Here is a 53,938-nt window from a genome sequence, read left to right on the forward strand (position 1 = left end):
GGTGTCGCCGCCGAGGCCCGCGATGCGGGTGCCCTCGATCGCGAGCCGGTCGCCCTCGACGACGCCGCCGGGCAGGACCAGGCGGGCGCCGGCCAGGGCAGTACGGTCACGGTCCGCGGTGGTCACGCGGTCACCTCCAGGGAGAGCAGATCCCAGGCGAGCAGGCCTGCGCCCAGGGATGCGGCGGTGTCTTTGAGCATGGCGGGTACGACCTTCGGGGGCATCTGGAAGGTCAGGCGCTCGGTGACCGCCGTGCGCAGCGGAGTGAAGAGCGTGTCGCCGGCCTCGGCCAGCCCGCCGCCGACGATCACCGTGGACGGGTCGAGCAGGCTCTGGGCGAGGATGATGCCGTCCGCCAGGGCGTCGACGGCCCGCTGCCAGACCGCGATCGCGCGGTCGTCCCCGGCGTCCACCGCGGCGGCGCAGGATGCCGCGTCGGCGTCCGGGTCGCCGCCGGCCTCGGCCCAGGCACGGGAGACGGCGGAGGCGGAGGCGAGCGTCTCCAGGCAGCCGCGGGCGCCGCAGCCGCACTGCGGGCCGCCCGGGCGGACCACGACGTGGCCGATCTCGCCGCCGTAGCCGTGCGCGCCGGCCTCGATCCGGCCGTCGATGCCGATGGCGCCGGCGATGCCGGTGCCGAGGGCGATGAACAGGAAGCGGTCGACACCGCGGCCGGCGCCGAGCCGGCCCTCGGCCAGGCCGCCCGAGCGCACGTCGTGGCCGAGGGCCACCGGCATGGCGCTGCCGTCGGGGCCGGCCAGGCGTTCGCCGAGGAGCTTGCGAAGGGGGAGGTCCCGCCAGCCGAGGTTGGCGGAGAAGACCGCGATGCCGTTCCTCTCGTCGATCGTCCCCGGGACGGCCACGCCGGCCGCGAGCGGGGCGACGCCGAAGCGGCTGCGGCCCTCGTCCGCCAGGTCGGTGGCGAAGTCGAGGATGGCGGCGACGACGGCGTCCGTGCCGTGCTCCCGCCCGGTCGGTCGGCGTGCCTCGAACAGCACGGAGCCGTCCTGGGCGAGCAGCGCGGCCTTCATGCCGGTGCCGCCTACATCGAGTGCGATGACGTGCTTCACGGAGGACAGTTTCCCTTGGGTGGCAGAAGAGGTCTAGTCCAGTTGTCGGATTGGTCTGGTCCATACGGGGTGAGCTTTGTCGCAGCTGCGGGGGTGTGCGGGGCTTTGGGGCGGGGCGTACGGGGGGTGCCCCGGGGGTTGCCGGGCGGTGAACCGGGCGCCGGTGTTGCGCATCGTGCAACGACCTCGGGCACTTCGATAACTACTGGGGCGGGGTGGGCCAGTGGTGTGGACCAGTGGTCGGCGATTTTGACAGTGTGGCGCCTCCCCCTGCCGGATTCCCTCGTTCCGGCGGCAGTTCTTCCCCTAAGGCGGTACCCGCGTTGAACAGGCGCGTCCACGTTCCCACCCGTGTGCTCGGCAGTGTGCTGGCCGGAGCACTGGCACTCACCGCGGTCGGCGCGTGCAGCGGGCAGGGCGACGGGGCCGTCACCCTGAAACTGGTCGCCGCGGACTACGGGGAGAGCCCGGAGACCAACTCCCAGCACTACTGGGACGGGGTCGCCAGGGCCTTCGAGGCCGCCAACCCCCGGATCAAGGTCAGCGTCGAGGTGGACAGCTGGACGGAGATCGGCAAGAAGGTCGAGGACATGATCGCGGCCGGGAAGTCGCCGGACCTCCTGCAGACCGGCGGCTTCGCCGACCAGGTCGCCGCGGACCGGCTCTACCCGGCGTCGGACGTGCTCTCGGTGGACACCCAGGCGAACTTCCTGGACACCTTCGCGCACACCGGGCAGGTGCTCGGGAAGCAGTACGGCATCCCGTTCGTCTCCTCGTCGCGGGTGCTCTTCTACAACAAGGCGATGTTCCGGCAGGCCGGGATCGCCCAGCCGCCGGCCACCTGGAACGAGCTGCGGCAGGACGCCGAGAAGATCAAGGCCAAGGTGCCCGGGGTCACCCCGTACGGGCTCCCGCTGGGGCCGGAGGAGGCGCCGGCGGAGTCCATGCTGTGGACGCTGAGCGGCGGCGGGAGCATCTCCGACGACGTGGGCAACTACACCATCGACAGCGTCCAGAACCAGGCGACGTTCAGCTGGCTGAAGGCCAACCTGGTGAGCACCGGGCTGACGTACCCGGACCCGGGGAAGATGAACCGCACCCCGGTGTTCCAGGACTTCGCGGCGGGGAAGGTCGCGATGCTCAACGGGCACCCGACGCTGCTGCGGATGGCCGCCGCGGGGAACATCGACTTCGGCACGGTGCCGATCCCGAAGAAGGACGGCATCGGGCGGACCGGGAGCCTCGGGGTCGCGGACTGGATGATGGCGTTCAAGGCGAACGGGCACAAGAACGAGATCAAGAAGTTCCTGGCGTTCGTCTACGGCAAGGACAACCAGCTGAAGTTCGACGAGCAGTACAACCTGCTGCCGGTCACCCAGGACGCGTTCAACCAGATGTCGACCGACCCGAAGCACGCGGACCTCAAGCAGTTCGCCGTCGGGCTGACCAACGCGAGCTTCTACCCCTTCGGGGATCCGGCGTGGGGCCAGGTCAGCGCCCGGATCAAGGCGGGGATCGGGCAGGCGGTGACGGGGGATCCCAAGCAGGTGCTCGGGGGGCTGCAGGACGCCGCGGTGAAGGACGCGGCGCAGGTCCGCAAGTAGCGGGCGCGCCGCGCAGGCCCGGTCCCGGGGGCGGGGCCGGGCCCCGGCAGTCAGGGGAGCGTGATGGCGTAGGCCTTGCGGAGCGTCTCGTGGACCGTCCAGGTGGTGCGGTCGCCCTCGCGCAGGACCGCGCAGTCACCGGGGCCGACCTCCAGGGTCGGGCCGCCCTCGATCTCGATGGTGGCCCGGCCGCTGAGCACCACGAACATCTCGTCGGCCTCCACGTCGGTGACCACGCCCGGGGTGATCTGCCAGATGCCGCGCAGGTGACGGCCGTCGGCGGACTCGGCGAGGACCCGGCCGGTGACCTCGGGGGCGCCGGAGACGATCTGGGACGGGTCGAGCGGGTCGGGTTCGAGCTCGGCGGCGGGGACGTGCAGGGCGAAGCTGGGCGTGGGCGTGGTCATGGGGGCGACGTTAGCGGGGGCCGGGCGGCGGTGGGCCGAGCAGTGTGTGTCGGGGTCGCGCGGGAGAATGACACTCCGTAGTGGCGGGCGGAGGCCTTCTCGATGGGCGGAGGTGGGTCGGTGGGCGAGCTGAGTGAGCGGGACCGCGCGGTGCTGGCGCTGGAGGGGCGGCAGTGGCGTACGGCGGGGGCCAAGGAGCGGGCGATCCGGGAGGAGCTGGGGCTCTCCTCCACTCGGTACTACCAGCTGCTGAACGCGTTGTTGGACCGGCAGGAGGCCTTGGCGCACGCGCCCGTACTGGTGAACCGCCTGCGCAGGGTCCGGGCCGCCCGGCGCGAGGCCCGTTGAGTCGGGCGTTCCGGGGCGGGGCCGGGGGTATGGGCCCCGGTATGGGATTCGAAGAGACGTGGGTGCCGACGACCGGGGCCGGACGGGACGGACTGCGGGCGATTCTGCGGGCGCCCCGGGACGCGGTGGTCGGGTTGGACTTCGACGGGACGCTGGCGCCGATCGTGGCGGACCCGGCTCGGGCCAGGGCGCATCCGGGGGTGGCGGGGGCGTTGCGGGTGTTGGCGCCGGCGGTCGGGGCCGTGGTGGTGGTGACCGGGCGGCCGGCGGCGCTGGCCGTGGAGTACGGGGGGCTGGCTGGGGTGCCGGGCGTCGTGGTGCTGGGGCACTACGGGGCCGAGCGGTGGGAGGACGGCGAGGTGACGGCGCCGGAGGTGCACCCGGGGGTGGCGGGGGCGCGGGAGGTGTTGCCGGAGGTGTTGGCGCGCGTGGGGGCGCCCGAGGGCGTGTGGGTGGAGGACAAGGGGCGCTCGGTGGCGGTGCACACCCGGCGTACGGCGGCGCCCGAGGAGGCGCTGGAGTCGCTGCGGGCGCCGGTGGGGGAGCTGGCGGCCGAGTACGGGCTGGTGGTGGAGCCCGGGCGGTTGGTGCTGGAGCTGCGGCCACCGGGGGTGGACAAGGGGGCGGCGCTGACCGGGTTCCTGCGGGAGCGGGGGGCACGGTCGGTGCTCTACGCGGGGGACGACCTGGGGGACGTGGCGGCTTTCGCGGCCGTGGAGAAGCTGCGGGGTGAGGGCGTGGCCGGGCTGCTGGTGTGCAGCGGGGCCGTGGGGGACGCGCCCGTGCGTGAACTCGCCGACCGGGCGGACCTGGTGGTCCCGGGCCCGGCCGGCGTGGTGGAGCTGCTGGCGGCGCTGGGGGCGGCGCTCACAGCGCGTTGAGCTGGTCCAGGAACCACTGTTGCGGGGGGAGGGCGGTGGCCGCCGCGGCGAGCCGCTTGGTGCGGTCGCTGCGTTCCCCCTCGGGCATGGTGAGGGCGGCGTGGAGGGCGTCGGCGGTGGCGATGACGTCGTACGGGTTGACCGTCAGGGCGTCGCCGGCGAGCTCCGCGTGGGCGCCGGCCTCCCGGGAGAGGACCAGCGCGCAGCCGTGGTCGGAGACCACGGGGATCTCCTTGGCCACCAGGTTCATGCCGTCCCGGATGGGGTTGACCAGGGCCACGTCGGCCAGCCGGTAGGCGGCGAGGGAGCGCGGGAAGTCGTCGTCGACGTGCAGGATCAGCGGCTGCCAGGTGGGGGTGGCGAACTCGGCGTTGATGGCGTCGGCCAGCTCTCGGACCGCGGCCGTGTAGGTGCGGTACTCGACCAGGTCGGTGCGGGACGGGTAGGCGAAGGCGATGTGGACCACCCGGTCGTGCCACTCGGGGCGGGTGCGGAGCAGGTGCCGGTAGGCCTGGAGGCCGCGGACGATGTTCTTGCTCAGCTCGGTGCGGTCGACCCGGACGATGGTGCGGCGGTCGCCGACGGCCTCGCGCAGGGCGGCGAGGCGCTCGTCCACGTCGGGGCGGTGGGCGCGCTCGCGCAGGAAGTCGGCGTCGGCGCCGAGGGCGTGCACGCCGAGCTGGGTGGTGCGGCCGTCGTGGGTGACGGTGAGCGCGTCGTGGTCGACGGTGGCGCCGAGGAGGTCCTGGCAGCAGGCGGCGAAGGCGCGGGCCCAGCGTTCGGTGAGGAAGCCGGCCCGGTCGGCGCCCAGGATGCCGGTGAGGACGGCGCGGGCGACGTCGTCGGGCAGCAGCCGGTAGTACTCGGGCGGGGCCCAGGGGGTGTGCGAGAAGTGGCCGATCCGCAGGTCGGGGCGGGCCGCGCGGAGCAGGGCCGGGGCCAGTGACAGGTGGTAGTCCTGGACGAGGACCGCGGCGTTCGGGGCGGCTTCGGCGGCCAGGGCCTCGGCGAAGGCGCTGTTGTAGGCCTGGTAGGCGGCCCATTCGGTGCGGAAGCCGGCGTCGAAGGCGGGTGCGGTGGGGGTCGCGTAGAGCAGGTGGTGGACGAACCAGAGGGTGGAGTTGGCGACGCCGTTGTAGGCGCGGGCGAAGGTCTCGGGGTCTATGTCCAGCATGCGGACGGCCTGTCCGCCGACGTCGTGGCCGGCCAGGTCGAGGCGGCCGTCGGGGGCTTCCCGGGCGGCTCTGCGGTCCGCGTCGCCGAGGGCCGCGCAGACCCAGACGGCGGTCGGGTCGTCGATCGCGGAGAGGCCGGAGACCAGGCCTCCGCCGCCGCGTCGGAGGGTCAGCGTGCCGTCGTCGGCGGTGCTGAACGACACCGGTCCCCGGTTGGAGGCCACCAGGACGGGGGCGGTGCCGGTCGCACTCGAACGTTCGGTCGTGAGATCGCCCATGATGGGGATGTTGCCGGGGGGTCGGGACGGCAAACCCGTCAGTGCCGGGTCGCGTACTCCGGGACCGTGTGCATCGGGGGGCGTTCCAGGGCCGTCACCGGGTGGGTGTGCGCGGTGAACGCGCGCGTTTCCGGGTCCCGGGCGAACTGGGTGAGGAAGGGGTGGACGAGGTCGGCGGAGGCCTTGAGGCGGTGGGCGCGGGCGAGGCGTTCGAGGGCGGTGCGGTAGATGGTGGCGGCCATCCGGCCGAGGGCCTGGCCGTCCTGGTGGCGGTGGTGCCGGACGCCGACGTCCACCTGGGCCAGGGCGTCCAGACCGGCCAGTTCCAACGCGTCGACCAGCAGGCCGAGTTCGACGCCGTAGCCGGTGGGGAAGGGCAGCCGTTCGAGCAGCGAGCGGCGGGCCGCGTACTCGCCGCCGAGGGGCTGGACGAAACCGGCGAGTTCCGGCCAGTGCAGGTTGAGCAGGGGGCGGGCGACGAGTTCGGTGACACGGCCGCCGCCGGCCGGGACGATGGCACCCGATTCGGTCTCCAGCGGGCGGTCGTACATGGCCTTGACCAGCTGGATGGACTCGTCGGTCAGCAGCGGGCCGATGATGCCGGAGACGAAGGCCGGGTCGAACTCGCGCAGGTCGGCGTCGACGAAGCAGACGATGTCGCCGTGGGTGACCAGCAGCGAGCGCCAGAGCACCTCGCCCTTGCCGGGGGCGGCGGGCAGCCGGGGCAGGATGGCGTCGCGGTGCTCCACCCGGGCGCCGGCCTCGGCGGCGACGGCGGCGGTGGCGTCGGTCGAGCCGGAGTCGACCACGACGAGCTCGTCGACGAGCGGGAGGCGCTCCATCAGCTCCCGGCGGACGGTGCGGACGATGTCGCCGACGGTGGCCTCCTCGTCCAGGGCGGGGAGGACGACGCTGACGGTGCGGCCGGTGCGTTCCTTGGCCGCGAGGAGGGCGTCGACCGGCCGGTCGGCCGCGCTCCAGGAGCGGCGGCGCAGCCAGGACTCCGCCTGCGGCAGGAGCTCGGGGGTCGGTTCGGCGGGCACGGATGTCTCCTCGGCGAGGTCGGGTGGGACGGGCCATCTCGCGTGGCGGACGGTCCCGTTCGGGATTGACGCCTTCGGATACAGTCTTCGTACAGCGGTCGGACCTTTGCACGCCGGGGTCACCGCTGAGCAGCAACACAATTTCACAAGCTCATCCAGAGGGACTGAGGGAACGGCCCGTTGACGTCCCGGCAACCTTCTCGCTCGGCTGTCGTCGACAGGCCCCGGCGGGACAGGTGCCAATTCCGGCCTGTGGCGCGACCGCGCCGCGGGGAAGATGAGGAGAGAGGCCTCCGCCATCATGGCTATCGACATTGCCGCACCTTCCCCCAGCCTTCGGCCGGGGGGACCCCCACCCGTCGACCTGGGCCCGGCCACCGCGCTGTCCTGTCGGGAGTGCGGAACGCGTTTCCCCCTCGGCCCCAGCTTCGCGTGCCTGGAGTGCTTCGGCCCGCTGGAGATCGCCTACGAGTTCGGCAGCGAGAGCGCCGAGGAACTGCGCAAGCGGATCGAGGCCGGCCCGACGTCCGTCTGGCGTTACGCGCCGCTGCTGCCGGTGCCGGCCGACGTGGCGTCCAAGCCCAACCTGAACCCGGGGTGGACCCCGCTGGTGAAGGCGGACAACCTGGGCCGGGAGCTCGGCTTCACCGCCCAGCTGCACATCAAGGACGACTCCGGGAACCCGACGCACTCCTTCAAGGACCGGGTGGTGGCCTGCGCGATCGAGGCGGCCCGGGCGTTCGGGTACACCACGCTGTCCTGCTCCTCCACCGGCAACCTGGCCGGCGCGGTGGGCGCGGCGGCCGCCCGGGCCGGGTTCCGCTCCTGCGTGTTCATCCCGCACGACCTGGAGCAGGGCAAGGTCGTCATGGCCGGGGTGTACGGCGGCGAGCTGGTCGGCATCGAGGGCACCTACGACGACGTGAACCGCTTCTGCTCGGAACTGATCGGCGACCCGGCCGGTGAGGGCTGGGGCTTCGTCAACGTCAACCTGCGTCCGTACTACGGCGAGGGCTCCAAGACGCTGGCGTACGAGATCTGCGAGCAGCTCGGCTGGCGGCTGCCGGAGCAGATCGTCATCCCGATCGCCTCGGGCTCGCAGCTGACGAAGATCGACAAGGGGCTGCAGGAGCTGATCAAGCTCGGCCTGGTCGAGGACCGGCCGTACCGGATCTTCGGCGCCCAGGCCGAGGGCTGCTCGCCGGTGTCGGCTGCCTTCAAGGCCGGCCAGGACGTGATCCGGCCGGTCAAGCCGAACACCATCGCCAAGTCGCTGGCGATCGGCAACCCGGCCGACGGCCCGTACGTGCTGGACATCGCCCGGCGGACCGGCGGCGCGGTGGAGGACGTCACGGACGCCGAGGTCGTGGCGGCGATCCGGCTGCTGGCGCGGACCGAGGGCATCTTCGCCGAGACCGCGGGCGGGGTGACCGTCGGCGTGCTGAAGAAGCTGGTCGAGACCGGGCAGCTGGACCCGGCCAAGGAGACCGTCGCGATCAACACCGGTGACGGCCTGAAGACCCTGGACGCCGTCTCCGACTCCGGGATGACCGCCGTCATCCGCCCGACGCTGGACTCCTTCCGCGCCGCCGGCCTCGTGTCCGCCTGAGCCACCCCCACCCCGCAAGGCCCCACCCCGCAAGGAGAGCCATGAGCGCCACCGTCCGCATCCCCACCATCCTGCGCACCTACACCGGCGGCGCCGCCGAGGTCACCGCCGAGGGCACCACCCTGGCCGAGGTCATCGCCGACCTGGAGAAGAACCACGCGGGCATCTCCGCCCGCATCCTGGACGACACCGGCAAGCTGCGCCGCTTCGTGAACGTCTACGTGAACGACGACGACGTGCGCTTCGCCGAGGGCCTGGCGACCGAGATCAAGGACGGCGCCGGCGTCTCGATCATCCCGGCGGTGGCCGGCGGCTGCTGAGCCGTCGCGGCCCGCACGCCCGCCGGCCGGCCGCCCGTACGTACGGAATTCCACTCTCCGCACGTACGGGCGGCCGGCTGCATTTCGGCGGGAATATTCCGGGTCGAGTCGGAGTAGAGTGTGGCTCGGCTGGGAACAGGGCTTCCTTTTCGGCCCTCCGTGGTGTTTCGCCGGAGGGCGTCCGGCCGGTGAGACCGGCTCGTGAAACATGTCAGGCAGATGTCAGAATTCGCGCGGGCATTTGAGTAATTCGTCCGCTATGTCCGGCGTGAAATGCCGAAATTTTCCCGGTTCACCCTGTCCTGTCCCTTGACAGCGCAGCGGAATTCCCGGCGGCTGACCCTGTTGCAGAGGGCTTCGGTCCGGATACATTCAGCGGCGGTCGACGCAATCAGCCGCTCACGGGAAGCCGTTCGGCGTCCCGCGCGGAGGGTTGCGGCGTGCACGGCTGCGCTCAGGGGGGGTTCCCCGGGCCGGCCTTCAAACCAACCCGGGCCCGTGACCTGCGGGCGCGTGAAGGGCCAGCACAGCACTAGGGGAGTTCGGAATGGCTCAGGGCACCGTCAAGTGGTTCAACGCGGAGAAGGGCTACGGCTTCATCGCGGTCGACGGTGGTGCGGACGTCTTCGTCCACTACAGCGCGATCCAGATGGACGGCTACCGCACCCTCGAGGAGGGCCAGCGGGTCGAGTTCGAGATCTCCCAGGGACAGAAGGGCCCGCAGGCGGACATGGTCCGCGCCGCGGGCTGACGCCTTCCGACCCCAGGAGCTCGGCGCGGCCCTACGGCTGGTGACCACTCGCTTCTCGGCGGGCCCGTACGACACGCGTCGTGCGGGCCCGTCGGCGTTCCCCGGCGGGGGTGGTGGCGGGCTGGGGCACGGCTCGGCAGTGGCTCGGTGGCGGGCCGGGGCGCGGCGTGGCGGCGGCTCGCGGATCGGTGATTGGGCTTGCACTCGACCACCGTGAGTGCTAATCATTGGCGTTAGCACTCACAGCGTGAGAGTGACAGCGGACCGGGTCGGTGAGGCCCCCGGGAGCGGTAGGGGAAAAGACCCCCGCACACCAGGGCCGTCCGTCGCGGGCACCCCTTGGTCCGAGCAGTCGACCGTGTCCCGGAGGACCACTTCTGATGGCCAAGATCATCGCCTTTGATGAGGAAGCTCGCCGCGGCCTTGAGCGTGGCATGAACCAGCTCGCCGACGCAGTGAAGGTCACGCTCGGCCCCAAGGGCCGCAACGTCGTGCTGGAGAAGAAGTGGGGCGCCCCCACGATCACCAACGACGGTGTCTCCATCGCCAAGGAGATCGAGCTCGAGGACCCCTACGAGAAGATCGGCGCGGAGCTCGTCAAGGAGGTCGCCAAGAAGACCGACGACGTCGCGGGTGACGGCACCACCACCGCCACCGTGCTGGCCCAGGCCCTGGTTCGCGAGGGTCTGCGCAACGTCGCCGCCGGCGCCAACCCGATGGCCCTGAAGCGCGGCATCGAGAAGGCCGTCGCCGCCGTCTCCGACCAGCTGCTGGCCCAGGCCAAGGACGTGGAGACCAAGGAGCAGATCGCCTCCACCGCCTCCATCTCCGCCGCCGACACCCAGATCGGCGAGCTGATCGCCGAGGCCATGGACAAGGTCGGCAAGGAAGGCGTCATCACCGTCGAGGAGAGCAACACCTTCGGTCTGGAGCTTGAGCTCACCGAGGGCATGCGCTTCGACAAGGGCTACATCTCCGCCTACTTCGCCACCGACCTGGAGCGCATGGAGGCGACGTTCGAGGACCCGTACATCCTCATCGCCAACTCCAAGATCGGCTCGGTCAAGGACCTGCTCCCGCTGCTGGAGAAGGTCATGCAGAGCGGCAAGCCGCTCGTCATCATCGCCGAGGACGTCGAGGGCGAGGCCCTGTCGACCCTGGTCGTGAACAAGATCCGCGGCACCTTCAAGTCCGTCGCCGTCAAGGCCCCGGGCTTCGGCGACCGCCGCAAGGCCATGCTCGGCGACATCGCCATCCTCACCGGTGGCACCGTGATCTCCGAGGAGGTCGGCCTCAAGCTGGAGAACGCCGGCATCGACCTGCTGGGCACCGCCCGCAAGGTGGTCATCACCAAGGACGAGACCACCATCGTCGACGGTGGCGGCGACAGCGAGCAGGTCGCGGGCCGCGTGAACCAGATCCGCGCCGAGATCGAGAACAGCGACTCGGACTACGACCGCGAGAAGCTCCAGGAGCGCCTCGCCAAGCTGGCCGGCGGCGTGGCCGTCATCAAGGCCGGCGCGGCCACCGAGGTGGAGCTCAAGGAGCGCAAGCACCGCATCGAGGACGCCGTCCGCAACGCCAAGGCCGCCGTCGAGGAGGGCATCGTCGCCGGTGGTGGCGTCGCCCTGCTGCAGGCCGCTGTCGCCTTCGACAAGCTGGAGCTGGAGGGCGACGAGGCCACCGGTGCCAACATCGTCAAGGTCGCGCTGGAGGCCCCGATCAAGCAGATCGCGACCAACGCCGGCCTGGAGGGTGGCGTCGTGGTGGAGAAGGTGCGCAACCTCCCCGCCGGTCACGGCCTGAACGCCGCCACCAACGAGTACGTCGACCTGGTCGCCGCGGGCATCATCGACCCGGCCAAGGTCACCCGCTCCGCGCTGCAGAACGCCGCCTCCATCGCGGCGCTGTTCCTCACCACCGAGGCCGTCATCGCCGACAAGCCGGAGAAGGCCTCCGCGGCCGCCGGCGGCGGCATGCCGGGCGGTGACATGGACTTCTGATCCTGATCGCTTCGATCGGATCGGCTGGTTCCTCGTCCGCGTGGGCGGTTCCCTTCGGGGAGCCGCCCACGCGGCGTTTCGACGTTCGGGGGGAGAGGAGAATGGACGGATGGCTTCCGACGACATCGAGACCGCCTTGCACAACGCGCGGGCACTGATCCTGGCCGACCTCACTGCGCGGGACGTGGCCGACGCCGCCGTCGTCTCACTGGTGGAGCAGGCGGTGACGCACCGGCGCTGGTGGCTGGAGCAGTGGCCGGACGGCACCGAGTACGTGCTCGGGCTGGTCGCGCAGGACGTCCAGGACGCGCTGCTGGAGGCGTACGGGCGCTGGCCGCTGTGCACCCTCTGCTCGGCCGACGGGGATCCGCACGCGCTGAGCGTGGAGCCCGAGTTGGGGCCGGAGCCGCACTGGGTGTGCGGCAAGCAGGGCGCGGTGGTGGCGCCGGTGGGGGAGCTGCCCTAGCCGTCCAGGGCGTCGAGTTCGGCCGTCAGGTTGGCGCGGGCGGCGTCGGTGAGGCGCTCGCGGGCGGCGGGGGTGCGGTAGAGGGCCGGGAGGGCGAGGAGCCGGCGCAGGACGGCGGCCCGGCCGGCCGTGAAGTCCGGCGCGGGGACGAAGCCGTACTCCTCCCGGACGGCGGCCGCGTACGCCGCGTACGCCTCGGGGGTGCCGCCGAGGACGGCGAGGTCCGCGTCGCAGAGCACCTCGCCGTCGCGGTCGCCCGGTGCCGGGTCGTGGGCGACGGTGAGCAGCACCAGCCGCTCCACCTCGGCGGTGCGGGCGGCGGGCAGGCCGGCGGCGGTCAGTGCGCGGACGGCCAGGGCGGCGCTGCGTTCCTCGTTCTCGGTGCGGTCGGGGCGGTAGACGGCGTCGTGGAACCAGGCCGCGAGGCGGACGGCGTCCGGGTCGGCGGCGTGTCCGGCGAGGTCGTCGACGTGCCGCAGGACCGCGCGCAGGTGCTCGGGGGTGTGGTAGCGGCGCTGCGGCTCGGACCAGCGGCGCAGCAGCTCCCGGCCGTACGGCTCGGGGTCGGTGGTGGCGCCGCAGCGGTGCAGCAGGGCGGTCCAGGCGGCGAGCAGGTCGTCGGTGGTGATGGGCATGCCGGCCATTGTGGCGGGCCGGCCGGGCACTGGACCTATAGGTAGGTTGACGATATATGTAGGCGTATGACGGAACGCTCGATGCAGGAGCCCACGCTGCTACTGCTCACCGCACTGGCCGACGCGCCGAGACACGGCTACGCCCTCATCCAGGAGGTCGCCGCGATCTCCGGGGGCCGGGTCACGATGCGCACCGGCACGCTCTACGGCGCCCTCGACCGGCTGCTGGGCCAGGGCCTGATCGAGGTCGCCGCCGAGGAGGTGGTGGACGGGCGGGCCCGGCGCACCTACGCGCTGACCGACGCCGGCCGGGGCGCGCTGGCCGCCGAGGCCGAGCGGCTGCTGGCCGTCGCCTCCGAGGCGGAGCGCCGGCTCTCCAGGGTCCGGTCGATGCTGGCGGGGAAGACGGGGCCGAACAAGCGGCCCGCGACGGGGGGAGGCCTCTCATGACCACACCGACGATCGGAGCGCCCTGGCTGTCGCCCGCGCTGCGGGCCGCGCTCCAGCTGTACCCGGCGCACTACCGCCGCGAGCGGGGCGAGGAACTGGCGGAGGTGTTCGCCGAGACGACCGCGCAGGCCGGCCGCTCCGCCGTCGCCCGGGAGGTGCTCGACCTGGCGCTCTACGGCCTGCTGGTGCGGCTCGGGCTGACCGGCGGCTCGGTGCTCGGCCGGGTGCTGGCGGCGGCCGCCCCGATGGCCGTCGGCGCCGTGGTCGGTACCGTGCTGGCGCCCTGGGTCGCCGACGCGGACCGGGTGGCCTGGAAGCTCACCTGGGACGACTCGCTGTCCACCTACGTCGGGATCATGGCCGAGCCGGCCACGGCGATGCTGCTCCTGGTGGCGGCGCTGCTGGGCCGGTGGACGGCGGGGCGGGGCCTGTCGCTGGCCCTGGGCGCCATGGGCCTGCTCGAACTGGGGCGGGAGCTGCACGGCGTGTGGTGGTCCGGGTACATCGGGGTGGCGACCCTGCCGCTGGTGCTCTGCGCGCTGGTGCTGGCCGGGGCCCCGAGCGACCTGCTGCCCCGGGCCGGCTGGCGGGCGGGCGGCCTGGTGCTGGCCTCGACGGTGGCGGGCGGACTGCTGGCGACGGGCCAGCACTGGGACGACACCACGTTCCCGGTGGACCAGGGGTGGTTCGTGGCGATGCTGGTCGTACCGGTGCTGCTGGCCTTCACCGCGCTGCGCAGCCGGGTGGTGCCCGCCGCCCTGGGGGTCGCGTTGCTGGCACTGACCGGGCCGGCCAGCCTGTTCAACATCTGGCGGGAGTCCCGGGGGATCTCGAACCTGCTGCCGACGGCGGCGCTGGCGGTGGTGCTGTTGGCGCTGACGGCCGTGGCGGTGCGCCGGGTCGGCCGCGGTGGAGTGGAGCGCGCTGGAGCGGAGCGCGGCGGGGTGGGCCGCAGCCTGGTGTGAGGCCGTGCGGGCGGGGCCGGGGCCCGGTGCGGGTGGCGGGGTGCCCCGGCCGGGGGCCGGAACGGCGGCGCGGTCTCGCCGGGTTCGGCGGGATGTGGCAGGCTGTCGGATATGTCTAGACCAATTTTCGAAGTCATCGCGCTGACGCCCCAGGACGCCCAGGCCGCCGAGTCGGGCGGCGCCGACCGGCTCGAACTCGTCACCGACATGGCCGCCGACGGACTCACCCCGTCCGTCGAGGACTTCGGCCGGATCCGGGCCGCCGTCGGCATCCCGCTGCGCGTCATGCTCCGGCTCCGGGACGGCTTCGCCCCCGGCGACCTGGACGCGCTGTGCGACCGGGCCGCCGGGCTGCGGGCCGAGGGCGCCGAGGAGTTCGTCCTCGGCTTCCTCGACGCCGACGGCGCCGTCGACCTGGCCGCCACCACGGCCGTCGCCGAGGCGGTGGCCGGCTGCCGCTGGACCTTCCACCGGGCGATCGACCACAGCACCGACCGGGCCGCCCTGCGGGCCGCCGTCGGCGCCCTGCCCGGGCTCGACACCTTCCTCACCTCCGGTGCGGCCGCCGGGGTGGACGCCGGACGCGAGGTGCTCTCGGCCGAGCTGGCCCGCGCCGGGGAGCCCGGGTACCGGCAGCGGATCCTGATCGGCGGCGGCCTGCGGGCCGAGCACCTGAAGGAGCTGCGGGCGGAGGGCTTCGACGCCTTCCACGTCGGCGGCGCGGTGCGGGCCGGCGGCTGGCAGACGCCGGTGGACGCCGCCAAGGTCGCCGAGTGGCGGGCGCTGATCGACGCCTGAGCGCCTTCGTCGGAGGCCGGTCCCGTGCGCGGGACCGGCCCACGCCCTACCGCAGCTGCTCGGGCAGCGGCGCGTCGTGCAGCATGGTCAGGCCGGAGACGGCGCGCGTCAGCGCGACGTACAGCCGCCGCAGGCCGGTCCGCTCGTCCGGCTCGCCGGCGATCACCGCGGCCGGCTCGTCCAGCACCACGTAGTCGTACTCCAGGCCCTTGGCCAGTGAGGCCGGGACGAGGGTGAGCCGGGCCTCGGCGCTGGTCTCGGTGCCGGGGGAGAGGTGCGGCAGGCCGGCCGCCGCCAGCGCCTCGGCGAGCAGCGGGATCCGGGCGTCGGCGGCGATCAGGCCGGTCGAGCCCTCGCGCCCCAGCGCCTCCCGGCAGGCCGCGACCACGGCCTCCGTCAGGCCCCCGTCGGCGATGTGACGGATCGTCAGCGATCCGGGCGCCTCGCGGACCGAGGTGGCCGGGGCCAGGCCCGGGGCGATCGCCGGGAGCAGCCGGGAGGCGTACGCGATGACCTCCTCCGGCACCCGGAAGCCCTTGGTCAGCTCCTCGATGTGCGCGTCCGGCTTGCCCAGGTGGTGCAGCGCGTCCGGCCAACTCGCCGTCGCCCACGGGGTGGTGCCCTGGGCGAGGTCGCCGAGGACGGTCGCCGAGCCGGTGGTGCAGCGGCGGCCGACCGCGCGGTACTGCATCGGGGAGAGGTCCTGCGCCTCGTCCAGCACCACGTGCCCGAGCGAGGGCGTGCGCTGCACCAGGTCCGTCGCCTCGTCCACCAGGACGGCGTCGGCCGGCGTCCAGCGGGCGGTCTTCACCGAGCGCCCGGGCTTGGGCCACAGCACCGCCGCCTGCTCCTCGGGCGTCAGCACGCCCTCGGCGCACTCGGCCAGGAAGCCGGGGTCGGAGAGCAGCCGCAGGACCAGCTTCGCCGGGTCGACGGCCGGCCAGCACTCCTTGACCACCGCCTTGACCGCGCCGTTGCGGGCCACCGCGTCCTGCACCCGGTCGTCCGGGGCCTCGCCGCCCTGCTCCATCTTCAGCAGTACGGCGTGCGCGATGCGCTGCGGCAGGGCGTCCCTGGCGGCGCCGTAGCGGGTCTCGCGGCCCTTCAACTCCTCGATGATCTCGGCGAGTTCGTACGCCGGGACGCGCCAGCGGCGGGAGCCGCGGACCACCACACAGGGCTCGGTGGGCAGCGCGATGCCCGACCGGACGGCCCGGCGCAGCACCTCGGCCATCCGGGCGTCGCCCTTCAGCCGGGCCGCCTCCGGGGTGTCCTCGCCGCGCACCTCGACGTGGCCGACCAGCTGCTGCACGGTGGCCTGGGCGACGTCCAGCTCGCCGAGGGCCGGGAGCACCTGCTCGATGTACGAGAGGAAGGCGTTGTTCGGCCCGATCACCAGGGTGCCGGTGCGGGCCAGGCGCTCGCGGTGCGCGTACAGCAGGTACGCGACGCGGTGCAGGCCGACGGCCGTCTTCCCGGTGCCCGGCGCCCCCTGGACGCAGATGGTGCCCGTCACGTCGGAGCGGACGATCTCGTCCTGCTCGGGCTGGATGGTGGCGACGATGTCGCGCATCGGGCCGACGCGGGGCTTCTCGATCTCGGCGGCGAGCAGGGCGGAGGCGGTGTCCGACTCCTCCGGGTCGGAGAGGTGCTCGTCCTCGTAGGCGGTGAGTTCGCCGCCGGTGTAGCCGAAGCGGCGGCGGCGCTCGACGTCCATCGCGTCGGTGCGGGTGGCCCGGTAGAACGGCTGGGAGACCGGCGCGCGCCAGTCGATGACCATCGGGTCGCCGTCGGCGTCGTGGACGTGGCGGCGGCCGATGTAGAAGTTCTCTCCCCCGCCGCCCTCGCTGAGTTCCTCGCTGATCGCGTGGAGGTAGGAGAGGCGGCCGAAGAACAGCGGGGTGTGGGAGAGGTCGGCCAGGGCGGCGATCCTGGCCTCGATCTGGTTCTGCAGGACGACGGCGGACACCCAGGTGCCGGTTACGTCGCGCAGGTCGAGCGACTCGACGTCCTCGCGCATCGCTCGCAGCGCGGCCCGGGACGCGGCCAGGTGCTCGCGTTCGCGCTGGAGGGGGTCGGTGGTGGGAGTGGCGGGCACAGCGAACCTTCCCGGCTGCCCCGGTGGCGGGCGCAGCGGATCGATGGAGCTCACGGTGGGGTACAGCCGACCGGTTGCCGTGCGGTCGGCGCCTCCCCCGGCTGCCTGCGGGACTTCAGCAGGTACCACGGTTCGGGAGGGGGCAGACGGACGATCTTAGACCTGTCGGTCTCGGGGTTCCAGCCCTGCAGCTCTCAGGGGGTGCCGTACACCCGGAGGACGAGCTGCGTCCTGTCGGATACGGCCTTCGGAGTGATGCCTTGGGCCGGTCGGGTGCCTACCGTTGAAGACATGAGCACCCAGAACCGCACCCCCCGTACCGGCCCGGCCGGCGCCACCGCCGCCTCCGGGCGCCACCGCAACCCGCTGAGCACCGCCGTCCGCAACGTCGGCATCGCGCTGGACACCGCCGCGCGCGTGATCTTCCTCGGGCGCGACGGTGTCCGTTACTGAGCGTTCCCGCGGTTACAGCACGTCGTCCGCGTCGATGATGCGGTACGCGTAGCCCTGCTCGGCCAGGAAGCGCTGCCGGTGGGCGGCGAAGTCCTGGTCCACGGTGTCCCGGGCGACCACCGAGTAGAAGTGGGCCGCATGGCCGTCCGCCTTGGGGCGCAGCACGCGGCCGAGGCGCTGGGCCTCCTCCTGGCGGGAGCCGAAGGTCCCGGAGACCTGGATGGCCACCGTGGCCTCGGGCAGGTCGATCGAGAAGTTCGCGACCTTGGAGACCACCAGGACGCTGATCTCCTTGTTGCGGAAGGCGTCGAAGAGCTTCTCGCGCTGGGCGTTGCTGGTCTCGCCCTTGATCACCGGGGCGTCCAGGGCCTCGCCGAGTTCGTCCAGCTGGTCGATGTACTGGCCGATGATCAGCGTCTGGTCCTTCTCGTGCTTCTTGACCAGCGCCTCCACCACCCGCCGCTTGGTCGCCGTGGTGGCGCAGTAGCGGTAGCGCTCCTCCGGTTCGGCGGTCGCGTAGGCGAGCCGCTCGGAGTCGGTCAGGGTGACCCGCACCTCGCAGCAGTCGGCGGGCGCGATGTAGCCCTGCGCCTCGATCTCCTTCCAGGGCGCGTCGAAGCGCTTGGGGCCGATCAGGCTGAACACGTCGCCCTCGCGGCCGTCCTCGCGCACCAGCGTGGCGGTCAGGCCGAGCCGGCGGCGGGCCTGGAGGTCGGCGGTGAACTTGAACACCGGGGCCGGCAGCAGGTGCACCTCGTCGTAGACCACCAGGCCCCAGTTGCGGGCGTCGAACAGCTCCAGGTGCGCGTAGACGCCCTTCCGCTTGGTGGTCATCACCTGGTAGGTGGCGATGGTGACCGGGCGGATCTCCTTCTTCGTGCCGCTGTACTCGCCGACCTCGTCCTCGGTGAGCGAGGTGCGCTTGACCAGCTCGTGCTTCCACTGGCGGGCCGAGACCGTGTTGGTGACCAGGATCAGCGTGGTCGACTTGGCGTGCGCCATCGCGGCCGCGCCGACCAGCGTCTTGCCGGCGCCGCAGGGCAGCACGACGACGCCGGAGCCGCCGTGCCAGAAGCCCTCGACGGCCTGTGCCTGGTACGGGCGCAGCTGCCAGCCGTCCTCGTCCAGGTCGATCGGGTGCGCCTCGCCGTCCACGTACCCGGCGAAGTCCTCGGCGGGCCAGCCGAGCTTGAGCAGCACCTGCTTGATCTGCCCGCGCTCGGAGGGGTGCACCACCACGGTGTCCGGGTCGACCCGGGCGCCGACCAGCGGGGCGATCTTCTTGGAGCGCAGCACCTCCTCCAGCACCGGCCGGTCGGTGGTGGCGAGCACCAGCCCGTGCGTCGGGTGCTTGAGCAGCTGCAGCCGGCCGTAGCGGCCCATGGTGTCGGCCACGTCCACCAGCAGCGCGTGCGGCACCGGGTAGCGGGAGTACTTCACCAGGGCGTCGACGACCTGCTCGGCGTCGTGCCCGGCCGCCCGGGCGTTCCACAGCCCGAGCGGGGTCACCCGGTACGTGTGCACGTGCTCGGGTGCCCGCTCCAGCTCGGCGAACGGTGCGATGGCGCGACGGCAGTCGGCGGCCTTGGGGTGGTCGATCTCCAGGAGGAGAGTTTTGTCGCTCTGGACGATGAGCGGTCCGTCGTTCACGCGGGGGAGCCCTCCACTGGCTGACAGGGTGGTTTGACGCAGACCCTCCAGTGTCGCGCATTCCGCGGAGAACCGGGACGGGCTACTTCCACTCGTGGAGCTTGCCGGTGGACGTGCCGTCCGGGGCGGCGTCGAACTCGAAGACGCCGACGACGCCGTTGAGCCGTTCCAGCTGTGGGGCGGTGGTGGAGAAGAAGATCGCGCCGCGGTACTGGACGACGCCTCCCTCGGCGAAGTGGCCGAGGCCGCTGCCGTGCCAGGTGACGGTCTGGCCGTCGGCGGTCATGTCGACGCCCTGCCCCTCGCCGAACAGCGTGCCGTCGGCGCGCAGTTCGGTCTCGTACGTGCCGAAGCCGGAGACCTCGACGCCGAAGTAGCTGCCGGTGCCCTCGAACGACACCTCGACGACCGCGTGTCCCTCACCGGCCGCGAGGACCCGTCGGCCGGTGTCCTTGCCGTTGACCTCGCCGATCAGTTCACCGAGCATGATGCCTCCTCTGGGAACCCCCCTGTCCTTCCGGACTACGCCGCGTCCCGGGGTGGCGCAACCGCACGCCGGTGACCGGCGGGCGCCTCGCTCGTTGAGCCGGTCATGAACAAGTCGAAGCGCGTTCTCACCGCCCTCGCCCTGATGGGCACGGCCTTCGCGGCCACCGCCTCCTCGGCCGGCTCCGCCCACGCCCTCGCGGGCATCGGCGAGGGGCCCGGCGGCCTGCTCGCGGCGCCCGGATTCCTGATCGCCGACCAGGTCGGCGGCGGCTCGCTGCCGATCGGGCAGGGGGAGATCGGCAGCCTGGCGGACAAGGCGGTCCAGGAGAAGATGAAGGAGTCGAAGGGGCACTGACGCCCACTCGCCTGCCTACTCGTCGAGTTCGGCGACGCCGGTGATGCGGTGCAGGGCGAAGGTGCGGAGTTCGTCGGCGTGGTGGTCGAAGGCGGTGACGAAGCCGCCTTCGACCTTGACCGGGTCGATGATGCGCTGGCTGGCGATGCCCTCGGCGTTGAGGTAGCCGATCCACATCCGCTCGCCGAGGAGGACGGCGGTCTGGAGGGCGGCCAGGGTCTCGGCGGCGGCGGTGCGGGGGAGGTGGCGCGGGTCGGCGGTGGGCTCGCGGCGGCTGGCGGTGGCGGCGCGGTCGCCGGCCCGGATGGCCTTGATGGCGGCGGCGAGGAGGGTGTCGTCGGGGGTGGGCGGGCCGTCGGGGACGGGGACGGGCGCCGTCCGGGGCGGGGTGCGGTGGCTGTCCGGGCGGGTGATCAGCATGTCGCCCTCGGCGGATTCGGCGGCCGGGGCGTAGCCCATCGTGCGCAGCGTGGCGAGCAGGACGTCCGGGGCGGCCTGGGAGGCGAGGACGGTGGGCGCGAGCAGCCGTAGCCGCAGGTCGGCGGAGCGGCGGTCGGCGAGCACCTCGTTCAGCAGGGACGGGTCGTCGCAGCGCAGGTAGGAGGAGGCGGCGCCGACCCGCAGGATGCCGTGCCGGCGGGCGATGTCGTCGATCAGGTAGGTGAGCGGCTGCGGGACGGGCGTACGGCTGTGCTGCTCCAGGAAGGTCCGCAGGTCGGCGGCGGTGCGTCCGGCGTCGAGGGCGCGGCGGACGGACGCCGGGGTGAAGCGGTAGACGGTGGCGCCGCCCTTGGACTCGATGTCGGCGCAGAGCGCGAGGGCGTGGGCGAGCGGGGTGAGCAGCGGGCCGGGGGCGACGGCGGTGAGGTCCGGCTGGAGGATCACGTGGTCGAGCGGCTGCGGGAGCAGCGGGGCGAGCACCTCGGCCGGGTCGGCCTCGGCGGTGAGCAGGGCGCGGGCGGGGGCGGCGAGGGCGCCGCGGCCGGTGATGCCGAGGAGTTCGGCCTCGTCGAGGGTCCAGGCGGTGAGCTCGTCGCGCAGGTCGCGGCCGTCCGGGCCGGTCGGGCCGCCGCGCAGCGGGCGCTGCCAGCGCAGGGCGGGGAGCAGTTCCTCGGCGGTGGCCGGGGTGCCGGGCGGCAGTTCGGCGAGCAGGGCGAGTGCGGCGCGGCGGACGGACGGGGCGAGGGTGCGGTCGAGTTCGGGGCCGAGGGCGGCGCGCGGCTTGCCCTTGCCGTCGGGGGTGCCGGCGAGGGCGGGGACGCGGGTGGCGGCGAGCCAGGCGGTGGCGAGGACGGACCAGCGTTCGGCGGTGTCCAGTTGGAGCCAGCTGTCGTACCCGGGGGTGGGGGCCCACCGTTCGTCCACTTCGCCGTCGGGGGCCAGCAGGCCCGCGGTGTAGGCGAGTTCGAGCCAGAAGGCGGTCTGCTGCTCGGTGGTCTCCAGGGCCTGGGCGGCGCGCTTGAGGTCGCGGACGCCGAGGCCGCCGGCGCGCAGGGTGAGCGGCGGGGTGAGGCCCCAGCCGTCCAGCAGTTCCTCGACGGTCTTGACGGCGGTGTGCGCCTGGCCGGCCGCGGCGCCGTCCACAGCCTGTGGATCGCGCGGGGCGGCGGCGGGCGCGGGCTCGGGCTGGACGGGTTCGACGGTGCGGTGGCTGCGGCCGCCGCGCAGGTGCAGGGCGAGTTCGCGGGGCAGGACGACGCTGCCGGGGCTGGTGGGCAGCAGCAGGCCGCGGGCGAGCAGCCACTCGACGGGGCTCTGCGCGTCCTCGGCGGTGACCGGGCGGGCGGCGTCCGGGACGGTGCCGGTGGGCGGGCCCCAGACCAGCCGGTCCAGCAGCCGCAGCGCGGGCTCGGGGGCGGTGTCGAGCAGCGCGGCGCAGCGGGCGCGGTCGGTGAGCAGCGCGGTGAGCGCGGCGACGGCGGTGACCGGGTCCGGGGTGGCGGCCTGGCCGGCCGAGGCGAGCAGTTGTTGCAGCCGGGCCGGGGACATGCCGATGGTGGCGTCGGCGAGGGTCGGGCCGAGGCCGGTGCGGCCGGGGTTGGCGGCGGTCGGGGCGAGCGCCTCGCGGACGGCGAGGACCAGCCGCAGGCCGTTGTCGGGGCCCCAGAGCAGCGCCCGGTCGCGCAGGGTGGCGATCGCGCGGGGCAGCGCGGTGGCGACGGCGGACCGGTCGGCCGGGGTCAGCGGGGTGGCCCCGGGGTGCGGCTTGACCTTGGCCGGGCCGGTCAGCAGGGTGCGCACGGTGGCCGTGGAGGTGCCGTCCGGGGCGGTGGCCAGCGCCTCGGCGACCTGCAGGGTGAACCGGTCGAGCCGCTCCAGGGCGCGCAGGGCGGAGGCTCGCGAGGAGAGCCGGGCGGACAGCTGGGTGAGGTCGCCGGGGACGGGGTTCAGCAGGTCGGGGCGGGACCGGAGCAGGGCGGCGAGCGCGTCGTCGGGACGGGCGCGCAGCTCCTCGGCGAGCGTGCGCGGGCCGGTGGCGGACCTGGCCCGGCGTTGGGGGCCCTGCTGTGTGGTCATTCGACCTAGGTTAGTCGGGCTGGCGGACGGTGGGGTGTCCCTCGTGCCGCTCCGACCCGGCCGGTGGACTCGCGTGCGCGGGGGCCGGGTGGGTAGCGTCACGCCGAGGGCGGTTCGGTGGGCGGCCGTCGCACTCTCAGCAGACGGCGCGGGCGAGGCGGGGTGTCGGTGATGACGGACGGCGAGTGGTGGCGCAAGAGCGGGCCGTGGAGCGATCGCTCGGGCGGCGCCCCGGAGGGCGGGGCCGCGCGGGGTGACGGCGCGGCGGCTCCGGGCCCGGCGGACGCTCCGGCCGCGCCCGCCGCGGGTGTCCCCGCCGTGCCCGCCGCGGACCCTGACAGCGTGTACGACCCGCCGGCGCCGAGTGCCGCCGGGATCCCGTCCGTCCCGCTGAACCCGCCGGACGCCGTCGCCGCCGGGGAGCGGGCCCCGGTGATCCCGCCGCCGATGGTGAGCAGCACCGGGCCGTGGACCATGACGGTGTTCGACTTCTCCGACGGGCCGGAGCCCGCGCCGACGTCGATCCCCGAGCAGCGCGCGGCGGAGGAGGCCGCGCAGGCGGCCGCCCTGGCGGCGGCGCAGGCCGCGGCGGCCGCGCAGCCGGGGGCGGACCCGGCGAAGCCGAAGAAGTCGATGTGGCCGAGGCTGGGGAAGGCCAAGGGGAACGCCAAGGGGAACGCGGGGGGCCGGGCGGCTCCCGGGGCCCCGGCTGCCCCGGCCGCCCCGGTGGGGGGCAAGGCGGCCGCTGCCGGGAAGGGCAAGGGCGGGGACGCCCGCAGACCGTCCCCGCTGATCCTGCTCTCCAGCACGCTGTTGGTCGGCGGCGCCGCCACGGGCTTCCTCCCGGCCATGCTGGCGGGCTGGGGCCTCGGCTACCTCTCCCGTCAACTCTCGGACCTGACGCGCAAGTTCGTGATCCTCGGGATCCCGCTGATCACGATGAGCGCGACCACCCTGTACGCCATGCAGCAGGCCAAACAGGGCGGCGCCCACGGAGGCGGGGGCGGCGGCGGTCTGCAGTCCGGCAGCCCGCTGGGGCAGATCAGCTGGTCGGCGGCCCCGAACGTGCTGCGGGTGTCGGCGGTGATCTCCGCGGTGGTGCTGCTGCTGATCGCCATGCGCCGCCGCCCGCCGCAGCAGGGCTGAGGCGGGCGGCGGAAGGCTGCTCGGGTGACGGCTACTTTGTGACGGCTACCTGTGGATGAAGTAGCCGTAGCTGTCCACGAGGGCGTGCGTGCTGCCGTTGTGGTTGTAGAGGTTGACGGTGCCGTCGGCGCCGACCGGGACGGTGGCATGGGTGGCCACGGTCTGGCCGGCGGCGAAGTTCACGGTGGAGACGTCGGGCCGGTCGGTGCCGCCCGGGTAGACGGCGAGGAAGCCGTCGGCGGTGGGCTCGGTGGCGGTGACATTGAGGACGGCGCCGGTCGCACCGGTCGGCAGCCCGCTGACCGCGAGGCTGCTGTACGGGCCGAGCTTGCCCGGGCTGACCCGGGTGTCGAGCATCCGGGTCGGGTCGGTGGCGACGAACAGGTGCTGACCGCTCGGGCCGTAGTAGCCGGAGAGGTCGGCGATGACGTGCAGGCTCCCCGCGTTGTTGCAGAACATGATGGTGCCGTCGTCCGCGATCTTGGTGACGACCTGGTTGGACGTGGTTTGCCCGGCCTTGAAGTTGAGGTTCGAGCTGTTCATGCCGGAGCCGGAACCCACCATCAGGTGGCCGTCCTGGTCGGGCTCGGTGGCGGTGACGTTGAGGACGACGCTGGTCGCGTCGTTCGGGACACCGTTGACGCCACGGACCTGGAGCTTGGTCAGCGGAACCGGCCAGGGGGTGTTGCACAGCGAGCTGACCTTGCCGGCCGGGACGCCGGTGCCGGTCCGGGAGTCCATGATGCGCTTCGGCTGCAGCGGTGCGTAGAGGTCCGTGGAGCGCGGGGTGTACTCGCCCTCGATGTCGATCACGAGGTCCACGGCCGCGCCGCCCGGGGCGTTCCAGACGGCGATCTTGAAGTCGTTGCCGACCGGGACGGTGACCAGGTTGGGGATGGCCGCCCCCGGGACGTAGTTGAGGTTGGAGCTCTCCGGCCGGGGCCGGTCGTTCGGGCCCAGGCTCAGGAAGCCCTGTCCCTCGGCGTTGACCGCGGTGACGTTGACGACGACTGCGGTGGCGTCCCAGCTGACCGGCCAGTACTGGTTCTTGAGGTCGATGGTGAGCTTCTGGCCGGGGGTGAGCTTGGGCGTGCCGTAGCCCGGCTGCCGGGTGTCCAGGGCCCGCTGGCCGCTGTAGCTGTCGAAGCCGGCGGGCTTGGTGATCACAGCCACCTTCTGGGACGCGGTGGCCTGCTGGCCGCCGCTGTTGGTGAAGGTGAGGGTCGCGGTGTAGTCGCCCGGGCGCGGGTAGTTGTGCTGGATGCCCTTCTGCAGGGACGTGAGGTCCGTACCGGAGCCGTCGCCGAAGTCGAGCCGCACCTTGTTGACGGGCCAGGAGCTGGTGGAGGGGAGGGTGTCGAACTCGTATCCGAGCGGACCGCAGGAGTACGGGGCCGAGCACGGCTTCACCGTGAACGCGGCCTTGGGTTCGGCGGGTTCGGAGACCGTGATCGTCCTGTCCGAGACGGCGGGAAAGGTGAGCCCCTCGGGGCTGGTCACCGTCAGCGTGGTGGAGAACGTCCCGGCCCGGGCGTAGGTGTGGTCGGCGGTCGGCTGGGTGGTGACGACGGGGGCCGTGCCGTCGCCGAAGTCGAAGCTGTAGGAGAGGGCGGCCGGCCAGTTCTGGACGAGGGTGGCCTTGGCGGTCACCGGCCTCGGGTACGGGCCGTACTCGCCGGTGAAGTGGACCTCCTGCTGGGTGACGACCTGCCGCTCGACCGCCCCCCGGTCGCGGATGCCGCTGCCCGTACCGGTGTTGGCGACGCCCGGGTCGTCGGAGGGGGAGTTGCCGTAGTAGTCGGTGGGGAGGATGCCCGGCGCGTCGGCGTCGGCGGAGTCGATGGCGGGGGAGCCCTGGTCGGGCCCGTTGCTGATGTGCGGGTTGCCCGCGAGGTCGTGCGCGCCCTGGCCGGTGGCGGAGCGCAGCTCGGCGGGGCCGGGGTAGGACTGGCCGTTCCACAGGTACGGGACGCGGCCGGTCGGCAGGCCGGGGTCGACGAGGTTGTAGTCCAGGCCGGTGCCCGGCACCGCCGCCGGGGAGACCTGGATCGCCGGGGCGGGCTCCATGCCGGTGCACGCGAACGCGCTGCCGGTGACGATGTTGTTGCGGACGGCGGAGCCGGTGGCGGCGCCGTTCAGCAGGATGCCCGAACCGCAGCTGTTGAGGACGGAGTTGGACGTCACCAGCGTGCCGGGGGCGTCGCCCACCACGATTCCGCTGGTGTCGGATCCGGTGATGTAGTTGGTGGACACGACCGTGTCGCGGATGCCGGCCTCGATCTGGACGGCGGCGGTGTGCGCGGCGTTGACGGAGTTGCGGCTCACGGTCACGTGGTCGCTCGCGCCGGTGACGCGGATCTCCGGCTCGGGCCCGAACGCCCGGGCCATGTACAGGTGGTCGATCGTGACGCGGGAGGAATCGGCGACCACGACCGGGGAGGTGTTGGCATGGACGCCGAAGCCGTGGATCACGACGTCCGTGGCGCCCTTGACGGTGAACGCGGGGGTGCCGCTCCCCTGGACGTAGGCCCCGAAGCCCTGCGTGCGCGGGTCGCCCGTGGTGCCGGTGGTGAAGGTGATCGGCTTCCCGGGAGCGCCCGATCGGTTGATCAGCACCGACTCCGTGTAGGCCCAGTCATTGCGGACCACCACGGTCTGGCCCGGCCGGACGATCTTCGCGGCCGCGGAGATCGTGCAGAGTGGTAGGGCCGTGGAGGCGGGACCGGTGTCCGAGCAGGCGACCGAGTTGTCGACGGTGAGCTGGTCACCGGGGGCGTCCGCCGCGGCCGCGAACGGCACGGGCAGGACGACTGCGGCGAGCAGGGCCGAAGTACCCGCCAGCGCGGCGAGCCTTCCGACGTTCATGAGTGGATTCCTCCGAAGGGAGCGGCCCGTGACAGGCGTTGTGGACGACCGGTGAAGTCGTACGGGGGAATCCTGTCCGACCGTTGTCGAACTGTCACGCGAGTACCGGGCGGCTCAGGCGGTTGGGGACGTCGGCGAAGGCGCGGCGAAGCCGGAGCAGAGCAGGCGGACGCTGCGGTGGAACTTCTCGTCCTGGCCGATCCGCGGGATCAGTTCGCCCATGACCAGCGGGAACCGTTCGCGCAGCGCGTCGTACTGCTCCAGGTCGAGCGACGGCGGCGCGGCCGGCTGGTTCTGCTCCTGGAGCACGAACCCGGTGACGTGGCTGAGCAGGGTGTCGGCGGCGATGCCGCAGGAGTCGGCGGGGACGGCGGCGTCGAGGAGGGTGCGGAGTAGCCGCTCCATCAGGGAGAGGCCGCCCGGGCTGAGCACGCCGGGGCTCTCGGCGAGGAGCTGGGCGCCGCCGGGGTGCTGTTTGATGCTCAGGCGCAGGGTGGTGGCCTGGGCTTCGACGCGGTCCTGCCAGGTGGCGTCGGCCGGGAGGGCGGCCAGGGCCTCGGTGCCCGCGTCGAACGCCCGGCGGCAGACCCGGTCGGCCATCAGGGCGAGCAACTCGTCCTTGCCGCGCACGTGGTAGTAGAGGCTGCCGGCATGGGCGTCGAGTCGGTCGGCGACCTGGCGCATGGACAGGTTCTGGTATCCGACCTCGGCGAAGACGGCCATGCCCGCGTCGACGATGCGCTCCTTGGTGAGCTTCATGCAGTGCACCGTACCCGATTTTCCAACACTGTTCGAAACTGTGCTAGATTTTTCCTCGCCCGGTTTTCGAACGGTGTTGGAAAGACGAAGGGGGAGGGCGATGGGGGCGATCCTGTTCAACGTGACCACGGCCGCACTGATGGTCATGATGGTCAACTGCGGGCTCGGCGTGGTCGGCCGGGACACCCTGCGGGGGCGGCCACTCCCGTGGGCGGCGATCGCGCTCACCGCGATCGCGGTCGGCGGCGTGCTGCTCCAGCTCGTCTGGTCCGGCGCCATGGACGCGCTCGACGCGGACCCGGCCAGGTCCGGCTGGTGGCGCGAGTTCACCTCGGTGTTCATGCAGAACGGCGGCCTCTTCGGCGGCCTGTGGAACCTCGTCACCCTCGCCGCCGTCGCGGCCCTCGCCCAGTGGTACTGGGGCGGCCCGCTCACCCTCGCCTTCTTCCTCGCCGGCATCCTGCTGCCCGGCCGGATCGACACCCTGCTCGGCTTCGGCGGCGGCCCCAGCACCGACCCGCGCAACTTCGCCGGCAGCTCCGGCGCCACCTACTTCCTCGGCGCCACCCTCGCGCTCGCCTTCCTGACCCGCACCCGCCTCCCCAAGGAGATCGCGCTGGCGGCCGGCGTCCCGGCGCTGGGCCTGGCGATGTGGCTCGCCCAGGAGAACGGCCACGGACTCGTCTCGGTGTACGGCTTCGTGCTGGCCGCGGCGGTCTGGGCGGTCCGCCGCCGGGTGGTGCGGCCGGTCGAGGCCTGAGCCGAGTGTCGTCGCGGCGGCCCCGGGGCGAGAGCCTCGGGGCCGCCGTGGCGTTTCTCTGCAGGGCGGGTACCCGGCGGACCCCCACCGCACCGGGGCCGGCTCCCCTTCCCGTCCGGGGGGTAACCCCCGTACGGGAAGGGTGCTTTCCCCGTTCTTCGGGCCGCCCGGCCGCAGCAGACTCGGGGCATGCCCACACAGTCCGTGACGATGACCGCGCCCCCCGCCCCGCAGGAGGTGGGCGGCGGCAGTGACTTCGCCCAGTTGAGCCGCCGGATCGCCGCCGAGGGCCTGCTCGACCGGCGCCCCGGCTACTACGCCGTCCGCATGGCCCTGGTGCTCGCCGCGTTCCTCGGCGGCTGGTACGCCCTGTTCGCGCTCGGCGACACCTGGTGGCAGCTCGGCCTGGCGGCGGCGATGTCCGTCGTCTTCGCCCAGATCGGCCTGCTCTCGCACGACCTGGCGCACCGCCAGGTCTTCGACCGGCGACTGCCGAGCGAGATCGGCGGCCGGATCGCCGCCAACCTGCTGATGGGCATGAGCTACGGCTGGTGGATGAGCAAGCACACCCGCCACCACGCCAACCCGAACCACGAGGAGCGGGACCCGGACGTCGCCCCGGACCTCGTCGTCTGGTCGAAGCGGCAGGCCCGGCAGGCGAGCGGCCTCGCCCGGTTCATCGGCCGCCGGCAGGCGTACCTGTTCTTCCCGCTGCTCCTGCTGGAGGGCCTCAACCTGAGCTTCAACAGCTTCCGCGCGCTGCGCAGCCCCACGATGAAGCGCCCGCTGCTGGAGGGCGTCCTGCTGGTCGTCCACTTCGCGGCCTACTTCGGCCTCGTCCTCGCCGCTCTTCCGGCGGGCAAGGCGGTCGCCTTCCTCGCCGTGCACCAGGCGCTGCTCGGCGTCTACCTGGGCTGCGTCTTCGCCCCGAACCACAAGGGGATGCTGATGGTGACGCCGGAGATGAAGCTGGACTTCCTGCGCCGCCAGGTGCTCACCTCGCGCAACGTCCGCGGCGGCCCGGTCGTCGACTCGGTGATGGGCGGCCTCAACTACCAGGTGGAGCACCACCTGTTCCCCAGCATGCCGACACCAGCGCTCGGGCGGGCGGCCCGGATCACCCGGCAGTTCTGCGCGGAGAAGGGCATCCCGTACTACGAGACGGGCCTGTTCCGCTCGTACCGCGAGATCCTGACCCACCTGCACCGGACGGGCGAGCCGATCCGCTCCGGCGGGTGAGCGGCGGGCCTCTAAAGCGGGTGCCCGTGACCACCGGGGGTGGTCACGGGCACCCGCGTGCCGGCGGGCTCAGCTGTTCTGCTCGAAGCCCGCCAGCAGGCCGCGCGGGTCGAAGGTGACCCGGATCCGGGCGATCCTCCCGTTCTCCACGTGCATCCAGTTCGCGGTCGGCGCGGGCGGGGCGATGCTGGTGTGCAGCTCGAACCAGGTGATCACCTCGTCGCCCTCGGCGACCCGGGCCTTCACGTCGATCTTCTCCAGCACCTGCCCGAGCCCCTTCAGCCCGCCCAGGGCCTCCTCGATCCCCGAGGCCGTGCCCAGGGCGCCGACGAAGTCCACGTCCTCGGCCAGCAGGCCCCGGACGGTGTCGAAGTCGCCCGCCTCCCAGGCGGTGAAGTAGGTCTCGGCCAGCTCGCGTGCGGTCTTCGTCGTCGTCATGCCTCCATCCTCCCGGCGCGCTTTCCATACGTCCAACAGATGGATCGGATGCCAGCTATCATCCTGAGTTATGGAGATGCATCAGCTGCGCTACTTCGCCGCCGTCGTGGACGAGGGCTCCTTCACCGCCGCGGCCGGGCGCCTGCACGTCAGCCAGTCCGGCATCAGCACCCAGGTCGCCAAACTGGAGAAGGAGTTGGGGCAGCAGCTGCTCGACCGCACCGGCCGGAGGGTCCGGCTCACCCCGGCCGGCGAGGCCGTCCTCCCGCTGGCGAAGAGCGCGCTGACCACACTGGACGCCATCCGGCATACCGCGGCCGAGTTCGCCGACGCGGTCCGCGGCCGGGTACGGCTCGGCATGATCATGGGCTGCTCGATCCCGCCCTTCCTCGACGTCGTCGCCGACCTCGGCCGCACCCACCCCGGCATCGAACTCAGCCTGCACGAGGGCCACTCCGACCTCCTCCAGGCGCAGGTCCGCTCCGGCGACCTCGACCTGGCCCTGATCGGCTTCGCCGGCGAAGCGGGGCCGGGCCTCGACGTCGACATCGTCGTGGACGAGCGGATCGTCGCCGTCGTCCCGGCCGGGCACCCGCTCGACCGCGAGACCCTGAAGCTCGCCGACCTCCGGACCGAGAAGATCCTCTGCCTCTCCCCGGGCACCGGCCTGCGGGCCGCCTACGAGGACTCCTGCCGCCGGCTCGGCCTCGACCCGCGCGTGGACATCGACGCCAGCTCCCCGCTCGCCGTGCTCCGCCTCGCCGAACGCGGCGCCGGGGTCGCCGTCCTCAGCGCCTCCTCCGCCGAGGGCGCCGGCCTGCGGGCCGTCCCGATCGCCGACGCCGCGACGTACGCCCGCCTCGGCCTGGTCACCCGGCCCGACCAGCACTCCCCGGCCGTCCGTCTCCTGCGCGCCAAGCTCACGGCCGCCATGCATTCCGACTGATCGTCATGCGGCTCACTCGGGCGGGAGATCCAGCGGAGGGTGATCGTGCCCGGAAACCGCGGTCCGGGGAGCGGCGGTGTGATTGTGTGGCCCTCTGTGTCCGAGTCCGAGTCCGTGTCCATGTCCGTGTCCGAGTCCAGGGAGGCCGCCGTGTCCCGAACGCCGCAGGAGATCTTCGAACGCCACGTCCACGCCGGCGCCCTGACCCGGAACGCCGATGCCCTTGCCGAGAACTTCACCGAGGACGGTGTCTTCGAGGCACCGCTCATGCCCGCCGGCGCTGCCTTCCCCAGGAGGCTGGTGGGCCGCGAGGAGATCCGTAGCGCCATGGCGGCGTACTACGAGCGCCAGGAGGCGACGGGTGACGGCCGCTCGCCGAACCTCGCGAAGTCCGGATACGTGCTGCACAGCACCTCCGATCCCGACGTGTTCATCGCCGAGATCGACACGGTCTTCGACCGGGACGGAGACGACGAGGTGGTCTCCCTGGTGCAGATCTTCCGGGTCCGCGACGGGAAGATCGCTCGACTGCGCGACTACTTCGCGCCCGAGCTGATGAGCTGAGCACACCCGAGCGGGCCGACTCCCCACGCTCGCCCGGCAGTCACGCCTTCCGGCGCGGGTCAGGCCTTCCAGCGCGGGTCGCGCCCGGAGGCGGCCAGTGCGCGATCCCATCCGGAGGCTTCGTCGGGCAGCGCCACAGGCTCGGCGAAGCCCGCGTACTGGCGGTACAGTTCGGCGTTCTCCGTCGCGATCTCGCCGACCAGCCCGGCGAGTTCCTCGTCGACCTCGATCCGGCCGCCGGTCGCCCGGGCGACGTCCCAGCCGTGCAGCACCAGCTCCAGGATCAGCATCCGGGCGATGCCCACCGCCGGAACCGGGGAGCCGCCCAGGTCGACCTCCCCCTCCCAGGCGGCCGGCTCGGCCCAGGCCGCGACCGCCCGCTCCAGCTGCGCCGCGTACGCGGAGCGCCAGTCGGCGGCGGCGGTGAAGTCGCGTGCGACCAACTCCTCGGGCAGTTCGGTGCGCCGGGCCCGGTGTTCCAGGCCGTGCGAGGTGTAGAGCACCCAGTGGTTGATCAGCGCACGGGTGTCGAACTCCGCGCAGGGCGTCGGCGCGTCCAGCGGCTGCGCGGCGGGGACGGTGGCGGCGACGTCGGCGGCCGCGGAGGCGGCGCGGGCCAGGAAGGGGTGCATCGGGTGGACGTTCATGGCCCGATCCTGCCCCTGGCCGGGCTGCTCGGTATTGAAGAAACGCGACGCTAACCTGGCCGCCATGGACACCCCCGATCTCGGCCGCGGCGTGCTCCACCCCGCCCGGGCGGCCGAACTGATCAGCGTGGAGCGGCTCGTGCCCGCGCCCGGCGTGGCACGGTTCGTCGAGTACTACTGGCTGGTGCGCTGGGACCTGACCGGCCATGCCCCGTACGAGCAGAAGGTGCTCGCGCACCCCAACGTCCACCTGGTCTTCGAGGCGCCCCGGGCCCGTGTCTACGGGGTCGACCGCTCGCTGTTCGTCCGTCGGCTGGAGGGCGCCGGGCACGTGCTGGGCGCGCGGTTCCGGCCGGGCGCCTTCCGCCCCTTCGCGGGCGGCCCGGTGAGCGCCCTCGCCGACCGGTCCGTCCCCGCCGCCGAGTACTTCGGCCCGGAGGCGGACCGGCTCAACTCGACCCTGCTGAGCGGCGGTGACGGCGACCCGGCCGCCCTGGCGGACGCCTTCCTGCTGCCCCGGCTGCCGGCGCCCGACCCGGTCGCCGAGCAGCTCGCCGCGATGGTGGAACGGATCACCGCGACGCCGGACCTGCGCCGGGTGGACGACCTGGCCGGGGAGTTCGGCCTCGGCGTCCGACGCCTCCAGCGGCTCTTCGCCGAGTACGTCGGCGTCTCCCCGAAGTGGGTGCTGCGCCGCGCCCGGCTCCACGAGGCCGCCGAACGGGCCGGTACCGGCGGCGAGTTGGACCTGGCCGTACTCGCCGCCGAACTGGGCTACGCCGACCAGGCCCATTTCACCCGCGACTTCACGGCCGCTGTCGGCGAATCACCGGCCCGCTACGCGGCGGCGGGCTGACCGGCTTCGGCCGTCGCCGCTGCCGCCGCGGCAGCGGCCCGGCCCCGGGCGCTGGCCCGCTTGGCGTAGGCGATGGTGAAGTAGACCAGCCCGCCGAGCACCACGTACGGAAGGACGTTGTTGACCGTCACCACCGTGCCGTGCGACAGGGTGTAGACCAGGACGATCCGCAGGACGGCCTCCAGGACGAAGGCCACGCCCCAGACGATGGTCAGGTTGCGCTGCACCCGGCGGAAGCCCGGGTACTGCCACATGGAGTTCCACCAGGCGATCATCTCCGGCGTGCCGTCCGTGGCGAACTTGCGCCCGAAGTAGAACATGATCGGCCGCGGAGCGGCGAGCGACGCCAGGTAGAGCACGCCGAGCAGGCCCGAGACGAAGGAGTCCTTGGCCAGCAGCATCTTCGGGTCCTGCGGCCCGATCAGCGCGACGACCAGGGTCAGCGCGACGAAGACCAGGGAGACCACCGCGAACTCGTCGATCCGGCGGTGCCAGAGCAGGTAGATCAGGGTGTCGACGACCGGGCCCAGGCCCGAGAGCAGGATGGCGGTGGACTCGTTGTAGCCGTGGTCGTGCAGCTGGTTGTAGATCACGATCGGTGCGACGACGTTGAAGCCGATGCTGATCAGCCAGCCTAGGGCGGCGGCCTGCCCCTTGCGGGCAGGAGCCTCTGGAGCTGCGGTAGTTGACACGGTGTTCGTCCCCCGGGGTGAGCAGTGATAGCCGGCTCATTCTGGCGGGCCCGCAGGTCAAGCGCCTAACGCAGAGCCGAATCGTGATCGATCGTGCCCGAGCGGGCCCCGGCCCCCGCCCCGCCCCCCTGGCCCCCGCCCCCTGCTCACCGCCCCCCTGCTCACGCGCCGAGGAAGCGCTGCAGCTCCTCCAGCATGTAGTTGGCCCCCGTGTAGCCGATCCCCTGGAACCACAGCTGGTCGTCCACCGGGAACGCCCGGTGCGCCTTGACCGCCGCCAGCGCCTGCCACCCCGGGCTGGCCAGCGCCGCGTCGGTGCCCGCCCGCTCCGGATCGCCGTACGTCGCGTACAGCAGCAGGTCGCCGTCCGCCTTCCCGATCTGGTCGAGCGGGATCTCGAAGTCCGACTGGTCGACGTTCTGCGCGTCCGGCCGCCCCACCTGGGCGTCGGAGAGCACCGTCCCGGGGAAGCTCTGCCGGCCGAACAGCCGGATCCCGCCGCCCTCGACGAACCGCACCAGGCTCACCTTGCGCCCCGACAGCTTCGCCGCGGACAGTGCCTGCACCACCTGCCCGGTGTGCTTCTGGTACGAGCCGACGAAGGCCGCCGCGGCCGCCTCCCGGCTCAACGCCTGGGCGTGCAGCTGGAAGTTGGCCTTCCACGGCGCCCCGGTGGTCTGGGTGAGCACGGTCGGGGCGAGCTCCCGCAGCTGGTCGTACCGGTCGCCGTCGCGGGCCTGGTTGGAGAGGATCAGGTCCGGCCGCAGGGCCCGTACGGTCGGCAGGTCCGGTGCGCCGGCCGGGCCGACCAGCCGGATCCCGGCGGTCCGGCTGGTCGGCCAGTAGTCGGGGTAGCGGGCGTCGCGGGCCGGCAGCGCGGCGCCGACCGGGGTGATGCCGAGGGTGAGCGCGGAGTCGAGCACGTCGGTGTCCAGCACGACCACCCGCATCGGCTCGCCCGGCACCAGCACCGGCCCGGTGGCGGCGTTGACGGTCACCGGGGGCGCCGGGACGGCGGACGGGGTCCCGTTCGCGGCGGTCACCTCGGCCGGACGCGGCGTGGCGCCGCCGGTGCACGCCACGAGCGCGGCCCCGCCGAGGCCGGCGAGGAGGGTACGGCGGGCGATCCGGGGCATCGGCGGTCCTCAGGAGGCGCGGCGGGGGGCGGGACGGGGGCGGGGCGCCGTCGATTATGTCCGAAATGGTCCCTGAAGCGCCGTCAAGCGTGCCGTCACGCGTCCACCGCGTCCACCGTCGCCGTCGCGGCCGCCCACGGCACGCCCGGAACGACCAGCGGCGTGCCCGTCACCGGGTCCGGCACGACCACCGACTCCAGCCCGAACACCTCCCGCACCAGCTCCGCCGTGACCACCTCCCCGGGCGGGCCCTGCGCCACCACCCGACCGTCCCGCATCGCCACCAGGTGGTCCGCGTACCGGGCGGCCTGGTTGAGGTCGTGCAGCACGGCGACGACCGTCCGCCCGCGTTCGACGTTCAGCCGGCGGACCAGGTCCAGCACCTCCACCTGGTGCGCGATGTCCAGGTAGGTGGTCGGCTCGTCCAGCAGCAGGATGTCGGTGCCCTGGGCGAGCGCCATCGCGATCCAGGCGCGCTGGCGCTGGCCGCCCGACAGCTCGTCCATGCTCCGCTCGGCCAGCTCCGCCGTCGACGTCCGCTCCAGGGCCTCCGCGACCGCCGTCTCGTCCTCCGGCGACCACTGCTGCCACCAGCTCTGGTGCGGCTGGCGGCCGCGAGGCTCAGCAGCACCGCGGCGGCGAGGACGGCCACTGCGGCGGCGAGCCACAGTATTCGGCGCCGCGGCGCGCGGTAGGGCGTGCCGGGAGCGCAGGGCGGGGCGGTGATGTCGTCGGTCATGGCCCCCTCCGCAGACAACTCAGGTAAACCTAAGTTCCGCCGCGAAGCCGCGGCAAATCGCCTCGTCACCCCGTCCGCCCGTTGGATAGCCTGCCGGTATGCCCGCGACCTCACCCGCCCCGCTCACCGTCGGCTTCGACCTCGACATGACACTGCTGGACACCCGGCCGGGTATCCGCGCCACCTACCTGGCACTCTCCGCCGAGACCGGCGTCCGCATCGACGCCGACCTGACCGTCACCAGGCTCGGCCCGCCGCTGCTGGACGAGATCCGCAACTGGTTCCCGGAGGAGGAGGCGGAGCGCGCCGTGACGCGCTACCGCGAGCTGTACCGCGAGCACGCCTTCGCCCCGACCGTGGCCCTGCCGGGCGCGCACGCCGCCATCGAGGCGGTCCGCGCCCACGGCGGCCGGGTCGCCGTGATCACCGGCAAGTACGAGCCGAACGCCCTGCTCCACCTGGAGCACGCCGGGATGACGGCGGACACCGTGATCGGCGACCTCTGGGCGGAGACCAAGGGCGAGGCGCTGCGCGAGCACGGCGCGAGCATCTACGTCGGCGACCACCTCGGCGACATCCGGGGCGCCCGGCACGCGGACGCGATCGCCGTCGCCGTGGCCACCGGCCCGTACGACGCGGACGAACTGCGCGAGGCCGGGGCGGACGTGGTCCTGGCGGACCTCACCGCCTTCCCGGACTGGCTCGCCCGCCACCTGGCGGGCGGGGACGCGACGTAGGCCGTCCTACGGCTCGATCCGGCGGCGCTGGGCCCGCGCGTTCAGGAGCAGCCCGGTCAGCGCCGCCAGGAAGCCGGCCGGCATCAGCATGCTCAGCCAGTACGCGGCCGTCGGCAGCGGCGTCAGGTGCAGGAACAGCGGGACGAAGGTGGCCAGCGTGGCGAGCGCGCCGAGGCCGAAGACGATCGCCCCGGCCTTGACGTACACGTCGCCGGGGTCGGCGCTCTGGCTGCTCACGTCTGCTCACTCCTCGGGGCGGGGTCGGGCCGCCCCCAGTCTGGCAGAGCGTCCTCCGGGGCCGCCCACCGGAGCGGCCCGGTCACGTTGCGCAGTTTCCCGGCAGCTCAACGTTTTGATCCCTGCTGGGCGGGGGTATGCAGGGGGTGCCGAGGGGCGCTACAGGTGCGTCCCGCGTCCTCAGACCCGGGGGTGTGAGCCGATGGACAGCGCAGGGACGCGACCCGGCCGTGCCAGTACCGGGTCGCCCGTGGCCGCGAGATCGCCGCGCTCCGCCGCCCCGATCGGGCCTCGGACCGCGGATCCTTCGCGGAACGCGGATGAGGCAGTCACGGACCGTTAGTCTGCTCCTGACAACGTGCTGACCATGAGCGCCCGCGGGCGCCGAGCCGAGGTCGGCAGCGGTCTCCCACCACCCAGCGATCCCCGGCCAGGGCCGGGATCCCTCACACCCATTCGAGGACTGTTCGAGATGCCCACCGGCCAGGTCAAGTGGTTCAACGAGACGAAGGGCTTCGGCTTCCTGTCGCGCGACGACGGCGGCGACGTCTTCGTCCACACCAAGGCGCTGCCCGCCGGTGTCACCGTGCTGAAGCCGGGCCAGCGGGTCGAGTTCGGGGTGGTCGCCGGCCACCGCGGGGACCAGGCGATGGGCGTGCAGCTGCTGGACGCGCTGCCCTCGGTGGCCGCCGCCCAGCGTCGGAGCGCGGACGACATGGCGCCGATCGTCCAGGACCTGATCACCACCCTGGACGCGGTGCTGCCCGGCCTCCAGCGCGGTCGCTACCCGGCCAAGCCGACCGGCCAGAAGCTGGCCGGCCTGCTGCGCGCGGTGGCCGACCAGTTCGACGTGTAGGGCCCGTCCCCACACCGGGGGAGGACTAGGTCCTGTCCGGCCGATCTTCCCGGGCCGAGATCGGCCGGACAGGACCTAGCCGAACGCGAGCGCACCCGGGTCGAGCGGAGGCACCAGCCCCTCCGCGGCGGCCCGGGTGAGCAGCGCACGGACGGCCGCGTAGCCCTCCTCGCCGAGGTCCTCGGTGAACTCGGTGACGTACAGCCCGATGTGCTGGTTCGCGACGTCCAGGTCCATCTCCTGGGCGTGCTCCAGCACGTAGCCGCGGCTCGCCTCCGGGCTCGCCCAGGCCTGCCGGACGGAGGCGCGGATCGCCTCGGTGATCTCCCGCAGCCGTTCGGCGCCGAGCGAGCGCCTGGCGACGATCGCGCCCAGCGGGATCGGCAGGCCGGTCTCCTGCTCCCAGGCCTCGCCCATGTCGGCCAGGCTGTGCAGGCCGTACTGCCCGTAGGTGAAGCGGGCCTCGTGGATCACCAGGCCGGCATCCACCCGGCCGTCCCGGACGGCGGGCATGATCTCGTGGAACGGCAGGACGACGATCTCGCCGAAGCCGCCCGGTACGGCCTTCGCCGCCCAGAGCCGGAACAGCAGGTAGGCGGTGGAGCGCTCGGAGGGCACCGCGACGGTCTTCCCGGCGAGGTCCGCGGGGGCGGCCACACCGGGCAGGGTGAGCACCAGCGGGCCGCAGCCGCGCCCGAGCGCACCGCCGCAGGGCAGCAGGGTGTACTCGTCCAGGACCCACGGCAGCGCGCCGTAGCTGATCTTCAGGACGTCCAGCTCGCCGCGCTCGGCCTGGCCGTTGGTGATGTCGATGTCGGCGAAGGTCACCTCGGGCGCGTCCGCGCCGGGCACCAGGCCGTGCGCCCAGGCGTGGAAGACGAAGGTGTCGTTCGGGCAGGGCGAGTACGCGATGCTCAGCCGTTCAGCCACGGCCGGCCTCCTCGATCAGTTCGTGGACGGGCAGTGCGGCGAAGGCCCGCTCCAGGGCGGTCAGCGCCTCGCCGATCCGCCAGGCGGCCCGGTCGCGCGGGCCCACCGGGTTGGACACGGTGCGCAGTTCGAGGGCCGGCACGCCGTACCGGGCGGCGGCCTCGGCCACGCCGAAGCCCTCCATCGCCTCGGCGGCGGCGCCCGGGTGGCGGGCGGCCAGCTCGGCGGCCCGCTCGGCGCTGCCGGTGACGGTGGAGACGGTCAGCACCGGGCCGGTGACGGCGCCCCGGCCGCCCGGGTCACCGAGCCCGCCCAGCGCCTTCACGAGGAGCGCGACGACGGCCGGGGGCGGGGTGTGCCGGACGGTGCCGAAGCCCAGTTCGGTGACGTCGGCGAAGCCTTCGGGGGTCTGCGCGCCGAGGTCCGCGGCCACGATCGCGTCGGCCACCACGGTGGCGCCGACCGGGGCGTGCGGGGCGAAGCCGCCGGCGATCCCGGCCGAGACGGCCAGGGCGTACGGGTGGGCGGCCAGCGCGGCGGAGGCGGCGGCCGCGGCGGCGGCCGGGCCGACCCCGGCGGCCAGCACGTCCACCGGAGCGCCCTCGGCCCGGTGCAGCGTGCCGCCGGGCAGCGGCAGGGCGGCGGCCCCGCCGGGCAGGCCGCGCAGCACGGCCTCGGCCTCGGCGGCCACCGCGACGACGACGAGCAGCCGGGCCCGCGCGGGGCCCGACTGCTCGCTGCGGCCGTCGGTGACGGCGTGCGCGGTCATCGCAGGACCGTCAGCTGTCCTGGGTGTTCAGCTGGAAGTACCAGACGGCGATCGGGTTGTCCGAGTTCTTGTCGCCCTCGACCACGGTGACCAGGGTCTTGCCGCTGGCGTTCAGCACCTTGTTCGCCTGCTGGGCGCCGGACCAGGTCGAGCCCTTGGCGTACGAGGCCAGGCTGAAGCGCCCGCCGCTGCTGGACGAGCCGCCGTTGGTGAAGGCCCACCAGCCGGAGTCGGCCACGTTCGGGGAGACGCCGACGCCCACGGCGTCGCTCGACACCACGTCCGAGCTGGGCAGCGAGCCGTCCGCCAGGGCCTTGGTGGCCTTGTCCTGGCAATCCTGCTGGAGGTCCTCGGTGATCGGGCTCCCGTTGTTCCAGCACAGCGGCTGGGCGACGATCGAGGAGTTGCCGACCTTGAGGGTGGCCTGGTGCGAGATGTGCTCGGTCTGGTCGGCGGCGATGGCGACGGAGGTGCCCACCGTGGCGGCGCCGACCACGACGACGGCGCCGAGGGCGGCGATGGCACGGGAATTGAGGCTCATGCGTCAGAATCTACCGGGCCTGGCCGATCACGCTACGCGGGGGTCGGCCACCGCGTGTTGCCGCCTCGCAACGTCAGGCCACCCGGGGCGCCGCCGGGTGCCGCCGCAGGCCCACCCGGAAGAGCGAGTGGAGCGTCCACAGCAGCATCAGGCCGACCACCGTGGCGGCGACCGACAGGCCCAGCGCCCCGTTCAGCGGCAGCAGGATGCCGACCGCGCCGCCGGCCACCCAGGACAGCTGCATCAGCGTCTCCGACCGGGCGAAGGCCGAGGTCCGCACCGCCTCCGGGACGTCCCGCTGGATCAGCGCGTCCAGCGCCAGCTTGCCCAGCGAGGCCGCCATCCCGGCGATGCCCGCGACCAGAATCACCGTCACCACGCCGTACCAGAGCGCGGCCGCCGCCGTCACGCCGGTCGCCAGCAGCAGCATCGCGGTGACCGTCGCCTCCGGGCCCCGGGTGCGCAGCCAGGAGCCGAACACCGAGCCGAGCGCGTTGCCCGTCCCCGCCGCCAGCGCCACCAGACCCAGCGCCAGCGTCGGCCGCAGGCCGCCGATCGGCTCCTCCCGCAGCAGGAAGGCCAGGAACATCACCAGGAAGCCGACCAGCCACTTCATCGCCGACATCGCCCGCAGCGCCAGGATCACCGAGGGGCCGACGGTGCGCAGCGAGGCCTTGACCGGCGGCGGCTTGTGGTGGATCAGGTGCGAGCCCTCGCCGTGCACCTCGGCGTGCAGGACGGCGCGCTGCTCGCCCTTGGCCGAGTCCACGGCGTGCGGCAGGTGGAAGGCCATCAGGGTGCCGATCACGAACACCAGGAAGGCGCCGCGCAGCGGCCAGCCCGGGCCGATCAGGTGCAGCAGCCCGCCCACCGCGGCCGCCACGCCGGTGGCCAGCAGCCCGGCCAGGGTGACCCGGGAGTTCGCCTTCACCAGGGACAGCCGGCTCGGCAGCAGCCGGGGCACCACGACGCTGCGCACCACCCCGTACGCCTTGGACGCCACCAGCACGCCGAGCGCCTCCGGGTAGAGCGCCAGGCCGCCGCCGGAGATCACCCCGGCCATCGTCCAGGCGAGCACCGCCCGGGCCAGCATCGCCATCGCCATGGCCGCCCGGCGGCCGTGCGGCAGGCGGTCCAGCAGCGGGCCGATCACCGGGGCCAGGACGGCGAACGGGGCCATCGTGATCAGCAGGTAGAGCGCGACCCGGCCGCGGGCCTCGCCGGTGGGCACCGAGAAGAAGATGGTGGAGGCCAGCGCGATGGTGATCAGCATGTCGCCGAAGGAGTTGAGCGCGTGCAGCTCGATCAGCTTCGCGAGGCCGGACTCGCCCGCGCCCTCGGCGGAGGTGGCCCGGCGGATCCGGCGGCCGGTGCCGTGCACCACCTTGCCGGTGCGGGCGCCGGCGGCGGAGGCGGTGCGGATCAGGAAGGGGCGGCGGGCCTCGGGGACCTCGTCGTCCGCGTCCCTGGTGAGGTCGTCGCCGAGGTCCTCGTCGAGGGCGGCGAGGTGGCGGTGGTGGACGTCGCCGGCCCCGGGGGCGTCATGCTTGACCAGGCTCACGGGGGCGGTGGGCGGCTCGGGGCGGTCCGCCGGCGGCGGTTCTCCCGCGCCGGGGACCGGAGACTGCAGTCGCGGCACGGGCTCCGCCTGGTCGGGGCTGCCGGCCTGCGAGGCGCGCAGTGCGTGCTGCGACGGGTTGTGGTCCGCCACAAGCCCATCCTGCCCCAGATTTGCCGCGCCGACGCGGGATTGCACCCCACTCGGCGCGGCCTCCGGAACCGTCGCGTCCGCCCCGGAGTGTGCCGGGGCGCCGACCGGCGGGTAGCCTGCCCCAAGGTCCGCCCGCTGGGCGCCAGGGCGCCGGCAGGCCGATCGAGCGGCGCGGTCGGTTACCTAGGCGGCCCCCGGTCGCGCAGAATGGATGAGGGACTACCGAGCCGCGACGGAATGGGCAACACGCCGTGGGCGACAGAAGAACTGGGAGAGAATCGACGCCGTGAGTGCTGCGATGCGAAGCCGTACCCCCGACCGGCTCTGTGCCGAGGCCGTCGAACTCGCCCGCCAGGCAGCGGAGGAGGCCGTCGGAGCGGAGGCCGTCGGGCCGCACCTCGGCGTCCAGGCGGACGCCGACCGCGTCGTCACCCACACCTTCGAGTGCCTGGACGCGGCCTACCGCGGCTGGCACTGGGCGGTCACCGTCGCCCGCGCCCCGCGCGCCAAGAACGTCACCCTGGACGAGGTCGTCCTGCTGCCCGGTGCCGACGCCGTCCTCGCCCCCGAGTGGGTGCCGTGGAGCGAGCGGCTGCGCCCCGGCGACATGGGCCCCGGCGACCTGCTGCCCACCGGCGCCGACGACCTGCGGCTGGAGCCCGGCTGGACCGGCGAGGACGAGCCCGCGCCGAACTCCGCGGTCGCGCTCGCGGACGAGGAGGACCTGGTCGTCACCGACCCGCACGTCCAGCCCGCCCCGGCCCGCGCCCGGATCAACGCCGTCGCCGAGGAGCTCGGCCTGGGCCGCAGCCGGGTGCTCTCCCGGCTCGGCCTGCACCTGGCCGCCGAGCGCTGGGAGAAGTCGCACGGCGCGCAGACCCCGATGGCGCAGGCCGCCCCGGCCTCGTGCGGGAGCTGCGGCTTCCTGATCCCGATCGGCGGCTCGCTCGGCCAGGCCTTCGGCGTGTGCGGCAACGAGTTCGGGCCGGCCGACGGCCAGATTGTCTCCTTCGCGTACGGCTGCGGCGGGCACTCCGAGGCGGCTGTCATCCCGGCTCCGCCGGCACCGTCCGAGCTGATCCTGGACGAGCTGGTGGTCGAGCCGCTGCAGCTGCACCCGGACCGCGCCTCCGGATCCGTCGAGCCCGACGCCCCGGCCGAGGAGCTCGGCCACTCCTGACCCGTGCCCGGCCCGCGGCCCGCCCCCGGTGACGAACCGGGCGCGGGCCGTCGGCGTTCCCGGCGGTGTTTCCCGCGTTTCCCGCGGCGTTTCCCGGGCGGGGCGGCGGTGATCCCGGGCCGTGGTCGGGAGCAGTCAGTGGGGCAGGGAAGAATGCCCTACGACGTACAGGGCGGCGGAAGGTGGCAGGTCCAGTGGAACCTCGGATCATCGGCAGCAGCACGGACGAGCACCTCGCGGACCCCTTCGGGAGCGCCGCGCTGCGCCGACGGGTGCTGGACGCCTGGGCCGCCTCGCCGGCCCGGTTCCGGGAGGACGCCAACGCCGAGGAGGAGCTCGCGCTCGGCGGCTACCGGGACCGCCTGGTGGTGGAGTTGGCCCAGAACGCGGCCGACGCGGCGGTCCGTGCCGGGCACGGCCCCGGGCGGCTGCGGCTGACCCTCGCCGACGGCGTGCTCGCCGCCGCCAACACCGGCGCCGCACTGGACGCGACCGCGGTCGAGTCGCTGTCCACCCTGCGCGCCTCCTCCAAGCGCGGCGAGGAGCCCGCCGTCGGCCGGTTCGGGGTCGGGTTCGCCGCCGTCCTCGCGGTCACCGACGAGCCGGCCGTGCTCAGCAGCGCCGGCGGGGTGCGCTGGTCGCTGGGCGAGGCCAGGTCGCTGGCCGAGGCGCAGCCCGCGCTGGCCGACGAGCTGCGCCGCCGGGACGGCCACGTGCCGCTGCTGCGGCTGCCGTTCGCCGCCGAGGGCCCGGCCCCCGAGGGCTACGACACGGTGGTCGTGCTGCCGATGCGGGACGCCGCCGCCGAGGACCTGACCCGCCGTCTGCTGGCCGGGATCGACGACGCGCTGCTGCTCACCCTGCCCGGCCTCGCCGAGGTCGTGGTGGAGACCCCGGAGGGCACCCGGACGCTCACCCGGGCCGCCGCCGAGACCCGCCCGGACGGCGTCACCGAGGTCACCATCACCGACGACAAGGGCGGGCGGCTGCGGCAGACGCTCTGGCAGACCGCCGGCGCCTCCGGCGGCCTGGCCGCCGAGCTGCTCGTCGACCGGCCCACCGAGGAGCGCGCCCGCCCGTACTGGACGGTGACCTGGGCCGTCCCGGTCGCCGCGGACGGCGCCCCGCAGCAGCCCGGCATCGCCTCCGTGCTGCACGCGCCGACCCCCAGCGACGAGCCGATCGGCCTGCCCGCGCTGCTGATCGCCTCCTACCCGCTGGACTCCACCCGCCGGCACGTCGCGCCCGGCCCGCTGGCCGACTTCCTCACCGAGCGCGCCGCCGACAGCTACGCCGACCTGCTGCGCGCCCGCGGCGCCGACCTCGGCTCGCTCGGCCTCGTCCCCGGGCCGCTCGGCCAGGGCGCACTGGACAACGCGCTGCGCGCGGCCGTGCTGTCCCGGCTGCCCGGCACGCCGTTCCTGCCGCACCCGGCACCGGTCGAGGAGGGCACGCCCGCGCTGCGGCCGCGGGACGCCACGCTGCTGGAGGGCGCGGACGGCTCGGTGGTCGAGGCGCTGGCGCCGATCTTCCCCGGGCTGCTGCCGGCCGGCCTGGAGCGCCGCACCGAGCTGCGGGTGCTGAACGTGCGCCGGGTGCCGCTGGCCGAGGTGGTCGACCAGCTCGGCGGCCTGGACCGCGAGCCCGCGTGGTGGCGCAACCTGTACGCGGCGCTCGGCGGGGCCGACCCGGAGGCGCTCGGCGCGCTGCCCGTACCGCTCGCCGACGGCCGGACGGTGACCGGGCCGCGGCGCGTCCTGCTGCCCTCCGAGGACGCCGACTGGGCGGCCTTCCCGGGCTACCCCGAGTCGCTGGCCGGCGCGCTCGCCGCGCTCGACCTGCGGCTGGCCCACCCCGAGGCCGCCCACCCGCTGCTGGCCAAGCTCGGCGCCGGCACCGCCACCCCGGCCGGGGTGCTGGACACCCCCGAGGTGCGGGCGGCCGTCGCCCGCTCCTTCGAGCTGGCCGAGGACGACCTGGACGCCGCGCTCGAACTCGCCGACGCCGTCCTGGCCCTGGTCAAGGCCGCCGCCCCGGGGGCCGGGGAGCACCCCTGGCTGGCCCGGCTGGCGCTGCTCGACGACGAGGGCGAGCCGGCCCGCGCGGGCGAACTGGTGCTGCCCGGCAGCCCGTTCGCCGCGCTCGCGCGCGAGGAGGACGCCGGCTGGGTGGACGACGAGCTGCTGGAGCGCTGGGGGCCCGAGGTGCTCGCGGCCGTCGGCGTGCTGGCCGACTTCGTGCTGGTGCGCGCCGAGGACGTGGTGCTCGACCCGGACGACCTGGAGCGGCTCGACCCCACCGTCCCGGCCGACCGGGCGGCCGGCGGCCACCCCACCGGCCTGCTGGACGAGGCGCCGGACGGGCTCGCCGACTGGGCCGAGGACGCGCTGGAGGCCCTGCAGGCGGACGAGGCGATCGGCGTCCCGCCGGTGGCCGCCGAGCTGCTGGCGGTGCGCGACCTCGACCTGGTGGACGACGACGCCTGGCCCGAGGCGCTGGCCGCGCTGGCCCGCCCGCCGTACCGGGAGGCCGTCGTCGACCCGGTGCGCACGCTGCTGCCGGACGGCACGTACGCCGATCTGCCGCCGTACACCGCCTGGTGGCTGCGCGACCACCCGGTGCTGGACGGCCGCGAGCCCGCCGGGCTGCGGGCCGCCGGCGCCGACCCGCTGCTGCGCGGCCTCTACGACGAGGCGCGCACCACCCTGGACGAGCAGTTCCTGCACGCGCTCGGGGTACGCACCACGCTGGCCGCGCTGCTCGCCGAGCCGCACGGCCCGGACGAGGTGCTGGACCGGCTCACCGACCCGGACGCCGAGGTCGGGCACCGCCAACTGCACGGCATCCACAGCGCGTTGGCCCGGGTGGACCGCGAGCGGATCGAACCGCTGGACGTGGTCCGGGCGTTGCCGCCGCTGGACCCGGCCACCGGGCGCCGCCCGGCCCACACCGTGGTGGTGGACGCCACCGAGGCGGTCGTCGCCGACGCCCCGGACCTGGTCCAACTGCTGCACCCGTACCCGCTGTTGCCGGTCGCCCCGGCGCTCGCCGCGGACCTCGCCGAGCGGTTGCACGTGTCGCTGGCCAGCGAGGTGGCCGGCGGCCGGGTGCTCTCCGAGGGCGTGCTGCACCGCGTCCCGGCCGTGGTGCGGGAGCTGTTGCCCGGCTGCCCGGTCGCGTACGAGGAGCACGAGGAGCTGCTGGTCGTCGGGCCGGACGGCGCCGAGGCGGCGGTGGACTGGCGCTGGGACACCGGGGCGGACGCCCCGGAGCCGCCGTACGACCCGGAGCTGGCCGAGGCCGAGGACGAGGACGACGAGTTCGAGGTCCCGCCGGTGCCCGGCCTGCTGCACGCGGCCACCCCGGAGGGCCTCGCGGCCGGGCTCGCCTGGTCGGTCGGGCAGTGGCACCGGCGCTTCGAGGTGCTGGCCGCGCTCAGCGAGCCGGACCGCGCGTACGAGCTCTCGGCGGCCCGGGACTTCGAGGGCTGAGGGTCAGCCTGCCCGTCGACGGCGCTTGAGCCGCAGGTAGACGCCGACGGTGGTGGCCGGCCAGACGGTCACCACCAGGGCCTTCAGGGCCGTCGGCAGCCACGACCCCTCGGTGGGCGCGCCAGTGCGGCTACTCGTACCCGCGGCGCTTCAGGAAGAGCCAGGTGAGCTCCAGGGCGATGCCGCAGACCACCGCGATGCCGACGCCCACCCAGGGGTCGCGGGTGCCGACCAGGGAGAGCTGGAAGAAGTCGGACAGCGCGGGGACGATCAGGACCAGCGAGAACGCCCCGCCCATGGTGCCGATCAGCAGCAGCCGCCACCAGCTGTACGGGCGGGCGACGATGGCGAGGACCCAGATGGCGATCAGGAAGAGCGTCAGGGTGGCCACGCTGGTGTCGGCCTTGAGGTCGGTCGCGTGGTCGGTGCGGGCGAGCGTGTAGGCGACGAAGGTGCCCGTCCCGGCGATGGCCCCGCCGGGGATCGCCAGCCGCAGCACGCGCTTCACGAAGCCGGTGCGGGCCCGCTCGTTGTTGGGTGCGAGGGCGAGGAAGAAGGCCGGCACGCCGATGGTGAGCGAGGACAGCACGGTGGAGTGCCGGGGCAGGAACGGGTACGGGGAGTGGGTGAAGATCACCAGCAGCGCCAGGAGCACCGAGTAGACCGTCTTCACCAGGAACAGCGACGCGACCCGCTCGATGTTGCCGATCACCCGGCGGCCCTCGGCGACCACCGAGGGCAGGGTCGCGAAGGAGTCGTTGAGCAGCACGATCTGGGCGACGGCCTTGGTCGCGTCGGAGCCGGTGCCCATCGCCACGCCGATGTCGGCGTCCTTGAGCGCGAGCACGTCGTTGACGCCGTCGCCGGTCATCGCCACGGTGTGGCCGCGGGACTGCAGCGCCCCGACCAGCTGGCGCTTCTGCTGCGGGGTGACCCGGCCGAAGACGCTGGTCCGGTCGGCGGTCTCGGCGAGCTCCTCGGGGTCGGCGGGCAGGGTGCGGGCGTCCAGCGGCCGGTCGGCGCCGGGCAGGCCCAGGTGGGAGGCCACCGCGCCGACCGAGACGGCCGCGTCGCCGGAGATGACCTTGGCCCGGACCTGCTGCCCCTCGAAGTACCGCAGGGTGTCGGCGGCGTCGCCGCGCAGCCGCTGCTGCAGCACCACCAGCGCGAGCGGAGTGAGGCCCGCCGCCGGGTCGGGGGAGTCCAGCGGGTCGGGCGTACGGCCCAGCAGCAGCACCCGCAGGCCCTTGGCGCCCAGCTCGTCCACCTCGGCCAGCGCCGGGTGCCCGGCGGGCAGCAGCACGTCGGGGGCGCCGAGCAGCCAGCTGGCCTCGCCGCCCTGCGGCTCCAGCAGCTGCACGCCGCTCCACTTGCGGGCGGAGGAGAAGGGCATCGCCTCGATCACCCGCCAGCCGTCGCGGCCGGTGGCGCCGGTGCCGCTGCCGGGGGAGCCGCCGGGGGAGCCGTCGCCGTGCCCGTCCCCGCCGTCGCCGCGCCCGTACGCGTCGATGACGGCCTGCATGGACGGGTTGGGGCGGGCGTCGGCGCCGGCCATCACGGCGAGCGCGTGCTTGATGGTGTCCGGGTCGACGACGGCGGGCTCCCCGTTCGAGAGCACCCGCAGGTCGATCACGTCCATGCCGCCCTCGGTGAGGGTGCCGGTCTTGTCCAGGCAGACGGTGTCCACCCGGGCCAGGCCCTCGATCGCGGGCAGCTCCTGGACCAGGCACTGCTTGCGGCCGAGCCGGATCACGCCGATCGCGAAGGCCACCGAGGTCAGCAGCACCAGGCCCTCGGGGACCATCGGGACGATGCCGGCCACCATGCGGCGCACGGCCTCCCGCCAGTCCCGGCCCTCGACGGCCAGCTGGCTGATGATCAGACCGATCGCGGTGGGGATCAGCAGGTAGGTGATGAACCGCAGGATGCTGTCGATGCCGCTGCGCAGCTCCGACTTCACCAGGGTGAACTTGCTGGCCTCCTCGGCGAGCTGCGCCGCGTAGGCCTCGCGGCCGACCTTGGTGGCGGTGAACGCGCCCGCGCCGGCCACCACGAAGCTGCCGGACATCACCTGGTCGCCGGGCTGCTTGAGGACCGGGTCGGGCTCGCCGGTGAGCAGCGACTCGTCGATCTCCAGGCCATCCGCCTCGGTGACCTCGCCGTCCACGATCACCTTGTCGCCGATGCCGAGCAGCACGGTGTCGTCGAGGACGATCTCGGAGACGCCGATCTGCTGGACGCTGCCGTCCCGGCGGACCTGCGGGCGGGCCTCGCCGATCAGGGCCAGGCTGTCCAGGGTCTTCTTGGCGCGCAGCTCCTGGATGATGCCGATCGCCGTGTTCGCGACGATGACCAGGCCGAACAGGCCGTCCTGGATCGGGCCGACGACCAGGATGATCCCGAACATCACGCCGATGATCGCGTTGAAGCGGGTGAAGACGTTGGCCCGGACGATCTCCCGGGTGGAGCGGCTGGACCGGACCGGGACGTCGTTGACCTGTCCCTTCGCGACTCGCTCGGCCACCTCGGCGGCGGTCAGGCCGCCGCGACGGCCGGGCAGCAGCCCGAGGGGGTGGGCTCCCTCCGGGCGGTCTCCGTCCGTCGGCCGCTCTTCCGCTGGCTGGGCAGGCTGCGTCATGGCACCGACTCTACGGGCGCCTTATGTCCGATGCGTGCTACTAAAGGGCTGTTCAGTCCGACTGGGTGGCCGGGCCCTGACCGTCGCCGTCCGCCGCGCGCTCGGCCGCCTCGGCGGCCCGGCTGCGGGCGATCGCGTCCCGGCGGGCGCGGCAGTACCAGAGGCCGATCAGGCCGAGCAGGCCGCCGGAGAGGCAGATCCACGGCCAGGTGCCGTGGCCGTGCTCGGAGAGGGTGCCCTGGAAGGGGAGGAGGGCGAGGAAGGCGGCGAACCACACCACGGTGCCGCCGCCGACGATGGCGACGTCGTTGGCCTCCAGCGGAGGGGGCGAGGGGTGCAGCGGCGTCTTCGGCATGGGGCCTAGCGTACGGTGCGGCGGGGGCCGGGTGCCGTCGTGGAGGCCCGGTGCGGGGCCGTCCTGGGCTCTCCCGGGTTCTCCCTCCGGGGCTCTTCCGGGCCGACCCGGGGGGCTCTCCCGGGCTCTACGCGCGAAGATAGCGTGGGTGAGACCGGGAAACCATACTTAACGGTCTGAGCCCGGCCACCGTCGCCCCGGGTCCTCACCCCCCTCTCCTCAGCTCCCCCACAGAGGACGCACGCATGCCTGTGGCCCAGCCGACCACCGAGTCGCCCGAACCCGCCGACGCCGCGCCCCAGCCCCCCACCGGCGCGGTCGACCGCTACTTCCGGATCAGCGAGCGTGGCTCGACCCTGCCGCGCGAGATCCGCGGCGGCGTCGCCACCTTCTTCACCATGGCGTACATCCTGGTGCTGAACCCGATCATCCTGGCCAGCGCCACGGACATGACCGGAGCCCACCTGGACAGCGCCCAGCTGGTCACCGCCACCGCCCTCACCGCCGGGCTCACCACCCTGCTGATGGGCGTCATCGGCAACGTCCCGATCGGCCTGGCCGCCGGACTCGGCGTCAACACCATCGTGGCGCTCCAGCTCGCCCCCAAGATGACCTGGCCGGACGCCATGGGCATGGTCGTGCTGGCCGGCTTCGCGATCATGCTGCTGGTCGCCACCGGGCTGCGCGAGCGGGTCATGAACGCCGTCCCGCTCGGACTGCGCAAGGCCATCGCGATCGGCATCGGCCTGTTCATCAGCCTGGTCGGCCTGGTCGACTCCGGCTTCGTCAGCCGCATCCCGGACGCCGCGCACACCACCGTCCCGCTGCAGCTCGGCGGCAACGGGCACCTGCTCGGCTTCCCCGTGCTGGTCTTCGTCGTCGGCCTGCTGCTCACCCTGATCCTGGTGATCCGCAAGGTGCCGGGCGCGATCCTGATCAGCATCGCCGTCGCCACCGCGCTCGCCGTGGTGATCGACAAGCTGGTCGACATCCCGGCGCTCAAGTGGGGCCTCACCGTCCCGGCGTGGCCGGGCAACCCGGTCGCGGCGCCGGACTTCGGGCTGGTCGGCAAGGTCAGCCTGTTCGGCGGCTTCGAGAAGGTCGGCGTGCTGACCGGCGTGCTGTTCGTCTTCACCGTGCTGATGTCGTGCTTCTTCGACGCGATGGGCACCATCCTCGGCGTGGCCGACGAGGCCCACCTGCTGGACGAGAAGGGCGACCTGCCCGGGATCAACAAGATCCTGATGGTCGACGGCATCGCCACCGCGGCCGGCGGGGCCACCTCCTCCTCCGCCAACACCTGCTTCGTGGAGTCGACCGCCGGCGTCGGCGAGGGCGCCCGGACGGGCTTCGCCTCGATCGTCACCGGACTGCTCTTCGTGGTGGCGCTCTTCCTGACCCCGCTCGCCACCATGGTCCCCGCCCAGGCCGCCACGCCGGCCCTGGTCACGGTCGGCTTCTTGATCCTGGCCAACTCGATCAAGGAGATCGACTGGGCCGACTACACGATCGCGATCCCGGCCTTCCTGACCATCGTGATGATGCCGTTCACCTACAGCATCACCAACGGCATCGGCTTCGGCTTCATCGCCTTCTGCATCCTGCGCCTGGCCGCCGGCCGCACCGTGCCGGCCCCGCTGTACGTGGTGGCAGGGGTGTTCGCCTTCTACTACCTGATGCCGGCCTTCGGCCTGCTCTGACGCCGCACGGCCCCACACGGCCCCGCACCCACTCGGGTGCGGGGCCGCTTCGGGTTTCCGGGCGGGCTTTTCGGCTGGGCTTTTCGGTTGCGCGGGGTTCGGCCGGTCGGTTTTCGGCCGGTCAGTGGACGCAGAACTCGTTGCCCTCCGGGTCCTGCATGACGGTCCAGGCGCCGCCGGGCTCCTCGACGTGCCGCAGGACGCCGGCGCCGAGGGCTTCGAGGCGGGTGACGGTCGCCGCGCGCTCGCCGGGGCCGGGGTGGACGTCGAGGTGCAGGCGGTTCTTGGCCTGCTTGGGCTCGGGGACGGCCTGGAAGAGGATGCGGCGGCCCAGGCCGGTGTCCGAGGCGGGGTCGAACGGGTCCTCGGGGTGGCGGACGGCGGCCAGGGTGCGCCAGGCGGGGTGGCCGTCCACCTCGGTGGTGGCGTCCGGGCCGACGGCGCCGGCCGCGAGCAGGCGGGTGACCAGCGGACCGTGGTCCTCCAGCGTGTACTCCAGGGCGGCGGCCCAGAAGGCGGCCTGGCGGTGCGGGTCGGCGCAGTCGATGACGAGCTTCCAGTGCAGCGGCATGTAACCGTTTTTACAGGTTACGGGATCGGCGGAGCAATGAGCTCGGCCGGAAGGTGTCAAAAAGGCGCCTGTGTAGGCCAGTTGGCGGCGGGAATACTGGCTGGACGGAGAAGGGGGAGGGGACTCGACCGATGGTGCAACAGGATCCGCCAGGGGGAGTCGAGGCACAGCTGCTGCCGGAGCTGTTCCGGACGGCGGACAAGGCCTCGCTGGACGGCCAGCGCGAGACGCTGCGCTGGTACCGCGGACTGATCGCGATGCTGGTGATCGCCGCACTGATCGGGTCGTTCCCCGGCCCGGAGCACGAGGGCGACTTCGACGTCTGGCCGCTGTTCTCGGTGGCCGCGTTCCTGGTGGCGGGCTACTTCTGGTCCCGGCTGCGTCGCAGCAACCCGCAGGGCCGCTGGTACGAGGCCCGGGCCGCGGCCGAGTCGGTCAAGACGCTGGCCTGGAAGTACACCGTCCGGGCCCGGCCGTTCGACGGCGAGGGCGAGTCCGCGGACGTGGACCGCAGCTACCTGCTCCAGGTCGAGGACGTGCTGCGGGCCTTCGAGGACCCGGAGATCGTGCCGCCCGAGACCGTCGCCGAGATCACCCCGGCGATGCGGCGGCTGCGCGCCGAGGGCCTGACCGCCCGGCGCACCCTCTACCTGCGCACCCGGGTCGAGGGCCAGCGCACCTGGTACCGCTCCCGGGCCGAGGCCTGCGACTCGCAGGCGGTCTCCTGGGGGCTCGGCGTCGCGGTGCTGATCATCACCGGTGCGGCGGCGGCCGTCGCCCAGGCCACCGGCGCGCTGCAGGTGCACCTCTTCGGTGCCAGCTCCGCCGCGGCCGCCTCGATCATCGCCTGGACGCAGCTCAAGCAGCTCCGCCCGCTGGCCGCCGCCTATCAGCTGGCCGCGCGCGAGCTGGAGAACGTCGGCAACCAGCTCTCCGACCTGGACGTCAAGGCGCCGGACGCCGAGGCGCGCTGGGCCCGGCTGGCCGCCGAGGCGGAGGACGCCGTCTCCCGCGAGCACACCACCTGGCGGGCCCGCCGGGCGTTCCCGAAGTAGCCCCGCGCGGGCCGGCCGGGTCGGGGTGGTGCGGCCGGAGGTGGTGCGGTGCGGGCCGGCGCGATGCGCGTCGGCCCGCCCGGCGCCAGCCCAACTCGGGGAAGAGACTGGGGAGATACCGCGAAGCACGGGCCACGGCATGGCCACAGGTGTGCGGGGTGCGTGAGGGTAGAGCGCCGAGGCACGGACCGTAATCGTTACGTGTCCACGCCCTGGTTTCATCGCCTCCGCGCGACCCCTGTACCGCCGGAGGCCCCCCTTGCGCATTCTCCTGATCGCCAGTGCGTTCAACAGCCTGACCCAGCGCGTCCACACCGAGCTGCGGGAGCGCGGCCACCAGGTCGCCGTCCAACTCGCGCTCGGCGACGAACAGATGAGGTCGGCGGTGGAACGCACCGATCCCGAACTGATCGTCTGCCCGATGCTCACCAAGGCCGTGCCGCGGGACATCTGGTCCACCCGGACCGTCCTGATCGTGCACCCCGGCCCCCAGGGCGACCGCGGCCCCTCCTCGCTCGACTGGGCGATCACCGAGGGGGCGGAGCGGTGGGGCGTGACCGTGCTGCAGGCCGTCGAGGAGATGGACGCCGGCGACATCTGGGCGTCCGTCGACTTCCCCGTGCCCGCCTGCGGCAAGAGCGAGCTGTACCGCGGTGAGGTCGCCGACGCCGCCCTGGAGGCCGTCCTGCTGGCCGTCCAGCGCTACGAGGGCGGGCTGTTCACCCCTGAGCCGCTGGACTACGGCCGGCCCGACGTGCGCGGCGAACTGCGGCCCCTCCTGCGCCAGGAGGCCCGCCGGATCGACTGGGAGGAGGACGACACCGCCACCGTGCTGCGCAAGCTGCGCGCCGCCGACTCCCAGCCCGGCGTGCTCGACGAGCTGTACGGGCGGGAGTTCTTCCTGCACGGCGGCCACCCCGAGGACCGGCTGCGCGGCCCGGTGCCCGGCGCCGTGCTGGCCACCCGGGACGGCGCGATCTGCCGGGCCACCGTGGACGGCGCGGTGTGGATCCCGCAGCTTCGCCCGCGCCGCACCCCCGGCGGGCCGGTCACCTTCAAGCTGCCGGCCACGACGGTGCTCGCCGACGAGCTGTACCGGGTCCGCGAGGTGCCGGTGAGCCCGGAGGCGGCCGCCCGGCGCGACACCTGGTCGGAGCTGCGCTACCGCGAGGAGGGCGAGGTCGGCTACCTCGAATTCGCCCACCCGGGCGGGGCGCTGAGCACCGAGCAGTGCCGCCGGCTGCTCGCCGCCTACCAGGAGGCTGCCGACCGGCCGACCTCGGTGCTGGTGCTCGGCGCGCCCCGGGACTTCTACTCCAACGGGATCCAGCTCAACGTCATCGAGGGCGCGGACTTCCCGGCGCTGGAGTCCTGGGAGAACATCAACGCGATGGACGACTTCGTCGAGGCCGTCCTGACCACCACGGACAAGGTCACCGTCGCGGCCCTGGCCGGGAACGCGGCGGCCGGCGGGCTGATGGCGGCGCTCGCCGCCGACGAGGTGTGGTGCCGCGACTCGGCGGTGCTCAACCCGCACTACCGGCTGATGGGCCTGTACGGCTCCGAGTACTGGACGTACACGCTGCCGCGCCGGGTCGGTGCGGAGCAGGCCGAGCGGCTCACCACCGAGGCGCTGCCGGTCGGCTCCGAGCACGCCCGCCGGATCGGCCTGGTGGACCGTACGGCCGGCGGCGACGCGGCGGAGTTCCGCCGCTGGGTGGCCCGCGAGGCGGCCCGGATCGCCGCCTCGCCGGAGCTCACCGGGCGGCTGGTGGACAAGAAGCGGAGCCGGGCCACCGACGAGGAGGCGAAGCCGCTGGCCGAGTACCGGGCGGAGGAGCTGCGGCGGATGCACGCCAACTTCTACCGGGCGGGCGAGCCGTACCACGAGCTGCGGCGGGACTTCGTGCACAAGGTCTGCCCGGTGGCCACGCCGGAGCACGTGAGCGGGCTGCTCGGACGGCCCGTGTAGCGGCTGTCTCTTATACACATCTGACGCTGCCGACGAGCGATCT

At 73.6% G+C, this 53,938-nt stretch carries 49 protein-coding genes, 1 pseudogene and 1 riboswitch; of the genes and pseudogenes, 26 read left to right on the top strand and 24 right to left on the bottom strand.

Translation table 11 applies throughout. The features are described 5' to 3' along the window. Window positions 1-122: 122 nt before the first annotated feature. Complete coding sequence (locus OP86_RS19140; RefSeq protein ID WP_030057062.1) at window positions 123-1,070, bottom strand: ROK family protein; 948 nt, start codon at window positions 1,068-1,070, stop codon at window positions 123-125. Window positions 1,071-1,393: 323 nt separating this feature from the next. On the opposite strand from OP86_RS19140, the gene OP86_RS19145 reads away from it, so the two are divergent. Then, window positions 1,394-2,674, top strand: coding sequence for an extracellular solute-binding protein (locus tag OP86_RS19145; protein WP_033332505.1), 1,281 nt, complete (start codon window positions 1,394-1,396; stop codon window positions 2,672-2,674). A gap of 50 nt (window positions 2,675-2,724) precedes the next feature. Here OP86_RS19145 and OP86_RS19150 read toward each other — a convergent pair whose 3' ends face one another. Further along, entirely contained in the window at window positions 2,725-3,081 is a 357-nt protein-coding gene (locus tag OP86_RS19150; protein WP_030057064.1) for a cupin domain-containing protein, read from the bottom strand. A gap of 102 nt (window positions 3,082-3,183) precedes the next feature. On the opposite strand from OP86_RS19150, the gene OP86_RS19155 reads away from it, so the two are divergent. Beyond that, a complete protein-coding gene (locus tag OP86_RS19155) occupies window positions 3,184-3,429 on the top strand; it encodes a DUF3263 domain-containing protein (protein ID WP_030057065.1) in 246 nt (81 codons plus the stop codon). A gap of 29 nt (window positions 3,430-3,458) precedes the next feature. Further along, the gene (gene otsB, locus OP86_RS19160; protein ID WP_051830272.1) at window positions 3,459-4,310 is read left to right on the top strand and encodes a trehalose-phosphatase; all 852 of its coding nucleotides are present in this window, start codon (window positions 3,459-3,461) and stop codon (window positions 4,308-4,310) included. Here otsB and OP86_RS19165 read toward each other — a convergent pair. Both OP86_RS19165 and OP86_RS19170 read right to left on the bottom strand, forming a co-directional pair. Next, a complete protein-coding gene (locus OP86_RS19165; RefSeq protein ID WP_030057067.1) occupies window positions 4,297-5,763 on the bottom strand; it encodes an alpha,alpha-trehalose-phosphate synthase (UDP-forming) in 1,467 nt (488 codons plus the stop codon). The two genes, otsB and OP86_RS19165, sit on opposite strands and share 14 nt — an antisense overlap. Window positions 5,764-5,801: 38 nt before the next feature. Next, entirely contained in the window at window positions 5,802-6,806 is a 1,005-nt protein-coding gene (locus tag OP86_RS19170; protein ID WP_033332507.1) for a glucosyl-3-phosphoglycerate synthase, read from the bottom strand. Window positions 6,807-6,954: 148 nt separating this feature from the next. Beyond that, a riboswitch (SAM riboswitch) is annotated at window positions 6,955-7,090 on the top strand. A gap of 17 nt (window positions 7,091-7,107) precedes the next feature. Here OP86_RS19170 and thrC point away from each other — a divergent pair. From thrC to OP86_RS19195, 5 genes are all read left to right on the top strand, one after another. Then, window positions 7,108-8,415: a threonine synthase gene (gene thrC, locus OP86_RS19175; protein ID WP_030057069.1), complete on the top strand. Its 1,308-nt coding sequence runs from the start codon at window positions 7,108-7,110 to the stop codon at window positions 8,413-8,415. Between the two features lie 41 nt (window positions 8,416-8,456). Next, entirely contained in the window at window positions 8,457-8,735 is a 279-nt protein-coding gene (locus OP86_RS19180; protein WP_030057070.1) for a MoaD/ThiS family protein, read from the top strand. Window positions 8,736-9,282: 547 nt separating this feature from the next. After that, on the top strand, window positions 9,283-9,486 hold the full coding sequence (locus OP86_RS19185) for a cold-shock protein (protein WP_030057071.1): 204 nt from the start codon (window positions 9,283-9,285) through the stop codon (window positions 9,484-9,486). Window positions 9,487-9,866: 380 nt separating this feature from the next. Then, the gene (groL, locus tag OP86_RS19190) at window positions 9,867-11,489 is read left to right on the top strand and encodes a chaperonin GroEL (RefSeq protein ID WP_030258968.1); all 1,623 of its coding nucleotides are present in this window, start codon (window positions 9,867-9,869) and stop codon (window positions 11,487-11,489) included. Window positions 11,490-11,598: 109 nt separating this feature from the next. Beyond that, on the top strand, window positions 11,599-11,955 hold the full coding sequence (locus tag OP86_RS19195) for a hypothetical protein (RefSeq protein ID WP_030057072.1): 357 nt from the start codon (window positions 11,599-11,601) through the stop codon (window positions 11,953-11,955). Here the strand turns inward: OP86_RS19195 and OP86_RS19200 are convergent. Next, complete coding sequence (locus OP86_RS19200; protein WP_051830276.1) at window positions 11,952-12,590, bottom strand: HD domain-containing protein; 639 nt, start codon at window positions 12,588-12,590, stop codon at window positions 11,952-11,954. The genes OP86_RS19195 and OP86_RS19200 overlap by 4 nt on opposite strands. 81 nt (window positions 12,591-12,671) lie before the next feature. On the opposite strand from OP86_RS19200, the gene OP86_RS19205 reads away from it, so the two are divergent. From OP86_RS19205 to OP86_RS19215, 3 genes are all read left to right on the top strand, one after another. Continuing rightward, entirely contained in the window at window positions 12,672-13,040 is a 369-nt protein-coding gene (locus OP86_RS19205; protein ID WP_051830277.1) for a PadR family transcriptional regulator, read from the top strand. Further along, the gene (locus OP86_RS19210; RefSeq protein ID WP_030258974.1) at window positions 13,037-14,005 is read left to right on the top strand and encodes a hypothetical protein; all 969 of its coding nucleotides are present in this window, start codon (window positions 13,037-13,039) and stop codon (window positions 14,003-14,005) included. The genes OP86_RS19205 and OP86_RS19210 overlap by 4 nt, the downstream gene beginning before the upstream one ends. Window positions 14,006-14,116: 111 nt before the next feature. Continuing rightward, on the top strand, window positions 14,117-14,803 hold the full coding sequence (locus tag OP86_RS19215; RefSeq protein WP_030057075.1) for a copper homeostasis protein CutC: 687 nt from the start codon (window positions 14,117-14,119) through the stop codon (window positions 14,801-14,803). Window positions 14,804-14,849: 46 nt separating this feature from the next. On the opposite strand, the gene OP86_RS19220 is transcribed toward OP86_RS19215, so the two are convergent. Then, window positions 14,850-16,901, bottom strand: a complete 2,052-nt coding sequence (locus tag OP86_RS19220) for a HelD family protein (RefSeq protein ID WP_030258977.1) — start codon at window positions 16,899-16,901, stop codon at window positions 14,850-14,852. A gap of 291 nt (window positions 16,902-17,192) precedes the next feature. Here OP86_RS19220 and OP86_RS36685 point away from each other — a divergent pair, with 291 nt between their 5' ends. Continuing rightward, a complete protein-coding gene (locus OP86_RS36685) occupies window positions 17,193-17,354 on the top strand; it encodes a hypothetical protein (RefSeq protein ID WP_157849783.1) in 162 nt (53 codons plus the stop codon). A gap of 12 nt (window positions 17,355-17,366) precedes the next feature. Here OP86_RS36685 and OP86_RS19225 read toward each other — a convergent pair whose 3' ends face one another. Both OP86_RS19225 and OP86_RS19230 read right to left on the bottom strand, forming a co-directional pair. Then, window positions 17,367-19,004 carry a DNA repair helicase XPB gene (locus OP86_RS19225; RefSeq protein ID WP_030258981.1) on the bottom strand — a complete coding sequence of 546 codons (1,638 nt, stop codon included), beginning with the start codon at window positions 19,002-19,004 and terminating at the stop codon, window positions 17,367-17,369. Window positions 19,005-19,086: 82 nt separating this feature from the next. Beyond that, window positions 19,087-19,491, bottom strand: a complete 405-nt coding sequence (locus OP86_RS19230; RefSeq protein ID WP_030057081.1) for a hypothetical protein — start codon at window positions 19,489-19,491, stop codon at window positions 19,087-19,089. Window positions 19,492-19,596: 105 nt separating this feature from the next. On the opposite strand from OP86_RS19230, the gene OP86_RS19235 reads away from it, so the two are divergent. Then, window positions 19,597-19,848 (top strand): hypothetical protein, encoded by a 252-nt coding sequence (locus OP86_RS19235; RefSeq protein WP_030057082.1) that lies wholly within the window; start codon window positions 19,597-19,599, stop codon window positions 19,846-19,848. A 15-nt stretch (window positions 19,849-19,863) separates the two neighbouring features. Here the strand turns inward: OP86_RS19235 and OP86_RS19240 are convergent, their stop codons facing one another. After that, entirely contained in the window at window positions 19,864-22,365 is a 2,502-nt protein-coding gene (locus OP86_RS19240; protein ID WP_030258985.1) for a helicase C-terminal domain-containing protein, read from the bottom strand. A 171-nt stretch (window positions 22,366-22,536) separates the two neighbouring features. Between OP86_RS19240 and OP86_RS19245 the strand changes: the two genes are divergently transcribed. After that, window positions 22,537-23,511, top strand: a complete 975-nt coding sequence (locus OP86_RS19245; protein ID WP_157849784.1) for a hypothetical protein — start codon at window positions 22,537-22,539, stop codon at window positions 23,509-23,511. A gap of 45 nt (window positions 23,512-23,556) precedes the next feature. Here OP86_RS19245 and OP86_RS19250 read toward each other — a convergent pair whose 3' ends face one another. Further along, window positions 23,557-26,376: a PKD domain-containing protein gene (locus OP86_RS19250; protein WP_030258992.1), complete on the bottom strand. Its 2,820-nt coding sequence runs from the start codon at window positions 26,374-26,376 to the stop codon at window positions 23,557-23,559. Between the two features lie 114 nt (window positions 26,377-26,490). Then, window positions 26,491-27,135: a TetR/AcrR family transcriptional regulator gene (locus tag OP86_RS19255; protein WP_051830273.1), complete on the bottom strand. Its 645-nt coding sequence runs from the start codon at window positions 27,133-27,135 to the stop codon at window positions 26,491-26,493. A 100-nt stretch (window positions 27,136-27,235) separates the two neighbouring features. Here OP86_RS19255 and OP86_RS19260 point away from each other — a divergent pair, with 100 nt between their 5' ends. Together OP86_RS19260 and OP86_RS19265 are read left to right on the top strand one after the other, a co-directional pair. Beyond that, window positions 27,236-27,895: a hypothetical protein gene (locus tag OP86_RS19260; RefSeq protein WP_051830274.1), complete on the top strand. Its 660-nt coding sequence runs from the start codon at window positions 27,236-27,238 to the stop codon at window positions 27,893-27,895. Between the two features lie 189 nt (window positions 27,896-28,084). Next, window positions 28,085-29,134: a fatty acid desaturase family protein gene (locus tag OP86_RS19265; protein WP_030258995.1), complete on the top strand. Its 1,050-nt coding sequence runs from the start codon at window positions 28,085-28,087 to the stop codon at window positions 29,132-29,134. 69 nt (window positions 29,135-29,203) lie between these two features. Here the strand turns inward: OP86_RS19265 and OP86_RS19270 are convergent, their stop codons facing one another. Further along, the gene (locus tag OP86_RS19270; protein ID WP_030258998.1) at window positions 29,204-29,572 is read right to left on the bottom strand and encodes a nuclear transport factor 2 family protein; all 369 of its coding nucleotides are present in this window, start codon (window positions 29,570-29,572) and stop codon (window positions 29,204-29,206) included. Window positions 29,573-29,642: 70 nt separating this feature from the next. On the opposite strand from OP86_RS19270, the gene OP86_RS19275 reads away from it, so the two are divergent. Further along, window positions 29,643-30,518 carry a LysR family transcriptional regulator gene (locus OP86_RS19275; RefSeq protein ID WP_030057091.1) on the top strand — a complete coding sequence of 292 codons (876 nt, stop codon included), beginning with the start codon at window positions 29,643-29,645 and terminating at the stop codon, window positions 30,516-30,518. Window positions 30,519-30,668: 150 nt separating this feature from the next. Continuing rightward, complete coding sequence (locus OP86_RS19280) at window positions 30,669-31,082, top strand: nuclear transport factor 2 family protein (RefSeq protein ID WP_030057092.1); 414 nt, start codon at window positions 30,669-30,671, stop codon at window positions 31,080-31,082. Window positions 31,083-31,141: 59 nt separating this feature from the next. On the opposite strand, the gene OP86_RS19285 is transcribed toward OP86_RS19280, so the two are convergent. Beyond that, window positions 31,142-31,729: a TIGR03086 family metal-binding protein gene (locus OP86_RS19285; RefSeq protein ID WP_030057093.1), complete on the bottom strand. Its 588-nt coding sequence runs from the start codon at window positions 31,727-31,729 to the stop codon at window positions 31,142-31,144. Between the two features lie 64 nt (window positions 31,730-31,793). Here OP86_RS19285 and OP86_RS19290 point away from each other — a divergent pair, with 64 nt between their 5' ends. Then, entirely contained in the window at window positions 31,794-32,585 is a 792-nt protein-coding gene (locus OP86_RS19290; RefSeq protein ID WP_030259002.1) for a helix-turn-helix domain-containing protein, read from the top strand. On the opposite strand, the gene OP86_RS19295 is transcribed toward OP86_RS19290, so the two are convergent. The 3 genes and pseudogenes from OP86_RS19295 to OP86_RS19305 form a co-directional block, all read right to left on the bottom strand. Then, window positions 32,567-33,277 (bottom strand): VC0807 family protein, encoded by a 711-nt coding sequence (locus tag OP86_RS19295; protein ID WP_030057096.1) that lies wholly within the window; start codon window positions 33,275-33,277, stop codon window positions 32,567-32,569. The genes OP86_RS19290 and OP86_RS19295 overlap by 19 nt on opposite strands. Before the next feature lie 161 nt (window positions 33,278-33,438). Next, window positions 33,439-34,413, bottom strand: coding sequence for an ABC transporter substrate-binding protein (locus OP86_RS19300; RefSeq protein ID WP_030259005.1), 975 nt, complete (start codon window positions 34,411-34,413; stop codon window positions 33,439-33,441). Window positions 34,414-34,508: 95 nt separating this feature from the next. Then, a pseudogene (locus OP86_RS19305) lies at window positions 34,509-35,030 on the bottom strand (ABC transporter ATP-binding protein); the annotation flags it as partial. Window positions 35,031-35,250: 220 nt separating this feature from the next. Between OP86_RS19305 and OP86_RS19310 the strand changes: the two are divergent. Next, complete coding sequence (locus tag OP86_RS19310; protein ID WP_030057099.1) at window positions 35,251-35,889, top strand: HAD family hydrolase; 639 nt, start codon at window positions 35,251-35,253, stop codon at window positions 35,887-35,889. A gap of 6 nt (window positions 35,890-35,895) precedes the next feature. On the opposite strand, the gene OP86_RS19315 is transcribed toward OP86_RS19310, so the two are convergent. Beyond that, entirely contained in the window at window positions 35,896-36,126 is a 231-nt protein-coding gene (locus OP86_RS19315; protein ID WP_030057100.1) for a hypothetical protein, read from the bottom strand. Window positions 36,127-36,598: 472 nt separating this feature from the next. On the opposite strand from OP86_RS19315, the gene OP86_RS38835 reads away from it, so the two are divergent. Continuing rightward, window positions 36,599-36,982: a cold-shock protein gene (locus tag OP86_RS38835; RefSeq protein ID WP_030057101.1), complete on the top strand. Its 384-nt coding sequence runs from the start codon at window positions 36,599-36,601 to the stop codon at window positions 36,980-36,982. A 75-nt stretch (window positions 36,983-37,057) separates the two neighbouring features. Here the strand turns inward: OP86_RS38835 and OP86_RS19325 are convergent, their stop codons facing one another. The 4 genes from OP86_RS19325 to OP86_RS19340 all read right to left on the bottom strand — a co-directional run bounded on the left by OP86_RS19325 (window position 37,058) and on the right by OP86_RS19340 (window position 40,645). Next, window positions 37,058-37,912: a 1,4-dihydroxy-6-naphtoate synthase gene (locus OP86_RS19325; protein WP_030259009.1), complete on the bottom strand. Its 855-nt coding sequence runs from the start codon at window positions 37,910-37,912 to the stop codon at window positions 37,058-37,060. Next, on the bottom strand, window positions 37,905-38,681 hold the full coding sequence (locus OP86_RS19330) for a futalosine hydrolase (RefSeq protein ID WP_051830275.1): 777 nt from the start codon (window positions 38,679-38,681) through the stop codon (window positions 37,905-37,907). The genes OP86_RS19325 and OP86_RS19330 overlap by 8 nt, the downstream gene beginning before the upstream one ends. A gap of 10 nt (window positions 38,682-38,691) precedes the next feature. Then, complete coding sequence (locus OP86_RS19335) at window positions 38,692-39,222, bottom strand: hypothetical protein (protein ID WP_030057102.1); 531 nt, start codon at window positions 39,220-39,222, stop codon at window positions 38,692-38,694. Window positions 39,223-39,295: 73 nt separating this feature from the next. Beyond that, window positions 39,296-40,645 (bottom strand): MFS transporter, encoded by a 1,350-nt coding sequence (locus OP86_RS19340; RefSeq protein ID WP_033332523.1) that lies wholly within the window; start codon window positions 40,643-40,645, stop codon window positions 39,296-39,298. Between the two features lie 586 nt (window positions 40,646-41,231). On the opposite strand from OP86_RS19340, the gene OP86_RS19345 reads away from it, so the two are divergent. Both OP86_RS19345 and OP86_RS19350 read left to right on the top strand, forming a co-directional pair. Further along, window positions 41,232-42,113, top strand: a complete 882-nt coding sequence (locus OP86_RS19345; protein WP_030057104.1) for a DUF3027 domain-containing protein — start codon at window positions 41,232-41,234, stop codon at window positions 42,111-42,113. A gap of 194 nt (window positions 42,114-42,307) precedes the next feature. Beyond that, window positions 42,308-45,604 carry a sacsin N-terminal ATP-binding-like domain-containing protein gene (locus OP86_RS19350; RefSeq protein ID WP_106973455.1) on the top strand — a complete coding sequence of 1,099 codons (3,297 nt, stop codon included), beginning with the start codon at window positions 42,308-42,310 and terminating at the stop codon, window positions 45,602-45,604. Between the two features lie 130 nt (window positions 45,605-45,734). Here OP86_RS19350 and OP86_RS19355 read toward each other — a convergent pair whose 3' ends face one another. After that, the gene (locus tag OP86_RS19355; RefSeq protein WP_030057108.1) at window positions 45,735-48,242 is read right to left on the bottom strand and encodes an HAD-IC family P-type ATPase; all 2,508 of its coding nucleotides are present in this window, start codon (window positions 48,240-48,242) and stop codon (window positions 45,735-45,737) included. A gap of 52 nt (window positions 48,243-48,294) precedes the next feature. Beyond that, window positions 48,295-48,597: a DUF2530 domain-containing protein gene (locus OP86_RS19360; RefSeq protein ID WP_030057109.1), complete on the bottom strand. Its 303-nt coding sequence runs from the start codon at window positions 48,595-48,597 to the stop codon at window positions 48,295-48,297. Window positions 48,598-48,842: 245 nt separating this feature from the next. On the opposite strand from OP86_RS19360, the gene OP86_RS19365 reads away from it, so the two are divergent. Then, window positions 48,843-50,297: an NCS2 family permease gene (locus tag OP86_RS19365; protein ID WP_030057110.1), complete on the top strand. Its 1,455-nt coding sequence runs from the start codon at window positions 48,843-48,845 to the stop codon at window positions 50,295-50,297. A gap of 121 nt (window positions 50,298-50,418) precedes the next feature. On the opposite strand, the gene OP86_RS19370 is transcribed toward OP86_RS19365, so the two are convergent. Further along, on the bottom strand, window positions 50,419-50,868 hold the full coding sequence (locus OP86_RS19370; RefSeq protein ID WP_030057111.1) for a VOC family protein: 450 nt from the start codon (window positions 50,866-50,868) through the stop codon (window positions 50,419-50,421). A gap of 131 nt (window positions 50,869-50,999) precedes the next feature. On the opposite strand from OP86_RS19370, the gene OP86_RS19375 reads away from it, so the two are divergent. After that, the gene (locus tag OP86_RS19375) at window positions 51,000-51,923 is read left to right on the top strand and encodes a DUF4231 domain-containing protein (protein WP_030057112.1); all 924 of its coding nucleotides are present in this window, start codon (window positions 51,000-51,002) and stop codon (window positions 51,921-51,923) included. 259 nt (window positions 51,924-52,182) lie between these two features. Then, complete coding sequence (locus tag OP86_RS19380; protein ID WP_033332513.1) at window positions 52,183-53,895, top strand: enoyl-CoA hydratase-related protein; 1,713 nt, start codon at window positions 52,183-52,185, stop codon at window positions 53,893-53,895. The last annotated feature ends 43 nt before the right edge of the window (window positions 53,896-53,938 follow it).

This window comes from Streptomyces novaecaesareae, from assembly GCF_000716875.1.
GTDB lineage: Bacteria > Actinomycetota > Actinomycetes > Streptomycetales > Streptomycetaceae > Kitasatospora > Kitasatospora novaecaesareae.

Bases quoted from the DNA above. Each gene is read 5' to 3' on its own strand.
- OP86_RS19150 (WP_030057064.1), bottom strand. From the start codon at position 3,081: ATGACCACGCCCACGCCCAGCTTCGCCCTGCACGTCCCCGCCGCCGAG.
- OP86_RS19155 (WP_030057065.1), top strand. From the start codon at position 3,184: ATGGGCGGAGGTGGGTCGGTGGGCGAGCTGAGTGAGCGGGACCGCGCG.
- otsB (WP_051830272.1), top strand. From the start codon at position 3,459: ATGGGCCCCGGTATGGGATTCGAAGAGACGTGGGTGCCGACGACCGGG.
- OP86_RS19165 (WP_030057067.1), bottom strand. From the start codon at position 5,763: ATGGGCGATCTCACGACCGAACGTTCGAGTGCGACCGGCACCGCCCCC.
- thrC (WP_030057069.1), top strand. From the start codon at position 7,108: ATGGCTATCGACATTGCCGCACCTTCCCCCAGCCTTCGGCCGGGGGGA.
- OP86_RS19180 (WP_030057070.1), top strand. From the start codon at position 8,457: ATGAGCGCCACCGTCCGCATCCCCACCATCCTGCGCACCTACACCGGC.
- OP86_RS19185 (WP_030057071.1), top strand. From the start codon at position 9,283: ATGGCTCAGGGCACCGTCAAGTGGTTCAACGCGGAGAAGGGCTACGGC.
- groL (WP_030258968.1), top strand. From the start codon at position 9,867: ATGGCCAAGATCATCGCCTTTGATGAGGAAGCTCGCCGCGGCCTTGAG.
- OP86_RS19195 (WP_030057072.1), top strand. From the start codon at position 11,599: ATGGCTTCCGACGACATCGAGACCGCCTTGCACAACGCGCGGGCACTG.
- OP86_RS19200 (WP_051830276.1), bottom strand. From the start codon at position 12,590: ATGCCCATCACCACCGACGACCTGCTCGCCGCCTGGACCGCCCTGCTG.
- OP86_RS19205 (WP_051830277.1), top strand. From the start codon at position 12,672: ATGCAGGAGCCCACGCTGCTACTGCTCACCGCACTGGCCGACGCGCCG.
- OP86_RS19210 (WP_030258974.1), top strand. From the start codon at position 13,037: ATGACCACACCGACGATCGGAGCGCCCTGGCTGTCGCCCGCGCTGCGG.
- OP86_RS19215 (WP_030057075.1), top strand. From the start codon at position 14,117: ATGTCTAGACCAATTTTCGAAGTCATCGCGCTGACGCCCCAGGACGCC.
- OP86_RS36685 (WP_157849783.1), top strand. From the start codon at position 17,193: ATGAGCACCCAGAACCGCACCCCCCGTACCGGCCCGGCCGGCGCCACC.
- OP86_RS19230 (WP_030057081.1), bottom strand. From the start codon at position 19,491: ATGCTCGGTGAACTGATCGGCGAGGTCAACGGCAAGGACACCGGCCGA.
- OP86_RS19235 (WP_030057082.1), top strand. From the start codon at position 19,597: ATGAACAAGTCGAAGCGCGTTCTCACCGCCCTCGCCCTGATGGGCACG.
- OP86_RS19240 (WP_030258985.1), bottom strand. From the start codon at position 22,365: ATGACCACACAGCAGGGCCCCCAACGCCGGGCCAGGTCCGCCACCGGC.
- OP86_RS19245 (WP_157849784.1), top strand. From the start codon at position 22,537: ATGACGGACGGCGAGTGGTGGCGCAAGAGCGGGCCGTGGAGCGATCGC.
- OP86_RS19250 (WP_030258992.1), bottom strand. From the start codon at position 26,376: ATGAACGTCGGAAGGCTCGCCGCGCTGGCGGGTACTTCGGCCCTGCTC.
- OP86_RS19255 (WP_051830273.1), bottom strand. From the start codon at position 27,135: ATGAAGCTCACCAAGGAGCGCATCGTCGACGCGGGCATGGCCGTCTTC.
- OP86_RS19260 (WP_051830274.1), top strand. From the start codon at position 27,236: ATGGGGGCGATCCTGTTCAACGTGACCACGGCCGCACTGATGGTCATG.
- OP86_RS19265 (WP_030258995.1), top strand. From the start codon at position 28,085: ATGCCCACACAGTCCGTGACGATGACCGCGCCCCCCGCCCCGCAGGAG.
- OP86_RS19270 (WP_030258998.1), bottom strand. From the start codon at position 29,572: ATGACGACGACGAAGACCGCACGCGAGCTGGCCGAGACCTACTTCACC.
- OP86_RS19275 (WP_030057091.1), top strand. From the start codon at position 29,643: ATGGAGATGCATCAGCTGCGCTACTTCGCCGCCGTCGTGGACGAGGGC.
- OP86_RS19285 (WP_030057093.1), bottom strand. From the start codon at position 31,729: ATGAACGTCCACCCGATGCACCCCTTCCTGGCCCGCGCCGCCTCCGCG.
- OP86_RS19290 (WP_030259002.1), top strand. From the start codon at position 31,794: ATGGACACCCCCGATCTCGGCCGCGGCGTGCTCCACCCCGCCCGGGCG.
- OP86_RS19300 (WP_030259005.1), bottom strand. From the start codon at position 34,413: ATGCCCCGGATCGCCCGCCGTACCCTCCTCGCCGGCCTCGGCGGGGCC.
- OP86_RS19310 (WP_030057099.1), top strand. From the start codon at position 35,251: ATGCCCGCGACCTCACCCGCCCCGCTCACCGTCGGCTTCGACCTCGAC.
- OP86_RS38835 (WP_030057101.1), top strand. From the start codon at position 36,599: ATGCCCACCGGCCAGGTCAAGTGGTTCAACGAGACGAAGGGCTTCGGC.
- OP86_RS19330 (WP_051830275.1), bottom strand. From the start codon at position 38,681: ATGACCGCGCACGCCGTCACCGACGGCCGCAGCGAGCAGTCGGGCCCC.
- OP86_RS19335 (WP_030057102.1), bottom strand. From the start codon at position 39,222: ATGAGCCTCAATTCCCGTGCCATCGCCGCCCTCGGCGCCGTCGTCGTG.
- OP86_RS19345 (WP_030057104.1), top strand. From the start codon at position 41,232: ATGCGAAGCCGTACCCCCGACCGGCTCTGTGCCGAGGCCGTCGAACTC.
- OP86_RS19355 (WP_030057108.1), bottom strand. From the start codon at position 48,242: ATGACGCAGCCTGCCCAGCCAGCGGAAGAGCGGCCGACGGACGGAGAC.
- OP86_RS19360 (WP_030057109.1), bottom strand. From the start codon at position 48,597: ATGCCGAAGACGCCGCTGCACCCCTCGCCCCCTCCGCTGGAGGCCAAC.
- OP86_RS19365 (WP_030057110.1), top strand. From the start codon at position 48,843: ATGCCTGTGGCCCAGCCGACCACCGAGTCGCCCGAACCCGCCGACGCC.
- OP86_RS19370 (WP_030057111.1), bottom strand. From the start codon at position 50,868: ATGCCGCTGCACTGGAAGCTCGTCATCGACTGCGCCGACCCGCACCGC.
- OP86_RS19375 (WP_030057112.1), top strand. From the start codon at position 51,000: ATGGTGCAACAGGATCCGCCAGGGGGAGTCGAGGCACAGCTGCTGCCG.